This window comes from Streptomyces sp. NPDC090445 (assembly GCF_044769385.1).
Taxonomy (GTDB): domain Bacteria; phylum Actinomycetota; class Actinomycetes; order Streptomycetales; family Streptomycetaceae; genus Streptomyces.
This window is the reverse complement of the sequence record NZ_JBIVXV010000027.1, coordinates 1-56,163: the sequence shown is the minus strand read 5'-3', so window position 1 is coordinate 56,163 and position 56,163 is coordinate 1. Positions and strand designations below refer to the sequence as shown.

Here is a 56,163-nt window from a genome sequence, read left to right as displayed (position 1 = left end):
GTCGGCGAGAAACAGGAACGGAGTCCTGCGGGTGTCGCGCGACGACAGCCTGCCGCGGCGGCTTGCCGGCCAAGTCCCGGGTCGTGAAACGTCCTGGCTAGCTCCTGTACGGGCGATCTTCTCGGGGTGCGAAGCGAGCCTGGGCCGCCAGGACGGCTTCGGTGTAGCGTCCGGCCCACGCGCCCATCGCGCGGATCGGGCCCAGCAGCGCGAGGCCCGCCTCGGTGAGGGAGTAATCGACGCGTGGTGGCGCCTCGGCGTACGCCTGGCGTACGACCAGGCCGTTGTACTCAAGGCGGCGCAGGGCCTCGTTGAGGACCTTGGGGCTGATCCCGCCGATGCGGGTGATCAGCGCACGCGGCCTCATGGGTCCGCTCTCGCCGAGGATGTACACGATCACGCTGTCCCAGCGGTTCGACAGGACTTCGAAAGCCACCCTCGCCTGGCAGTCCGCGGCGTACTCGCCGCCGCCCAAGTCCTCGTCCAGGCCTTGTTCGTCTGCCTCTACCGCCGCGTCGCTCATGCGCTGATCCTGCCCGGCCCGATGCACACCATGTGGTGTGCATCGGCGCGCCTGGCGTCCTTTCCGTCACACCTCGCACATCTCGCGACATGGACGACAGGAGCAAGCACATGCGCATCGGCATTCTTGGTACAGGGGCGATGGCCACCGCCCTCGGTGCGGCCTGGGTACGGGCCGGCCATGACGTTCGGGTGGGTGGTCGGGACACTGAGGCGGCCTCCCGCACCGCCCTGCTCACCGGCGCCTCCGGGCACGGCAGCCTCGCCGCGGCTGCGGCCCACGGGGAAGTGGTATTCATCGCCGTGCCGGCGGGCGCCGCGCCGCAGTTGGCCAAGGAGCGGCCCACCTGCTCGCCGGTCGGACGGTGATCGACTGCACTGTTCCGATGTCGCCGGGCGCGGACGGTCCGGCCCTGACCACGGGCGGCGCCACCTCCGTCGCCCGGCTCATCGCGGACGCCGCCCCCGGCGCTCATGTGGTGAAGGCGTTCGGGGTATGCCACGAGAGCATCTGGACCCTGGACCGGTCGGCCTTCGAAGGGGCTCCACTGGCGGTGCCGTTCTGCACCGACCAGCCGGGCGCCGCCACGCGGGTGGCGGAGCTCATCGCCTCCATGGGCTGCACGCCACTGCCCTGCGGCGGGATCGATCGCGCTGCCCTGCTGGAGGCCACTGCTGTCTTCGCCATCGGTGTCTGGTGGTCGGGCGCCGAGGCCCGCTTCGCGTTCCCGGCCCCGGCCCTGGCCCCGGGAGCCGTGGACGACTAGCCAGGACTTGTCCGGCCGATCCCGCGTGGGGCTGTGGATCGAGTGGGTCCTGCCGAGGCCGTTGCGTCGCGCACGTGAGCACCACCACGGTCCTGAAGCAAGCACCGAGGTGTTCTCGGAATTCGGCGACATCACTCTCCGGATGAGGCGAGTGTTCCTGCCGCCGGACAACAGACGTTCTCGAATCCCGTCTACAAAGCCATCCAGGTGAAGGTCGGCGCCGGTGGCGGCTCAACTTGCTGTGCGAGCTGGCCGGTTGGGCGTCATTGACGATCACTTGGGCGCGCTGGATAGTGCCCCGTTGAACGAGGCACCTATCGGCCAAGATCAAAAACCTCGAAGGAGTCCAGTGAATCGTGCCCGACAGTGCCTGATGGTGATGGCGTCACTCGCCCTCGCCGCTGGCGCTCTCATCGGAACCGCGACGGCCGCGCCGCCTGGAACCGCACCGCCCGCGCAGGAGCAGCTCCTTACGGCGCTGGACCCGCAGCGGCTGGCCGCATCAGGGCCGCGTCAGGAGTCCATGAGCGCGGCTCTCCCGGCAGGTAAGACCTGTACGGATGTACCCGCTTCGAAGGGCCGCAAGGACGGTGCCAGGGCCTGCACAGAGGTCACGCGCACAGCTGGCAGTCGCACCGCCGCGCCGCTGGCCGCTGGGACGTGTTCCGTCCAGCCCGGCTATTACCACTTCGACCGGCATTCGTACTGCCTCTCCGACGCGCGGCTCACCTACACCCTCTACGACCCGGTCAACGGGTCCGTGAAGGGCGTCGGGGAGATCAGCCTCAGCGGCTCCGCCACGCTCGACGCGGGCAGCGGCTGGTGGAACGAGCTGTTCACCGCCACCGTCACGAGGCTGGAGGGGAACGTCCGGAGCCTCGCCGTCAAGCTCACGGCCTCGTGCGCGAACTCCTGCGGGATGCTCAACGCCGACGCGTGGGGTACCAAGGTCCTCGTCCTGGGGCAGAGCGCGAGCAGTCACGTCACGTTCTCTAGCTACCCGGCCAGCGGCACAGTCACCCAGATCACGCCGCAGTACGCGCTCCAGCTCTACCAGCCGGGCGACACCCCTGGGGACTGGAGTCACAACTGGTCGCTGCCCACGAAGGTGCGCTGCGACGCGGAGTCGGCCGGGTACGGCTGCGTCATCGGCCAGATACGGGCCCAGCTGAACCTGCCGCTCTCCCAGTACGGCACCGCGGCCGCCACCTACTGGTATGCCCAGGCCGCGCTCGCCGACCACTGGGGGGCTCCGGACAATCCGCTCAGCCGGAACAAGAGCGAGGCCGCAGCCAAGGCAAACCGGTACCGGACCTGCGAAGAGGGCAGCAGCATCCCCTTCTACCCGCAGGACGACATACCGACCGACTCGTGCGACGAGTACCCGTTCGCCGGCACCTTCCAGGGCGGCCAGGACGGCGGCAGCTGCGCCGAGATCCTCCCGAAGTTCGAGGGCGGCACGTGGAAGATCTACTACTTCCTCGGCAGGAAGCCCACCGGTTACGAACCCTGTGTCCGCGGGCACGTCCCGCTGAAGCAGAACACGGATGCCGGTGGCGAATACGGGAGGTTCATCCAGAACGAGCGGGTCCTGGACGCAGAGAAGTTCACCCTCTCGATCGCAGGCTGACCGTCCGGCTCCAGGTTTCCTGGAGCACGCAATACGCCCGCTCCTGGTGTTCGAGAAGCGCACCTGGGACGAGGCTTCCGGCGGCGAACTCATGGCCTTCGCCACGACCGGGGACGGTACCTATCCCGTGTGGGTCGGCCGTTCCGACCCTGGTGAGGTGGTCGCTGTCGTGGTGCTGGTGGAGGGATGCCCGAACTGCTCCGGGAGCGGGACGGAACCACCGCGGATGCCTGAGATGGCGTACGTGACCTTTGAGGAGTTCCGGGACGCGGCGTCCCCTACCGGTGGTCGCGCACTGTCCCCCGAGGAGGCGCGCGTCGGGGACCGTCGGCCTTCCGTGCGCGGTGATCTACCGCGTGCCGGGCCGTGAAGTCCCGCCCGGGGCGCGGATGGTGGCGTGGCAGGCAGGCGTCCTCGACGTATGGGCGTACGACGAACACGGTCGCCGGACCTCCGAGGCCGAGCTGCGGCTGCGAAACGACGAGGGGCGGCTGTTGTTCCGGCGACCTGCTCATGCGGCGGTACCCGGACGGGCAGACGGCGGAGTTCGATGTGCACTGCCCCCGGACGGCAGTGGAGCTCTCAGCCGACGGTACCGCGCGTATCTCGCACCAGCCCGAGGGCATGCGCGGCGCCTCCCTGGAAGCCGAGGTGGCGGTGGCCGAGGACACCCTGTCGGACACCCTGCCGGGCGAGCCCGTCGTGATCGACGCACCTGACGTCAACAGACCGGCTGTGCGGCTTGCGGAGCAACTCGGTCTCACGCCCTCCTTCGAGACCGCGCGCATGTACACGGGCGCGCCCCCGCACATCGACCGCGTCGGCTTGTTCGGCATCACCAGCCTTGAGCTCGGCTGACCCCGTCGGCAGCCGTAGCGAGTGGCTGTTCGAGACGGGATCCCGGCCGATCGCGGTGATCGGCCGGGATCTTCGTCGACGCCGGGTCGTTGCTGTCGACAGGCCACGTCGTTGTCCCCGCCCGGTCGCGACATCGTCGACCGGGCGGGACCTGCCGAGCACCTGCTTCCGTCGTTTACGGCGTTCTCAACTCCCCAGTTGCTGCGTGCGGAATGCCTCGGCCGGCAGTCCGCCGATTCCCCAGTCCTCCAGCTCGACTTCGTCGATGACCACGAAGGTCGTGGCCGGGTTCTTGTCGAGCACCTTCACCAGCAGATCGGTCACGCCCGCGATGATCTCGGCCTTCTGTCCGGGCGTGGCGCCCTCTCGCGTGATCTTCACATTGACATATGGCATGGCAGCTCAGTCCTCATCCTCAACCGTCTCGAAGTGGAAGACCTTCGAGACGATCTGCCACCGCCCCTCGACCTGCACCAGCGTCAGGAAGTCCCAGTAACGCCGCGGTCCCATCGAGCACTCCACCCGGGCCAGTGCCGTCACCGGCCCGGCGAATTCGACCGACACGATGCGGTCGCGCCGCGCCTCACCCCGCGCGGCCGGCGGTTCACGGCGGCGGACCACCGGGAAGTACTCGTCCATGCTCAGCCGCAGCAGTTCGCCCCCGCCCCCGCCCTCGGTCGCGGTGGCGTAGACGGCGCTGGGGTGGAAGACCCGGCCGAGCAGATCCGTGTCCCCGTGGTAGAGGCCGTCGAAGTACTGCCGGAGCACCTTGTTCACGTCGTGCTGTGCGGTCATCAGGAACGCCCCGCCACATGACCGCCGTCCACGCGCAGGGCGTGGCCGGTGATGAACTCGGCACCTGCGAGGTACACGACCGCGTCCGCGATCTCGGAGACCTCGCCCACACGGTTCAGCAGCGCGAGCCCGCCGAAGGAGTCCACGTCCGCGCCCTCGTGCAGCGGGGTCCGGATCACGCCGGGCGCCACCAGGTTGACGCGGATCCCGTCCGCCGCGAGTTCGGCGGCCAGGCTCGTGGTGAGCGTGTGCACGCCACCCTTGCTGATGACCGGAGCCGATGCGGGGAATCCGGCGATCGCGTGGTCGACCAGCACCGTACCGATGTTGACGATGCTTCCGCCGCGGCCCTGCTCCCGCATCCGGCGCACCACGGCCTGGGTGGTCAGATAGGTCCCCTTGAGGTTGCCCGCCAGGTACCCGTCCAGCTCCTCCTCCGTGACATCGGTGAACGGCTTCGGCGTGAAGGTGCCGGCGTTGTTCACGAGCACATCCACGCCCCCGAAGCGCTCCACGGCAGCCCGCACGAGTGCCTCACCCGTCGCCGCTTCACCGATGCCACCCACTACCTGCGCGACCCGCTCGCCCTGCCCGAGCCGTGCGGCAGCCTTCCCGAGCCGGTCCGCATCCCGGCCGTTGATCACGACGTTGGCCCCCCGGGCCAGGAAAGCCCGGGCGATCCCCAGCCCGATACCGCTCGATGCCCCCGTGACCACCACGGTGATGTTCGTCGACATTCCGGCCACTCCTTGATTCGTTGTCATCCATCCCGACACATCGAACCTAGGAGCAGCCGATCAATAACACCACGTCGAAGTTTGAAGTAAGCGATAATCCACAGTTATGACCGTGGATCTACGCGACCTCGAGCTCCTCGCCGCCACCGCCGACTCCGGCTCCCTCACCGCAGCAGCGGAACGCCTCTACGTCAGCCAGCCCGCACTCAGCCAGCGCCTCACCCGCCTCGAAGACCGGCTCGGCATGCCGCTTTTCGACCGCACGGGCCGCAGGCTGGTCCCGAACGCCGCAGGCCGACGCCTGCTGGTGGCGGCCCATCACGTCCTGGACGAGCTGCGCTCGGCAACACGCGACCTCCATGAGATGCGCGACGGGCGCAACCGCCGGGTGCGTTTCACCGCACAGTGCAGCACCACCTTCCAGTGGCTGCCCCCGGTCATCCGCGCCTTCCGCGACCGGCACCCGGACGCTGAGGTCCGTATCGAATCCGTCCCCGACGACGCACCGGTCCCCGCACTCCTCGCCGACCGCGTGGACGTCGCGCTGGTCACCAAGCCGGACCCCGAGATGGACCGGGTCAGCCTGACCCGCCTCTTCGATGACGAGATGGTGGCCGTAGTCCCCTCAGACCACCCCTGGGCCGCCCGCCCCCACCTCACGGCAAAGGACTTCACGGACGCCCACCTGATCCTGTACGACGCCTACGACCAGACTCGGATCCCCTCGATCCCGCTCCCCCTGCCGCCGCAGGCACGGCCGGCCCGCATCACCACGATGCCCGTGATCACTGACCTGGTCATCGAAATGGTCGCCGGCGGCCAGGGCGCGACCATCCTCCCCAACTGGGCAGCCGCGCCGTACACGGACTCCCACGGCCTCGCGCTGATCCAGATCGGCGCCACTCCCATGGCCCGCACCTGGTACCTGGCCACCCGCCAGGGCCCCCGCCCGCCCCACCTGCAGGCGTTCGTCGATGAACTGACCGCCCGCCTGACGCGCCCATAGCCGAGCATCCGTCTCCGGAGAACGGGGGCCTCTATGTCTTTCGTCAGGCCCGAGGTGGTCATGCGACGGCTGCTTCGGGGATGTGGGGTTCGTAGAAGGTGCCGTCGCGGAGCATGGCGAACAGCACGCTGATGCGGTGCCGGGCCAGGCGGAGGAGAGCCTGGGTGTGGGGCTTTCCCCGGGCCCGGCATCTGGCGTAGTAGGTGCGGGATGCGGGGTCGTGCACGGCGGCGAACGCGGAGAGGGACATTGCGCGTTTGAGCTGCGGGTTGCCGCCTCTGGGTGCGTGTTCGCCGTGGATCGGGGTGCCCGGCTGTCGGGTGGTGGGGGCGAGGCCGGCGTAGGAGGCGAGGTGGGCGGCGGTGGGGAAGCCGGTGCCGTCTCCGACGGTGACCAGCAGGACGGCGGCGGTCCTGACGCCGACTCCCGGCATCGAGGTCAGGACCGGGCGAAGAGACATCCGATGCAGTTGATCTGTAAAGCGGCGATGGTGAGTTATGGCGCGGCCGGGGTGGGGAACGCGGTGAGTTCGTCGTAGGGGGTGCGCTTGGTGAGGCAGTGGTGGAGGCAGCCGAGCATGCCGCCTCGTCAGCCGCGCCGTCGGCGGGTGGGGTCGGTGGAGGTGGACCACAAGCGGCAGGGCGGGGTGACCACGGTCCCGCTGTACTCCGCCGAGGACGTCGCACTGCAGCCGGTCGTCCGCCCCTTGGTCGACTGACGGGCCGTGCATACCGCCCGCGCGGGACGCCGCTCCCCGCTGCAGATCATCGACAGCCGGGTCCTGCCTCGCCGTCCCGACTGAACCCGGGGGCGGTCGGGGGCCAAGTGAAGTGAGGTCGCGTCGGACCCCGCCGCATGCGGGTGACTCGCTGCCGTGCCGGAACCGCGGCGGGCGCGTGTGTCTCCCGACCGACACGAGCACGAGTGTGATCACTATCGAGATCTGGGGCCACGAGCCGGCCGTGGTGAAGGCGGCGGAGCAGATTTCCGCCTCTTCTTCTCCAGTGGTCCGGGCAGGCCCCGGCGGACGCCTGGTGAGGATCTCGTGGTGGTGCGGGTTCATGCCGATGTCGGCCGGTCGCCGTGGGAGGGCGGCTATGCCGAACCGTGCACCTGACTCGGGCGGTCAGCCGGCGGCACGTCGGGGGCACCGAAGTCGCGACCGCCGCGGTCTTCTCGCCCGCTGCAGACGTGGGCCGTGCGGACACAAGGCCTGCAGATCGGCGGCAGCGCTCCGCCCTGAGCTGAAGGCGTGCCACGCCTTCCTCGACCCGGCGAACACCAAGGACCAGGTCCTGCAATCTGCGGTCGCCCTGTCACGCTGGGTTGCCGTGTTGGGTGCCGGGGACCGACGTGCGCAGACTGGAGGTGTGCACGAGATGATCGTCGGTGAGACGGCGGAGCGCGAGCATCTGCTCGCCGCAGCCGTCGTCGAGGCCGTCGACGCAACTGGCGCGCATGCGGCGAGCGTCTTTCTTCGCTCCCGCGACCGCCGGTCCATCGTGCTGGCTGCGACGTACGGGACAACGCCCTCCCTGCTCGGCGGCTGGCGTCTCATTCCGGTGAGCAGTCCCATTCCCGTCGCCGTGGCGTACAGCACCGGGCGCACCGTCCACCTCGCCGACGCAGACGAGACGATGCGCCGGTTTCCCCAGCTCGCCGTGGCGCTGCCGTACGCCTTCGGCTCCTGCTCCGTGCCGGTGGCCGCAGGCGGGGAGACTTTCGGATCGCTGGCGATCATCTGGGCGACCTCACCCGGCAACGAGGTCGTTTCCAAGGCCCAGCGCCGCAGGCTGCGCTCCATCGCCGGCCGGCTCGGTGACTCCCTGGTTGCCCTGCGTGCCCGTACGGGCGATCCGGTGGAATGTGATCCGGGCACGGCCCCGGTCGAGATCCCGGCTCCCGTCGCCAGGGCCGTGCGGGTGGGCTTGTTCGACTGGGACCTGGCCTCCGGCACCTTCACCGTGGACGACGAGTTCTGCGCGGCCTTCGGTCTCGATCCCGGTGCATTCGACGGCCGAGCCGACACGCTGGCCGACTGCCTGCATCCCGGCGATCTTGCCGCGTTCCGGGCCCTTGCCCGGGAGGCAGCCGACGGAGGCCGGATCACCGCGCGCCGCCTTCGGATACGGGAGCGCGGGGTCGGCAGCGAGGGCCACCACACGGTGGAGCTGTGGGCGCGCAGACTGGAGGCCGACGATGCGGGGGCGCGCATCCACCTGATCGGTTCGGTCGTGGACGCCCGGGCGGGCCATGCGGCTCTCGCCGCGGTCGAGCGGTTGCGGGACGGGGTGTTCTCTCTCGCCCCTGACGGGCGGGTGACCTACGCCAACCACAGCGCCCTGCGGCTGTTGGGCGTTTCCGGTGAGGAAGTACTGGGCCGGGTCCTGTGGGACGTGGTGCCCTGGCTGTCGGACCCGGACGTCGAGTACCGCCACCGGTCCGCGATGATCTCCCAGACGCCCTCGTCCTTCCTGGCCCGCCGCCCGCCCGACCAGTGGCTCGCCTTCTCCCTCCACCCCCAGCGGGACGGGGTCACCGGGCGGGTGGTCCCCGACACCCGTCCCCCGCCGGCGTCAACGGCCGGCGCCTCCGCGACCGCAGAGGCGCCGGCGCGGATGGGCGTCATGTACCACGTCCTGCAGTTGGGCAGCGCGCTGACGGAGGCGGTCACGGCACGGGAAGTCTGCCAAGTCCTGGCCGACCAGCTGCTGCCGGCGTTCGGCGGGCAGCAGCTGGCGATCTACGAGGTCCGCGGCAAGACGATGCACCGGCTCTTCCACACCGGCCGCCATGAAGACTTCCTCGACTGGCTGGAGGGCGTTCCGCTGCACGCCCGCCTGCCCGGTACGGAGACGCTCACCTCGGGTGCGCCGCTCTTCATCGAGTCGCAGCAGGACCTCTCCCGGGGTTACCCCGGCATCCCTGTCGGAGAGGTGAGCTCCTGGGCGTATCTGCCACTGATCGCCTCCAGCCGCCCTGTCGGCACCTGTGTCCTGGGCTTCGACGAGGCCCACCGGTTCACGGAGAAGGACCGCGGCGTCCTTACCGCACTCGCCGGACTGATCGCCCAGGCTCTGGAACGAGCGCGGCTCTACGACTCGGAGTTCGCCGTCGCGCGGGGCCTGCAGCAGACACTCCTTCCGCACCGGCTGCCAGTGGTCCCAGGCATCCGTACCGTCGCGCGCTATCTGCCCGGCACCAGCGGAATGGACATCGGCGGCGACTGGTACGACGTCATCCCCATCGAGAACGGGGTCGCTCTCGTCATCGGAGACGTACAGGGGCACAGCATCGCCGCCGCAGCCACCATGGCCCAGCTGCGCAGCGCAGTACGGGCTTTCACGGCTGTGGGCAACGCACCCGGCGATGTGATGGCAGGCGTCAACCGGACCCTCATCGATCTCGACCCCGGGCTACTGGCCAGCTGCTGCTACATCCGCCTCGAACCCCACAGCCACCAAGCTCACGCCGTCACCGCCGGGCACCTCCCACCCCTGCTCCGCCGTCCCGACGGCCCGACCGGCACCCTTGGCCTCGACGTCGGCCCACTCCTCGGTGTGGAGCCCACGAGCGCCTATCCCACGACCCGGATCGCCCTGCCACCGGGATCCCTCCTCGCCCTCTACACCGACGGCCTGGTTGAGGAACCGGGAGCCGACATCGACGTGGGGATCGATCGCCTGCGGACATCCCTGGCCCATGCCCACGCCGAATCCCTGGACGAACTTGCCGACCGGCTACTGCACAACGCCCGGCGCTCCTCCTACCGTGCCGACGACATCGCTCTGCTCCTCACCGAGCACGGCTCCCGTCACGACGCCCTATGACACGTCGGACCGCCGTTCCGCACGGCAGACCGTGCGAGGTCGTCGAGCGACTGCTCGACAGCGCTGACGGCTCAGGGGCGGGCGGCCTGTGCGCCCACGACGCCCAACCTGAAGACGCATGCCTACGCCCGCCCGGTCGGTGAGCGCCCTGTCATCGAGTTCGAGCCCACCGAGCATTCCCTCGCCGTCGAACAGTGCACGGGGACCGCCCGGGCCGCGTGCGGGAGATCGCGACGGCCGTGCTCCACTCCAGCAGCAGCGAGGTGCGGTGACCGCTGGTACCTCCGCATCGCCGATCCCCGCCCTGCCGCCGGCCCCGTTCTGCGAGGCGGCATGCGCGTCCTGACCGCCGACCGAGCCCGAGGGTTCGGCCGCGGAGGTCTGCCGCGACACCGGGCAGGTTTATGCCGGGTGTCCATGGCCCACGGAGCCGATCACTGAACACCCCCCCCCGGCTGGTAGGCCCGCGTGGATCGTGAAGGCCCCGTCTACCCTTGCCAATTGGTGGATCAGGGGGACTTCCGGGTCGGTGACGTGTTGTCGGTTGCCTGCCCCTTCACGCCCGCCAGAGTCGAGCGGGGCCTGACGTGGGACTGCGTGTCAGTGCGATGGCCGTGGACGACGGCTATGCCGCCGCCGTCGCCCTTCAGGCCGAGAATGCCGTTCCGGGGGCGGCCGGGTACGCCGACCCCGGCCGGGAGTGATCGCCGGAGGCATGGTCCGGGCCCCGCGGATCAGACGGGCAGGCCGGTGGCGGTAACCGTCTGGGGTTCGAGTGCCTCCTCGCCGTAGAGGTCCTGCACCCAGTTGGTCTGGTAGACGGTTTCGAGGTAGCGCTCGCCGAGGTCTGGGGCGATGGCGACCGCGGTCACGTGCTGTTCCTGCCGGGCCAGCCATCGGGCGGCGCCGCTGACGACCGTGCCGGTGGAGCCGCCGAAGACAAAACCGTGCCGGGCCATCCGGTGGCACGTGCGAACGGTCTCGGCTTCGCCGACGTGTACCACCTCGTCCACGTACGAGGCGTCGAGGAGTGGGGGTCGGACGCCGCTGCCGAGGCCCGGGATCATACGGCGACCGGGGGTGTGCCCAAAGGTGGCGGAGCCGTCGGCATCGACCGCGACGATGCGGACCGGGCGGTGCCACGTGCGGAAGTACCGGGCGCACCCCATGAGGGTCCCGGTGGTGCCCGCCCCGACGAAGAGGACATCGAGGTCGGGAAAGGCGAGGGCGATGGCCGGTGCGGTGGAGCGGTAGTGGGCGAGGGGGTTGTGGGGGTTGGTGTACTGGTTGAGCCATACGTATCTGCTGTCCGAGGCGCACAGCTCCCGGACACGGTCGATGCGGGCGCCGAGCAGACCGCCGGTCGAGGAGGGCTCGGTGACGATAACTATCTGGCTGCCCAGGGCTTCCATGAGCAGCCGGGTCGGCAGGTTGCAGCGGGAGTCGGTCACGCACACGAACCGGTACCCCTTGCTGGCGGCGATCATACTCAGGGCCACTCCGAGGTTGCCGGACGAGGACTCGACAAGGATGGAATCGGGGGTGAGCAGGCCGTCACGCTCAGCTGCCTCGACCATGGCGCTCGCGGCCTTGAGTTTGACGGACCCGGCGAAATTGAATCCCTCGCATTTGAGGAACAGCCGGCGCCCGGTGATCGCCTTGAGGTCGACGTAGAGGTCGTCCTCATTGAACTCCTGGGGGGTGGATATGACCGTCATGGGCCACCTCCTCGTATGTGCTCATGGCGTCTGCTGCCGTCTGCCCGTACGACAGCGACTCGGACAGGACGCCGCCTCATGTGACGTCCTTGCAGTCCCTCCAGTACGCCGGCTGAACGCGGCTCTGTCATGCCACTCAATGTCGGGGCTTGACGTCGGCCACGATCACGGGTAACTGCGCGAATCCGTCTGCTGGAGGCGGGAACGATGCCCCTCCTGGCAGCTGGACGACGACCGGAACTTTCGCTCATGTACCCCTCCGGGTGCGCGGTGTCAAGCTACGAAATTCAGTGGCGTGACGGACATGCGCAGGCGGCATCTACTGGTGGGGCGGCATCACGAATCCGCCCTGAATGCCTGAGGCATTTCGAGGCGGAAACGGTCCATGCCTGAAGCGCAATCGATTCCGGAAGATATCCCGACAGCGGAATACGCACATTTGGAGGTGGATGACACATGTTTTTGTCGACCGGTGATCCGATGGGAACTCGTGGCGCTGAGGCCGAGACCGCACGGCTCCTGGCCGAGGTTCTGGCCGATGTCGTGGGTGTGGAGCATGTGTCGGGCGACAGCGACTTCTTCGATGATCTGGGCGCTGATTCGATGGTGATGGCGCGATTCTGTGCCCGGATCAGGAAGCGGGCGGACCTGCTGCCCGTATCGATGAGGGACGTCTACCGGTACCCCACGGTCAACGGCCTGGTCTCCGCGCTCACCGCTGCCGCGCCCACGACTGCGCCCATGCCCTCCGACCAACCGTCCGTCCAGCAGTCCGTCCAGCCATCCGCCGGTTCGGCCGTCCCGGCGTCGGCGCCCGCGCGCACGCCCGCGTCCGCTCCGGAGGGCCGGAGGGCGGCGCGGGCGGGCACAGGGCAGTACCTGCTGTGCGGCATGCTGCAGTTCCTGGCGTTCCTAGGTTTTTCCTACGTCGCCGCCCTGGCCACGGTCCGATGCTACGAGTGGGTCGGCGCTGGCACCGGTGTCCTCGATGCGTACCTGCGGTCGGTGCTGGCGGGCGGCATGATGCTCGTCGGCCTGTGCCTGGCGCCGATCGCGGCAAAGTGGATCCTCATCGGTCGTTTCACGCCCCGGGAGTTCCCCGTCTGGAGCCTGGGCTACGTGCGCTGGTGGCTGGTCAAGACCCTGATCCGCATGAGTCCTGCCCGCCTGTTCACCGGTTCGCCGCTGTACGTGGCGTACCTCAGGGCGCTGGGTGCCCGTATCGGCCGCAACGTTGCGATCTTCTCCACGCATGTCCCTGTCTGCACCGATCTACTCACGGTCGGTGACGGTGCGGTGATCCGCAAGGATGCGTCTTTCTCCTGCTACCGGGCGCACGCGGGTCTGCTCCAGACCGGCTCGGTCACCCTCGGCAAGGACGTGCTCGTCGGCGAACAGACCGTCCTCGACATCAACACCTCGATGGGCGACCGGTCCCAGCTGGGGCACGCCTCGAGCCTGCATGCCGGCCAGTCCGTCCCCGCAGGTGAGCGCCGGCACGGGTCGCCGGCCGAACCCACCGGCACGGACTTCCGTACGGTCGGTGCCGTCGAATGCTCCACGGCCAGGAAGGTCCGCTACACCATCGGTCAGCTGCTCGCCCTGCTGCTGGTGCATCTGCCGCTGGTCACCGGCGGTGTCGCCGTGCTGCTGAACGAGCTGCCGCAGCTGAGCGCACTGCCCGGGTCCGGAGCACCGGAGTTCACCAGCGGGACGTTCTATCTGAAGGCTCTGGCCGTATCCTTCGTGCTGTTCTTCGGCGCCGCTCTCGCCGGACTGATCATCCAGGGCGTGGTGCCGCGCCTGCTCCATCCGGCGCTCAAGCCGGGCACGGTCTATCCGCTCTACGGCCTCCACTACGGTCTGCAGAGGGCCATTGCACTCCTGACCAACAGGAAGTTCTTCAGGGCACTGTTCGGGGACAGCTCCGCGATCGTCCACTACCTGCGCTACCTCGGCTACGACCTGTGCCGCGTCACCCAGACCGGTTCGAACTTCGGTGTCGAGGTGAAACACGACAACCCGTTCCTGAACTCGGTGGGCAGCGGGACGATGGTCGCCGACGGCCTGTCACTCATCAATGCCGAATTCTCCAACACGTCCTTCAGGCTGTCCCCGGTCGCGATCGGAGCCCACAGTTTCCTCGGCAACCGCATCGCCTATCCCTCGCAGGCCAGGACCGGTGACAACTGTCTGCTGGCGACGAAGGTGATGGTCCCGGTCGACGGAGAAGTCCGTGAGAACACGGGTCTGCTGGGCTCGCCCCCCTTCGCCATCCCGCGCACGGTGATGCGTGACACCCGGTTCCAGGACCTGGAGAGCGGCAGCGAGCTGCGCCGCCGCCTGGCCGCCAAGAACCGGCACAACGCTGCCACAGCGGGGTTGTACCTGCTGGCACGGTGGATCCACGTCTTCGCCATGACTCTCGTCGCCCTGGGCGCCAAATCCCTCTACCCTGCACTGGGCCCTGCGGCGATCATGCTGGCCTGTGTGTTGGCCCTGCTGACCAGTGTTGCCCTCTTCGCGCTGTTCGAACGGGCAGTCGCGGGATTCAAGCCCCAGGTCCCGCTGTACTGCTCGATCTACGAGCCGTCGTTCTGGCGGCACGAGCGCTTCTGGAAACTGGCGTCGTTCGATTACATGCGGGTCTTCGACGGAACCCCGTTCAAGAACGTCGTCTGGCGGTTGCTGGGCGCGCGGATCGGTAAGCGGGTCTTCGACGACGGCTGCGCCTTCCCGGAACGCACCCTCGTCACGATCGGGGACGACTGCACGCTCAACTGGGGCACGGTGATCCAGTGCCACTCGCAGGAGGACGGCGCCTTCAAGTCCGACCGCACCACGATCGGTGACGGCTGCACCCTCGGAGTGGGCGCATTCGTCCACTACGGCGTGGCGCTGGAGGACGGTGCCGGCCTCGCCTGCGATTCCTTCCTGATGAAGGGCGAGCAGGTCCCGCGACGGGCCGAATGGGGCGGAAACCCGGCCCAGCAGATGCCTGTCGGCACCCCGCCGCCCACGACGACGTCGGCACACCCGGCCGGCACCGCGCCCACTCACCCTGGCCTGCTCGGCGAAGCCTGACGCCCATCCGCACCGGCACCGGCACCAGCACCAGCAAAGGAGAGACCCCCATGGCACGCAAGGCAACAACCGGCAGAGAGTTCTGGCACGGCGTCCTGACCGCCGCCGCCGGCGGCGGCTCCACGCTCCTCCCCCGATGGACGCGGGTACCGGTCGCGGGCGTAGCCGAGTACGAGGCGCCGGTCCCGTCTGGCCGGGCCGCAGCAGTGCGCCGACTGGCAGACGACCTGGCGGTACCGCTGAACTGTGTGCTGCTGGCCGCGCACGCGAAGGTGCTGGCTGCGCTGAGCGACGAACAAGAGGTCACCACCGGTTACGTTGCGGCCGTCGGCGGCCGGCCACTGCCCTGCAGACTGACGGCCGGTCCCGGATCATGGAAGAGCCTGCTCTACCGCACCCGCGACACCCTCGCGCACCTGCAGGTGCACCAGGACTTTCCCCTCGACCGTCTCCGGCGTGAACTCGGCCTGACCAGAACGCTCTTCGAGACGGTGCTCGATCCCCACGGCATCAGCGCCGACCTCCCTGCAGCCCACGACGAGCCGGCCGCGGAGCCGGTCCTGTGGGTGGGCATCGCACCCCACGGCGACGACCGGCTGGTACTGCGGCTGCGCTACCGCACCGACGTTCTCGACGCGGACTGCGCCGCCCGGATCGCCGGGTACCACCTCACCGCACTAGCCCTGATCGCTGCCGACCCCGATGCCGATCACACAGGTCAGAGCCTGCTGTCGGCCGAGGAGCTCCGGTTCCAGCTTCACGGCCTCGCCGGGCCGGGCCGAGTCCTGCCCGAGTACCGGGTGCACGAGCTGTTCGAGCAGCGCGTACGGCAGCACCCGGACGCCGTCGCCGCCCGGCTCGGCAACCGGCAGTGGACCTACCAGGAGCTCAACGCTCGCTCCAACCGCCTGGCCCGCGCCCTGCGGGCCCGAGGCCTGCAGCGTGAAGGGGTGGTGGCGGTGGCGATGGAGAGGAACCTGGACTGGCTGGCCGCGGTCCTGGCCGTCTTCAAGGCCGGCGGCACTTACTTGCCCGTCGAGCCGCACCTGCCCGCCGGACGCATTAAGGCCATGTTGGCCCGTGCCGGATGCAGGCTCGTGGTGACCCAGCCAACCGCCGCCACCGCCCTCGGGCCGGCCCGTGCCGCCCGGCCCGCAGTCGAGAAGCTGTTCGTCGAAACCGCCTACGACCAGGAGCTCTGTGCGACCGATCTCGGGATCGACGTGGCGCCCGACCAGCTGGCCTACATCTACTTCACCTCCGGCTCGACGGGCGAGCCCAAGGGGGCCATGTGCGAACACGAAGGCATGCTCAACCACCTTTACGCCAAGATCGACGACTTCGGGATCGGTGCAGGCCAGGTGGTCGCCCAGACCGCGCCCCAGTGCTTCGACATCTCGCTGTGGCAACTGCTCGCCGCGCTGCTGGCCGGCGGACGGACCCTGCTGATCGAGCAGGAAGCGATCCTCGACGCCCCACGGTTCGTCGACACCGTTGTCCACGGCCGGGTCAGCGTGTTGCAGGTCGTCCCCTCCTACCTGGATGTCGTCGTGTCGCATCTCGAGCAGCACCCGGACGCTGCCGGACCTGCGCTACGTGTCGGTCACGGGTGAGCCTCTGAAGAAGGAACTCGCCCAGCGCTGGTTCGCCGTCCAGCCCCGCATCAAGCTCGTCAACGCCTACGGGCTGACCGAGACCTCCGGCCGCCAGACGGCGCGGTGAATCGATTCGTCGCCCACGCAATGACAAGGAACGCACCATTCCGGTATCGCGGGCCGCACCGCTGCGGAATCCTGCCAGGGACGTTCTGATGCCAAGGGTGGAGGGGCAATGGCGGAAGGGGACCGGAACCTGTCGGTGCACGGCGACGCGGTCGGACAGTTCGTCACCGGCGACCACAACGACGTCCTGAGCGTCGTCGTGAACGCGACGCACTCGGCGGTGACCGTGGTGGGGCCGGCCAAGCGGCCGAAACCGGTCCGTCGTGAGCACATCGAGCGCCTGCCGCGCCGTGCGGATCGCCCGCCGCTCGGCCGGGAGGCCGAACTGGCGGCGCTCGTCCGCAGCATCACGGGCAACATGCCGGCGGGGGTGCACGGCCCCGAGGGCATCGGCAAGAGCACCCTCGTCCGCCACGCCGTGTTCGAGGTCGGCCACCACGACGGCGTGGTGTTCCTCGACGGGTACGGCAAGGACGTGGACGACCTGGCCCAGAGCCTGTTCGAGGCCTGTTGGGACGCCCCGGGCTACCGCCCCGGCGAGGCCGAACTGCAGCGCCTGCTGGCCGACCTCCGGCTCTGCGTCGTCATCGACGACCTTGACGTGCCGGCTCGTGGACTGACCCGGATCCTGGACACCGTGCCGTCCGGCGCGCTGGCGTTCACCTCCCGCGAGCGTCTGCTGTGGGGGCAGGGCAAAGCCGTCGCCCTCGCCGGCCTCTCCCGGTCGGCGGGGAACGAGTTGCTGGCCCGCGAACTGGAACGCCCGCTGCTGCCGGCCGAGGCGGAAGCGGCGGCCGCGCTGTGGCGGGCGAGCGAGGGGCATCCCGCGGCGTTGGTCAGGGCCGCGGCCCTGGCGTGCCCCGGCGGGGACGGCGCGGCCGCCGGGGAGGCCGTGCTGCCGGCGCCCGCCGAGGTCCCGGAACTGCTGCGCAGGGCCGTGGCCCGGCTCGGCGGCGCGTCCCGGCACGTCCTGGCGTTCCTCGCGGTGGCACCGAGGGCGCAGGCGACCGTGGACGTCCTCACACTGCTGGTGCCCGGCTCGACCGGCACCGCCGTCGGCGAGGCCGTCGACCGGCTGACCGTGCTGGGGCTGCTGAACCGCACCGGGCCGCACGTCCGCCTGGCCGGTCATCCGGGAGGCCCGTGGCCGGAGGGGCTTGCGCTCGCCCCGCAGCAAGTCGCGGAGGCGACGATCCGGCTCACCGCGTGGGCCGCAGACCGGCGGACCGAGCCCGCCGCCCTGGCCGACCACAGTCTGCTGATCGCCGGGCTCGCCGAGGCCGTCGGCCGTGCGGGGCGGCCGGACCTGGGCGTCGCCCTCACTCGGGCCGCCGCCCCCGGCACGGCGTGCTCCCTCCGCTGGGGCGCATGGGACCGCATCCTCAGCCGGGGCCTGGCCTCGGCCCGCCATGCCGGTGACGAGCGCGCCCACGCGTACTTCACGTACGAGTCCGGCGTGCGCTCGTGGCTGACCGGCAATCGTCTCGCCGCGGCCGCCGCGTTCGGGACCGCGGCGGCGGCCTGGCACGCCCTGGGCGACCCCGCCGGCGCAGCCCTCGCCGAAGGCGCCCAGGCACAGATCGGGCCCGGCCCCGGACCGGCTCCGGGCACCGATTCCGGCGCGGGCACGGATACGGGGACAGGTACCAGTACGGACACCGGTGGGGGTACGGACGTTCACAGCGGCGGCGCGCAGCCCGCAAGCGACGCCAGCCCGCCCGGAACCGGGTCCGCCACGCACTCCGACCCCGCCCACCCCGCGGACGCCGGCGCTCCTCCGACACACCCTGCGGCGCCTCCGGCAGACCCGCCGGTGCCGACCCCCGGCCCGGGACTCCCCACACCGCCCGCGCATGCGGGCGGGCTGCCCCTGTTCGCCAAGGTGGTCATCGGCGGCTCACTGATCGCGGCATCCGCCATCGGCACCGTGACCATTCTGGGCAGGGGCGCCGCCCCTGTCGGGACCCCGCCGACCGTCCCCCTGCACGTACACGTCGCGACCAGCCTCTTCGAAGTCAAGGAGATGCCCGGCACCCCGGAGAGCCCTTGCCCGACCGGCACCGGCAAGACCGACTGCACCAAGGTCTCACGGGTGGCCAAGGGCGAGCGCGGGCCCGTGCAGGTCGTCCCAGCCGGCACGCTCCCGCAGGGCGTGAGCATCGTCTACTGGGGATGCGAGGAAGGCCCATCCTCCACGGCCTGCACCGTCCGGGCGGATCGCGAGCGCACCGTCTGCGCCACGACCACCAGCCCCGACGACGAGGCCGCGCGACGGGAGTGCGCGCGGCGGACCACGGACCGGTTCCCCGCTGCACCGCAAACCGCCCTGGTGGCGGTCGATTTGGGGGCGACCGACTTCGAGGTCGCCGTCACCCCCGATACCCCGGGCACGGGGCCCTGCGTCCAGCCGCCGTTGGACCCCGACAAGAAGCCGCCGTCCCGGCGCACATGCGAGTTCGTGGTCCCCCTGAACACGAAGATGAAGCTGACCGCGAAGATCACGGGCAACGCACGGGGCCTCTCCCGTCCGTTCAACGGAGAACCCGAATGGTTCGGCTGCGACGAGGGGCCGGCCACCCCCGGCGCGTTCGACCCGGACGGCAGGGGGATCAACGAGGACACCGGCCGCCAGGAGCCGTATCCGAACGGCACGAAGACCTGCACGCTCGACCTCACCACCGGCCGGTACATCGGCCTGGCCAGCACCGACCTGAGCGACGGCGGCTCGACCACCGCCCTCGCGGGCGCCTTCGCGCAACTGCCCCGGGTTCACATCGCTCCCGGAGTGACCGCCATGCCGAAGCCGGACGAGCCGCCCCTGCAGCGCGTCTCCTGCTCCGCGTTCGGCGGCCCGGACGGGATCGAGTGCCTCGGCAAGCCCGCGAACGGCTGACGCACGCAATGCCGCGTGCAACGGTACGCACGGGAAAGACGGCACTCAAAGACGGAGAGGACGAGGACCTGGACACGAACGAGCACACGAACGAGCCCAAGGACGAGGAGGGGCAAACGATGAGTGACAACCAGAGCGGCGGCCGCGGCATTACCATCCACGGCGCCGCCACCGGCCAGTTCCAGACCGGTGACAACGCCACGCAGACCTCCACCGCCATCTCGGCCGACGCCGGTTCGGGTGCGGTGGCCCCGTTCGTCGAGCTGATGCTCGGCGTCATTTCCCGGCTGGACCTGTCCGCCGACCAGGCAGACGGCGCGCGGCGGGCCCTGGACGCGTTGCGCAGCGAGGCGGCCGGGGACGAGCCGTCGCCGTCACGGCTCCAGCAGCTGATGGGCGGCTTCGTGGCCTACCTGGCGCAGGCGGGCGCGCCCGCTCTGACCGCGGCATTCATGACACTGGCCCTGCACATGGGCATCGTCGGCCCCCGATAGCCCCTCGGGCACCGCCCGCGTGTTCGGATGTGACAGAACACCGTCATTGCGGCCGCAGGCGGACGGGACGATGGGCGCATGTCCATGATGCGGCGCACCGTCATCGTGTCTTCCCCGAGGTCGACCTTCAATACGGGTGGCTGTCGGGGTGGAAAGCCACGTGCTTTCCTGTCGTGCCGGTGTCGCTCGGGGAGGGGAAATAGGGGCAGAGGGCGGTGAGGGTGTCGTCGTCGGCGGGCAACCCCACGGCGTCCAGGATCAGGACGACGTCGTCTTTAGTCGCGGGCGCCTCGTTCTGTGACGCGGGCTGCGGTGGCTCTCTGACGGTCGGGGGTTGGGTTCAGGGGCAGTGATCCGGCGGCAAGCGCCTGCGCTCAGTCGTCGCGGCGAGGACTCCCGCGAGGAACTCCGGCGCGGGTAGCCCGTCGACGAACGTGAGGCCCGCGAGGACCAGGGCGATCAGCGTGGGCCAGCGGCGGGCGAGGGTGTGCATCCGGGTGCCTCCAGTTCTCCGAGAGGCGGGCCCGGGGGCCCGGGGGCATGTGGGCGAGTGCGGTGGTGCGGGCGGTACGGCCCAGTCCAAGGTCCCCGGCGGCGGAGGCGGCGGGAAGCCAGGACCGGTCGCCGTGTCCGTCCCCTTGGGGTACCCGTCCTTCCGGCATAGGGTCGGGCGCATGGCGGAGCGGCTCATGGTGGTGGTCGGGTACGAGGCGGCCGAGCTGTTGGACATCGCGTGCGTGACGACGACCCTGGCCATGGCCAACGGGATCGGCGCGCCCTCGGTCCCCTACCGGGTGCTTCTCGTGGGCCCGGGCAGTGGCCCGCTCGTCTGCGGCTCGGGTCTCGTCCTCGGCAGCGAGCAGCCGCTCGAGCGGCTGACCGGTCCCCTCGACACGCTGATCGTCTCGGGCGGTACGGGGTTCGAGCGGGCGGCGGCGGACGGCCGGCTCGTCGGGCACGTTCGGCGCCTGGCGCGGGAGAGCCGGCGGGTGGCTTCGGTTTGCACGGGGCCGGGGTGCTGGCCGCAGCCGGGCTCCTCGACGGGCGCCGTGCGACCACGCACTGGCGGTTCGAGGCCAAGATTTGTGGATTTGTTTATGAGCTGGTGCAGATTTGCGCACTAATTCGGGAGCGTTACACCGAGCGGGAGGGGCGCCCTTATGTCTTTGGTCAAGCCGGTCGGGTGGGTGTTCGGGCGTCCTCGCGATCAGCGCAGAGCCGGACGGCAGCCCGACTGTCAGCGGAGACGGAGCTGCCATAGACTCAAAAGATCCGCTCGGGAGCGCGGGAACTGAGAGCTCGTGATCCGGACCGGGTGGGGGGATGGCCAACCCAGGAGGACGCGATGTTGCGGCACACCAGACTGGCCGGCGAATCGGCGGACTACATCGACGCCCGTGAAGAGCTGCGCCTGGCAGAGATCGATCTCATGCGCCACCGCGAGAAGGTCGCAGCCCAACGACGGGCGCTGCCTCAGGGGCCACCCGTCGACGACTACGTCTTCCTCGAGGGCCCCGCCGACCTCGACTCCGGCGACGAACCGGTCCGCGAGTGCACGTTGGGCGAGTTGTTCACCGCCGCGGACCGCCCGCTGATCGTCTACCACTTCATGTACGGCAAGCTGCAGACCGAGCCCTGCCCGATGTGCACCCTTTGGATCGACGGCTTCAACGGCATCGCCCACCACATCGCCCGCAACGCCGACTTCGTCATCGCCGCGGCAGCCGACGTGCCCACCCTCCGACAGCACGCCCGCAACCGTGACTGGCACCGACTACGGCTCCTTAGCTGCGGCGACAGCATGTTCAAGTACGACCTGGGCAGCGAGGACAAGGACGGCGAACAGGATTCCACGATCTCCGTCTTCACCCGGGACGGCGACGGCACGGTCCGCCATTTCTACTCCACCCACCCGCGCATGGCCGAAGACATCGACGAGCGCGGCATCGACCTCCTGGCCTCCGTTTGGCACCTGCTCGACCTGACCCCGCAGGGTCGCGACGACTGGTACCCGAGCCTCGGCTACTGACCCCCGGCACCCGGCGGTGCCAGCTCCCAGCATGAATCGCGCCGATTCGCGCGCTGGGCGGCCTTGGAGCGTGCCTTCAGGCCAGCTGTTTCTCGCCCGGATCGCTGGCGGCGATGTACCAGCCCTCCGTGCTCTGCAGTCGGCGCGAAGCACCTACAACGCCTTCCTGGGCGTAGCCGGGCAACGGCGGTTCGATGGGGCCGGTGGCTGGATCGTCCCCTGTGGGTCGCGATGGCGCGACGGGTTGCGTTGCTGAGCGGGGCGAGTCTCTTGGCCGGTTCGTGAGCTGCATCGGTCACAGGGCGTGTGGCACCCAGATGGAGAAGAAGACCCTGGCCGACGATTCACGGCGCGTTCGGTTCGTGTGTGTGTGGGCGACGAGGGCAGGCTGCGCGCCGGCTGCGGGTCCCGCCGGCGGCCTGGCGTGCGCGAGAGGCTCGGGTCTGGTGCCGGCTGCCGACGCCGGCGGGGGTCTGTGGGCGCGGGTGGTTGCGGGTGGTGGGGGAGGCCGTCAGCCCGGAGGCGGTCCGAGCGGCTCCGCGGGACCCGATCGGTGCCTGGGTGGCGGCGGACCGGCTGAGGCAGGCGTTGGCGGTGGCTGCCGTTGCCGCGGTGCCGGCCGCGGGTTACCGCAATGGCGGTCGGTCACCTCGTCCGAGCCGGCCTGCCGGTCCGCCTCATCGGGGAGGCCGAGGTCCCCGAAGTCCATCCGGACCAGGCAGCCGCCCTCGCGCGCCCGCCACCGGGACCTGCCGGACCTGCTCGACCGGCACGTCACTGTGGGCCCGGACCGGGCCGCGGTCCGCCTCGGCATCCGCGGGGCCGACTCCGACCAGGTCATACGGGTCGGTTCGTCGCTCCCGTGGGCTCTGTGGAGGTGGACCACAAGCGGCAGGGCGGCGTGACCGGCGTGCCGCTGCACTCTGCCGAGGGCGTCGCACTGCTGCCGTTCGTCCGCCGTTCGACGGACTGGTCGGCGGCACGGACCGTTACTGCCAGCCGCCGTTTCCCGCACGCTGAACCACCTGGCCCTCCGCCGGGCCGCCCTCCTGTACTGGGCCGACCAGGACGGACGGAAAGCCACTGGCCTGGCACCGCTGCTCTACACGCTGGCTCACCCGCACCGCGCACCGCGCTCACCCTCGCGCTGCCCGGCCACCACGCCCGCAGGCCCGGCGACGCGCCCCGTACCCGCCGACGCACGACACAACGGGCTTTCCGCGCCATCGGGGCGGCGGACCTGAGAGCGCTGCCGGACGTGCTCGATCTGTGGGCCGAGCACGATCCACCGGAAGGCGCTGCGCGCTGCGGGTGGGGACCACGGCTGCTGCGGCGGGACGTCGGAGGTCGAGACGATCGTCGTCGAGGGGTCGACCAGGAAGAACGCAAGGGTATTGCGGCGCCGCGGGCGCGTGGGGTCGGCGCGGCGGAACGAGCCGACGCGGTGCTGCGGGATGTTCGGGACGCCAGGCAGCGATCCACCGGCGTCGCCACCGATCGTCCGATCCGCGGGGCCGTGGGCGAACTGACGGCGGAGGGGTGCTGGACGGCCTGGAGGAGCGCCGACATCCGCGCGGCGGCGGAGCAGGCAGCGGGGTGTTCGGCGAGCCGGACGTGCTCGTCATCCTCGCAGGTGTCAAACCGAGGCCGCCGATGGGCGAACCGGGCGGGGACGTAGGGATGGGACGAGGCGGCGAAGACACGGCGACAAATTTGGCCGCGGACCCACGACCGGACAACGAAGGGAGTGACGGAGTCGGGCACCTGTCGCGTGGGGACCGCGAGCCACCTTCACCGCCACGCATCCTTCACCGCCACGAGGAATCGGGCCCCAGGACTCACATATCTGCCCCTGTGTTCTGCACCCCATGGCTGCTCGAATTCTTCCAGAAATGTGTTCGCATTTCTGACCCCAGGGTGTGGTGCTCCCGCGAAATCGCCAGATGCTGCAGTTCGACGCCATTATGCTCCCGGCCACCTGTCATAAGATCCGCTCTTTCGATGGTTCGAGGACTGATGGCGCAAGAAACCTACCCACCACCTGGAGCTCCTCGCTCCGCACCGGGTGCACGTTGGACGCTGCCCGCGATCTCCGGACTTGCCGGCGTCTGCCTGACCGGGGCCCTCGCGGCCTCGTCGAACGGCCTCCTCACCGTCTGTATCGCCGGGGCGGCAACGTGCACTGCCGGGGCCGTCGCTGTGGCGCTGCGACGCGGGCGCGCGCTGGTGGCGCAGCACGTCGAGGTCGCCGCCCTCCGGCACGTCACCTCCCAGCAGGAGGGCGCGGCCGTGCACCTGGCCGAGGTGGTGATGGCCGAGGCGATTCAACGCCTGCGCCGGGGCGAGTTACCCGAGGAGGTGCTGACCTCACTGGGCGGACGCGACGGTCACGTCGCCCGATGGGACGACGACCCCGCTCTCACCCCCCGATTCAGATCCGCGCTGCAGGGCGTGGTGGCCGCCGCCGTCGAAGCCGTCGACAACGAGGAAAGCCTGCGCGACTCCGCCCAGCGGGCCTTCGTCAACCTCGCCCGCCGCGTGCAGGCTCTCGTACACCAGCAGGCCCACGAGATGCGGGAGATGGAGGACCGGCACGGCCGGAACCCCGATGTCTTCGGCGATCTGCTGCGTCTGGACCACGGGGCTGCGCTGATCGGCCGCCTCGCCGACTCCATCTCGGTCCTCGGCGGAGCCCGGCCCGGCCGCCAGTGGAGCCGGGCCGTCACCCTTTACAGTGTCCTGCGCGGCGCGATGTCCAGGATCATGGATTACCAGCGGGTGGAACTCCACTCCGTCACCGAGGTCGCCATCATCGGCCCCGTGGTGGAACCCCTGATCCACGTCCTCGCAGAGCTTTTGGACAACGCCACCCGCTACTCGCCGCCGCACACGCGCGTGTACCTGACGGCCCTGGAGGTGCAGTCGGGCGTCGCCGTGGAGATCGAGGACGGCGGAGTCAGCATGAGCGAGGAGGCCCGCCAGCGGGCCGAAAGGATGCTCGCGCGGGCGCAGACGGGCATCGACCTCAACGACCTGGGTGAGACACCCCGGCTCGGCCTGGCCGTCGTCGGCCGTCTGGCACAGTCGTACGGCTTTCAGGTCTCCTTGCGTTCCTCCGCGTACGGCGGGGTGCGAGCCGTGGTCGTCGTACCGCAGCACCTGGTCACCACCGCCTCTGCCGCCACCGGCGTAGCCCACGGCATCGGCTCCTCCTCGGGTCCGCGGGCGACGCCTCCCGCCCGCGCGTACCCCACCGGGCCCGCCGTGCCGCGCCGCGTTCCCGTGCCCGAACCCGGCTCGGCACCCTGGCCGGTTCCGGCTGCGCCCGCCGCGGCCCCTCCCGTCTCCGGACGAACCGCCAGCGGATTGCCGCAGCGCCGCCGCAAGGACCGCGCCGCCGGCCCTGCCGCACCGCCGGCCACCGGTTCGCAGACCGCCCCGGGCGCCGGCCCCGGTGTGTGGCTGGAGGCGTTCCACAGCGGCCTGTCGGGCACGGCCGGCCAGGACCCGGACGCGGAGGACTCGGGCTCGGTGACGAAGGGGCGTGTGCAACCGTGATGACACAGCGAAGCAGCATGGACTGGATGCTCAACGACCTGGCTGCCGGAGTCCCGCAGACACGGCACGTGATCGTGCTCTCCGCGGACGGCCTGTGCGTGGCGCAGTACGGCGCCGACAGGGACACGGCCGATCGGCTGGCAGCGGCATGCGCGGGTCTGCAGAGCCTTGCCACGGCAGTCGCCGCGGAGTTCCCGTACTCCGAGGGCCGCATGCGGATGGTCGTGATCGAAATGGACGGCGGGTTCTTCTACCTCATGGCCGCCGGTGACGGCTCCTACCTGGCCGTCCTCGCCGATGAGGGTGTCGATGCGGGACTCATGGGCGCGCAGATGCGCAACCTGGTCCAGCGCATGGGAGAACATCTGGGCAGTCCGCCCCGTCATGACGGGCAGGTCACGTGAGTGGACCACCTGCCGACTGGGAGGACGGCGGCCCGGAACGGCTGTACGTCATCACCGGGGGACGCAGCGAACCGTCCCTCGAAGCGCACCTCGACCTCGTCACCCTGGTCGTCGCCACCGCACCCCCTCGGCCCGAACGGCAGCCCGAGCACGCCGCGATCCTGCGGCTGTGCCAGGCACCCCTGTCACTGGCGGAGCTCTCGGCCTACGCCGGTTTCCCCGTGAGCGCGGTGACCGTCCTGGTGGGGGACCTGCTGGCCGCCGGGCGCGTTCGCGTACGCCCACCCGTCCCCGCCGCGCAGCTCCCCGACCCGGCTCTGATCGAGGCTGTGATCAGTGGACTTCAGAAGCTCTGACCTTCCCGCCCCGGCGCGGAGCGTGGACCCGCTCGGAGAGACGGTGACGGCCGCGGTCAAGGTCGTTGTCGTCGGTGGGTTCGGGGTCGGGAAGACGACGATGGTCGGGGCGGTCAGCGACATCAATCCCCTGACGACCGAGGAGACCATGACCCGAGCGGGTATCGGCATCGATGACACCAGCGGCGTCTCCTGCAAGACCACCACGACCGTGGCCATGGACTTCGGCCGCATCGGCATCAACGACGAACTCGTCCTCTACCTGTTCGGAACGCCCGGTCAGGAGCGGTTCTGGTTCCTGTGGCGCGGCCTGTTCGAGGGAGCACTCGGAGCCGTCGTGCTCCTGGACACGAGGCGACTGCAGAACAGCTTCGACGTGATCGGTCGACTGGAGGAAAAGGGCCTGCCGTTCGTCGTGGCCGTCAACTCCTTCCCCGACGCCCCCCTGCATCCACTCGAGGAGATCCGCCAAGCCCTCGATCTATCCCCGCACATCCCCGTCCTCGTCTGCGACGCACGCCGGCGGGACTCGTCCCGCGACGTCCTACTGACCCTCATGCGCTACCTGCACGCCCAGGCAACAACCCCGGAGGCAATGTGAGTACCCACCCCACCCCGCCGCCCCAGTGCCCGGCCTCCGCCGCGGGTCACCCACCCGGCGGCCTGTACCGGCTGCACGGGCCGGAGGCGGAAGCCGACCCCATGGGACTGTACGAGAAGCTGCGGGCCGAATACGGGTCGGTGGCCCCGGTGCTGGTCAGCGGCGACCTCCCGGCATGGCTGGTCCTCGGGCACCGGGAGAACCTGGACGTGGCGCGCACTGCGACCCGGTTCGCCCGCGACCCGCGGGGCTGGCGTGACATGCTCGAAGGCCGAGTACCCGTCGACACCCCGTTGGGCCCCATGGTCACCTGGGTACCGGTGTGCAACTTCACCGACGGCCCGACCCACGAACGGCTACGCTCGGCCGTGGTGCAGGCCCTGGAGCGCTTCGACAGGCGCGGCGTCCGCCGCTACGTGACCCGCTTCGCGAACCAGCTCGTCGACCAGATCGCCGGAGCCGGCCAAGCCGACCTGGTAGCCGCCTTCTCCGACCAGCTCCCCATGCTGGTGATGACCCAGCTCGTCGGGGCGCCCGACGAGCACGGACCCCGCCTGGTGAACGCGGCCCGCGACATGCTGCAGGGGACCGAGACGGCCCTGCAGAGCGACCGCTACGTCACCGAAACGCTGCAGCAGCTGGTACGGGAGAGGAAGATCCACCCGGGCCGCGACCTCGCTACCTGGCTGCTGTCACACCCGGCGGACCTCAGTGACACCGAAGTGCTCATGCACCTGCGCGTCGTCCTGATCGCAGCGTACGAGACGACCGCCAACCTGATCGCCAACACGCTCCGCACGGTGCTGACCGACCAGCGGTTCCGGGCCAGCCTCTCCGGTGGCCACATGACCCTGCCCGACGCCATCGAGCAGGTCCTGTGGGACGACCCGCCGATCAACGCGGTGATCGGACGGTGGGCCACCGGGGACACGGTGCTGGGAGGCCACCAGATCAAAGCCGGCGACATGCTCCTGCTTGGCCTGGCTGCCGCCAACGCGGATCCGTGCATCCGCCCGGACCCCGAGACCTCCGTGCGGGGCAATCGCTCGCACCTGGCGTTCGGCAGCGGGCCGCACGAGTGCCCGGGCCAGGACATCGGCCGCGCCATCGCCGACACCGGCATCGAAGTACTGCTGGACCGCCTGCCCGACGTCGAACTCGCCGTACCGGCGGGCGAGCTGCGGTGGCGGGGGACGCTGATGTCGCGCCACCTGCTGTCCCTGCCCGTACGGTTCACCCCGCGCCCTGCCCGAACCCTGCACCCGCAGGAGGCCCCCGGCCGTCCAGCGGTGTACCCGCCGGAGTCGGCCCCGGCGCCGGTTCCGGCACCCCGCCGCCCCGTCCGCTCCGGGCGGCGGCGACTGCCGACCTGGTGGCGCCGCCTGCTGGGATCCCGCTGAAGGGCGGCCGCTGCGGCACGGGCCCCGGCCACACCTGTGGCCGGAGCCCGCCCCGTTTTTCAAGGGTCCAGGTGCCGCCACCAGCGGGCGAGGGCGGGCAGCGGCGGTTCCGCCCCGGCACCGCTCGGCCCGTCGGCGTACCGCAGGGCGAACCGAGCCCCGTCCAACGGCAGTGCGTACCGGTTGCGGGGACTGGCGTACCGCGGGGCGCGGCTCTGCCACGCGATGCTGCCTGCCATGTACCGGCCCAGCCCCTCCAGATGGCGGGCCAGGTGCGGGTCCGCACCCCGTGCCAACCGGTCCCGCAGGGCGACGAAGAGGTCCATCACCCGGTCCCGCAGGGCCACCGCGCGCGGCACGGCCTCGGCGGGGGAGCAGTCCTCCTCGTGGGCGATGACGTTGACCAGGTTCACTTCCGGCGGATCGAGGTGGTCGTCCTTGTCGTACGAGAACAGGTCGTTGTCGGCGCTGACGATGAAACCCGCCGCATCGGTCAGCGCCGACAGGGCGGGTGAACAGAGCGCGTCCGCCGGCAGGCGGACGTCCCGGGCGGCGTCCGACCAGGTCAGCGAGAACCGCGTGCCGTTCGCCAGCGAGCCCATGGCCGCGAAGTCGTTCAGCGACGGCATGGTCCCGGCATCGGCCTGGGCGGACTGCCACGCCGCCCCCAGCAGCCAATCGCGGGTTCCCCCGACGAACCTGTGCAACTGGAAGGGGTTCAGCCGTGCATGGCTGCGGCGGACGAGGTCGTCCAACGCTCGGGTCATGGGAGTGTCCGGCAGCAGAGCCGCGTCGGGGTCCTCGATGGTCCGCAGCAGCCGCAGTCCGTGCTCGGTGACGGCGGCCGTGTCCGCCCCGCCGGCGCCCGAGTCCTGCCAGTCGTCGACGGCGTTGGCCCAGTAGTTCCATTCGATGAAGAGCAGCAGGGTTTCCGGGTCCCCCTCCGGTACGATGCGGCAGGAGAAGTCGGCGCTGTGGGTGGCCAGCCCCCACTCCCGTTCGACCGGATCCGGATAGATGGCGAACGCGTCCAGCCACTCCACCGCCCGAGCCTCCAAGTGCTTCGCCTCGGGGTGCAGGAGGTCACGCTCCAGCGGGCAGTAGAAGGCGGGCAGCCGGTCCCCGAGGCGCGAAGGGCGCGGCGACCGGCTCACCGCCCGCCTCCTCGCTGGAAGAGGAGCAGCCGCGTCTCCATCGCGTGGTCGCGCCAGAGCCGGAAGAGCTTGCTGTGGGCCACCGTCGACTCGCGCAGCCGCTCGGGGCTCCAGGCGTCGGGTACTCCGCCGGCTTCCAGCCGGTCGAGTTCGGCCGTGTTCCACGCCATCGACTGCACCCAGAACTCCGCCACCGGGTCGGTGACGTCCTCGTTCCCCACCAGCTCGAAGCCTGCCGCCCGGGCCGCCGCCAGGTACTCCTCCAGCGGCCCCAGCCGGGTCCGGTAATACCCGTCGACGAAGTCGAGCGACTCGGGCCGGCAGACGAAGTGTTCCTGGATCCCGAACCATCCGCCGGCTTTCAGCGCCCGGGCGACGACCTCGAAGAGCCGTGTCCGGTCGGTGTAGCCGCTGCTCTCCAGGGCGTAGGCTGCGTCGTACCGTCGACGCTCGTCCAGACCGTGCACGTCCTGCAGGACTGGCGTGACCCGCCGGCCTACCCCTGCCTGCCGGGCGAGGAGTTCGACGACCGGCACGTGCTCCGCCACGATGGTCAGGCCGGTGACCTCGGCCCCGTGCTGCTGCGCCCAGTACAGGGCGGCCCCTCCGAGGCCGCAGCCTATGTCGAGGATTCGGCGGGGCGGCTTCTCGTACGCGCCCCAGGAACGGGCCGCGTGGTCGACGATCGCCTCCTGGGCGTCGATGAGGCGCTGCTTGAGCATGTTCTGCGGGACGGTGGTGCGGGGGTGTTCCCCCGATGCGAACAGACCGACGTGGAAGTGCACGCGCGGTCCGGGGCCGTATTTGTAGAGGATGTCCTGCGTCTTGCGGCAGTAGTAGAGCTGTACCTGACGTTCATGTCGGCCCGCTCCCTGGTCGCCGCCTGACGTTGCGTCGGGGCCTATGGGAGATGTGAGGGGTGTGACTCTCATCCGAGACGTCCTTCCCTTGCGTGGAGGGCGGTGCCGCTGCGACGGCGCACCCCCGGCGCGTACGTGAGGCAGGGGCCATCGTGGCACCTCAGCGGTGCCGCGTCAGCCCGCCGGTTGCCGTCGGCCACCCGCCGGTACGCCGCCGAAGGTGGCGTCGAAAGGACCGAGCCGGTCTCTCAGGGCCTGTGTCCTCCGTGAAGAACTCCACCGGCGCTTGCGCGTTGCAAGCGGCGCTCTGTGCGCGGGTTCGCACCGCCATCACCCCAACGGGTGACGGCGGTCGACGATTTCGGCGCCGCAACCGCGGCGGTGTTCACCGGCTTTGATGAGTGGACACCCGGACCGGCGGGTACCGCCGGCGGTTGCCAACCCGCCCCGTCGTCACACGGCTGCGACGTACGGCGCGGGGCCACCGTGATCAGCGGCGGAAGATTCCGCTGGCGGCAATCCGACAGCGTCCTGCAGCGCACTCAGTTGAGTCCCTTCGGCGCCGCAGAGGAACCCTCGGCCGCCATTGCACGCGAGAGCAGCAGACCGCGGGAAGGACGAGCCTCGGGACGCAGTGCTTCGACAACCTGCGCCTGGAGTCCAAGGCGGACAGCCGCAGGATCTGGCTCGACCGCCACTACGGCGAACGCCTCCACCTGCGCCGTGTCGACGAGCACGGCAAGCCCGTGCCGCGTGCCGCCGATCGTCTCTGGGGGCCAGTTCTTGATGATCTCGCCCAGGCAGGTCAGCGGGCAGGGGCCCGGCGCACTGCCGAGGCGACGGGAGACACCTCAGCCGCGGCCCCCGCGGGAACCGGCACACCCGCGCGGCCACCCAGCTCGGCGGGCTGTACTGGGGCCGCCGAGGCCGCCGAGCCGGACCCCGGGTGGCCAGCTCGCTCGGATGACGGATCGAACCCGACAGCCGGTGCTGGCGGCTGGCGGGTTCGGCGTTCGGTGAGGGTCGGGGATGTTCCGGTCGCCGACCCGGCGGGCCGGGTGCGGGTTCTTGCCGTGCGGTGCGGCACGTGTGACTTGTGGCCCGGCAACCGCGGCGACCTTGCTCCCAGTCAGCTCGCTCGGCTGGTCGCCGACTGCCTGGCAGACGAGGGGCACGTGATGGGCTACGAGACGGGCAAGGGGCAGGGCGTGCCCCGGGGTGCGGTGTACGCGGGGTTCGCCGGCCATCCGGACGGGGGCCGCTCACTTGCTTTGCGGATCGCGGCCGTCGGCCTGGCCGACTTCCAGGCCCCGCCCGCGGCGCCGGCCGCCGACGGCGGCGGTGTGCATCTGTGAGGACCCGGCTCCACCCCGCCGTGGTGGAGGGCTGGCAGCCCTACCAGTGGGCTGTTCCGGGCTGAGAGCGCCTTCTGTGGAGGCGAAGATCCGCCGAGTTGCCCGACTCCGCCGACTTCGCATGCCGGGGTGGCTCGGGCGCGGCCCGCCCTTCGGCGCCTGTGCCGAAGTGGTGAGCGCCGTAAGCAATCCGTATGAGGGATTGCCTACCGAACCGGAGCTCGCACGGTCGACGATGACGAGGCGATTCCCGGTCGAGGTGCTGGGTTCCTGCCGCAGGGGTCGACGGCAACCGAAACCGGCCACCCTGTCACGGTGAAAGGAACCATCACATGAAGCGCAATCGCGCACGGCGGCTGGGGCGATGGGCGGCGGTCGGCGCGTTCAGCACCGCCCTCGCCCTGGCCGCCTCCACCCCCGCATCGGCCTCCTCACCCAGAACGACCAGCCGCGTACCCGTTTACAACTCCCCCACTGCTCCGCAGACACTCCAGGGCACCCTCTGGGCCAACGTCTCGGTGACCATGACCTGCTGGAAGGACGGTGCCTGGGCGAACGGCACCAACCGCTGGTTCTTCGTCTACGGGAAGGGGTTCTACCCCTACCCGAGCGAAAACCCCACCGTCTTCGGTTACGTCTCCGCAGCCAAGATCGCCAACCAGGCCAACGTCCCCCACTGCGACGCCAGGCGGTAACGGCCCGAGCCTGACCCCGGACGTGACGCGGGCGCGCGCCGACGCGCCCGCGCCACACCCCGGCCCCCGCCCTGCCTTGCCCGGCCCGCCGGCCTCCGGCCGCCACGACCACGACGGCCGGCTGCGCGCGGTCGGCCGGACGGTTCCGCTGCGTCCTGACGCGTCCCGCCAAGTCGGCGAGCACCTCGCCGCTGCCGACCCCCGACACCCCCGGACGAGGCTGCGGTTCGCCGCGGCGTGGGGCGGGCAGTCGGCTCCGCTTCGGTATAGCCGATGGGGACCACAGGGGTGTGTGCTTCCCTGCTTCTGCTGCTGGAGCCACCGGCCGATGTCGTCGCCGTCCATGAGCACGCCGGGGCGATGTCGGGCAGCTGGCCGTCGGCGTCGACCAGGTCTGCCAGGACGCGGTAGTGCCGTTGCCAGTCCAGGGGCCAGGGGCAGTTCCAGTCTTTGTCGATCGCGGCGAGCTGCGCGGCCCGGGTGGTGGCGGTGTCCTCGTTTTTCCCGAGTCCGTTCTTGGCGCCCTTGCGTCGGAGGTTGGCCATGTACTGGCCGATGGGCGCCATCTCGTCGTCTTCGCCCACATCGCGTCCTGCCGGGGCGCCAGGTGCCCGGTGGCCCGCCGATACGACCGCAGGACGGCGAGTTTGGCCTCCCGGGCTTCTCCGCCCGGTGGTCGACCTGGTGTGCGCGCAGGCGGATCATGCGCGCGCCTCCTTCTCCGAGTGGGCGGCCAGCGCGGACCGTGCGGTGTCGCCGGGGCCCGAAGCGGTCTCGGCGGCGGAGGCCTTGCGCCGGCGCCGGTGTACGCGTTGGGCCTGGGCGCGGGCGCATTCGAGGGTGCAGTACTTGGCGCCGGTGGTGCGGTTTTGTCCGTACTCGGCGCGGCCGCGTTGGCGTACGTAGGGCCGGCGGCAGGTTTCGTTGGCGCACTCGCGGATGGTGGCGTTCTCGGCGACGTGGTTGTAGAGCTGGAGGAAGGCCACGGACAGGAAGGTGGGGTAGCGGTCCTCGAGTCCGCCGATGCCGGTGCTGAAGCGCTCCAAGGCCGAGTTGAGGGTGCTGGCCAGGGCGCTGGTCTTCAGGCCCCGGAGTTCCTCGCGCATGTGGTCGAGGTCGCGTGGCCAGGCTTCGTCGTTGTCGCTGTTGGCGGCCTGCCATCGGGAGAGTTCCTCGGTGGCCTCCGCCTCGACGAGCGCGTCCAGCCCGCCCTCGCGCCGCAGTGCCAGCCAGGTGGTGATGGCGTCCTGGGCGCTTTCCAGATACAGAGTCGCCAGTTCGCCGTGGAGGGCGAACGGACCACGCTCGGGATGGAGCCGGCCAGCGTGGTGTAGTGCTCGTGGTCTTCCACGTCGAGGCTCAGCGACGGGACGTCACCGCCCAGGTGCCCGTAGGAGTGCATGATCGCCGCGACAGCGCCGAGGTCGGTGCAGTCCAGTTCCATGAGTTCGCGCAGGTAGAAGTCTTCCGGCAGGGACACCGTGCCGTCGCCGGGGGAGCGCAGCTGCGGGGTCCAGACGATCCACTCGCCCTCCACCCTCGCGTCGGGCAGGAGGGCCAACTGCGGTGCGGGGACAGGCGTTCTCTTCGCAGCTGTCGTGCCCGTACCGGACGACGCCCCGCTGCTGGACCGCACGGACGGGCTGAGTGGGCGCGAGCCGGGCTGGACGCCGTAAGCCTCATCCGTCCGGCAACTCGGTGTCCGACCGGCCCGCTGCGGCCAGCGCCCGCCGCCAGACCAGGAGCGCCACGGCCATGACCAGGATCAGCACGGTCAGGATGAGCAGTTCGACGCCCTGGACCTGCCACTCGAAGGACTTCTCCGACTCGGCTGTCACGATGAGCACCTTGCGGACGCCCGCGATTATGCCGACCACGAGGAACGGCTCGGCGTTGAGCGTCCGGTTCAGGATGGTCAGCCTGACCGTGTGCAGCAGCTCTGCGACGATGAAGAGCACCAGGCTGCTGTCCAGCGCCGCCAGCACGATCGTCTGCTCGTCGTAGGGCCCCTTGATGCCCCTGACGACGTCCCCGACGACCCCGGCGGTGAGCAGTACGGCGAGCAGGAGCAGGAACGCGGCGACGACCAGGTGGATACCGTCCTCCGCCACCTCCAGGAAGCGCTGGATCCGGGAGCTTTGCCGGTTCTGGGAAGCGGCCGTCATGCAGCGCATGCTAGACGCGCGCCGGCGGCCGGGGCGGATGCATGCCCTGTCCGAACGGGTGACGGACCACCCGGCCCGCCGCATCCGGGGCGGCGTACGCGGTACGCCGCCCCGGATGCGGCGGCTGATCACGCGAAGCGCAGGTGGCGGAGCACCTGGCCGCGGCCGGCCCCGGGCACCCCTGGACGGGTGTCCAGTTCGCTGCGGCGTGGGGGAGCCGTGACGTCCTGGACGCCGTACTCGTCCGCCCGGACCTGGTGGCGGAGTTCAGCGCCGATCGGGCCGTTGACCGGGGCGTTTTCCGTCACCCGCTCAGGTTCCAGCGGCTGCGCCTGGACGTGACCGTGGACGACGTCCCGCGGTTCGGGCAGGGGCCGGCCGCAGCAGCAGGCTGACCGCCGGCAGGGCCGCCCTCTGCGCGCTGGCGAACAGGTTTCTCCGGGGGCCGGCACCGATGGGGGCCGGCCCCCGCTTCGTGTTCTCCGCAGGGGTGAATCCGGGCCTCGCGTACGCGTAGGCGGCTTGTGCGGTGCGCTCCCAACTCGCCGCGAAATAAGGACTATTGACAGTAAATGGGGTCTTTCGGCATGTTTCCGGCGCGGCCTGATGGTCGGGCCGTCGATGTGTGATCGGAGTGCGTCTCATGGTGCGTTCGGTGTGTGAGGTCTATGACGAGGAGCAGGCGGCGGGGCGGCTGCGGGTGTCTGTGGCGGCTTGGCGGTGGGCGGTCGGTTCGGGCCTGGTCCCGTCGGCGGACGCAGGCCCGGGGGTGTGGTCGCGGGCGGTGGTGGAGGCCGCAGATGCGGAGGCGGTCCGCGCGGCTCTGCGGGGCCCGATCGGTGCCGGGGTGGCGGCGGACCGGTTGACGGAAGCCCTGGGGATGCCGTTGCGGTGCCGGCCGCGGGTGACCGCGGCGGCGGTCGGCCACCTCGCCCGTGCCGGCCTGCTGGTCCGCCTCGGCGGGGATGCCGAGTTTCCCGACGTCCATCCGGACCAGGTGGCCGCTCTCGCGCGCCGCCGCGACCTGCCGGTCCTGCTCGACCGGCACGTCCCTCTCGGTCCGGACCAGGCCGCACGGCGCCTCGGTGTCCGCCGCGTGGACTTCGACCAGATCGCCGGCCGGCTCGGTTGGCTGTCCCCGGTCGGATCGGTGGAGATCGACTACAAGCGCCAGGGTGGCGTGACCGCGGTCCCGCTCTACTCGGCGGAGTCCGTAGCCCTGCTCCCTGTCGTCCGCCCCCTGGTGGACTGGCGGGCGGTGCGCGCCGCCCGTGCGGGCCGCCGCTCCCCGCTGGCCGTTCTCGATCCGGTTGTCCCGGGCCGGGACCGGGTGCTGCGGGCGGAGGTGGCGCGGATGGCTCGGGTGGGTCGGGCCGCGGTGGTGAACTGGCGGCGCCGGAACGCCGACTTCCCCGCCCCGACCGGCGGCACGGGGGTGCATCCGCAGTTCGACCGGGCGGCGGTGGTTGCTTGGCTGCTTGCCCACGACAAGATCGGGGTGCCTGTGGCCATGCCGGCGGCGTCGCTGGTCGTGCATGGCGGGGTCGGGCGCGGTACGTCCCGGTTCCGGCTTGATGACCCGTACCTGGTCCTGGCCGACGAAGCCGAGGGGGAGGACGAGTTGTCGGGCTGGTCCACCGATGCGGACGCCGACGAGCTGGCCGCCCTGACGGCGGGGGGTTCGGGGCGTCGGTGGGCCAGCTGACTGCGCTGGGAGCGGTGCCGTTGGCGGTGCTGGGGGAGGTGCGGGTGATCGAGCGGTTCCGTTCGGGGTCGGGTGGTCTGCGGGTGACGCTGGCGTGGCCTGCCGGCCTGCGGGGCACCGCCGCGGAGGGGCTAGCGGGTGGGGTGGTCCGGCACGGTGTGCTGTCTGCCGGCTCGGCCCAGGGGTGTGCGTGCCACCGGTACGACTGCGGCGGCCTGGTCCCGGTCGACTGGTGCCCTGAGCACAGGCGGGCTGTCGGGCCGGTGATGGAGTGGCACCCCGGCGGCGGCATTCGCTGCGCGGAGCTGGCACGGAAGCGCCGCAGCGCCGTGACGGCGGCGGCCGCGCTCAGCACCGACGCCGGTGAGATCCGATGAGCTGGGAATGGGGCCACTACAGGGATCCGCCGGCGTAACTTCGGGCCCGCAGCTGGGGAGGCGCTGAGTGTAGCGGCGGGCATGCGGGCTTCGTGCCTGGCGCTGGCGCCCTGCGTCGTGGCGGACCGGGGCAGACCCCGTGGGCGGTGGCCCCGCTTGGGCCAAGGCGGTGTGATGGCGTCCGGGAGTGCGGGAGGATCGCCGGGTGACTACCGAGACCACCGTGGCGATACCCGACGCCCCAGCTTTACCGGGCGCCGCAGATCACTCCGAGCGCTGTACCGTCCCGTGGGGCGCATGCCCCGAGCGAGGCCGCGCTCGCCTCCAGCGCCGGCCGATCCTGGCGCACGGAGTCGGCGTGCTGCAACGTATGGGCGTATGACCGGCTGAGTGCACTGTGTACGGAGCCATCCCCGGCTCCGTGTTGGGGTGGCGCCCCGGCGGCGGCATCCGGTGCGTTGCGCTCGCATGGTGGCGTGACGACGTGACGGCCAGCCCCGCCTGATCCTTGGCTGGTTCGGGTGGTGATGTGCCGTCACCACGCGAACTCTGCAAAGCGAAGTGAGAGGACCCGCGCGAAGGGCGGACTCTGGGCTCACGAAGGGGAAGTCAGGATGCCCCTCGACGTGTGCCGGTGCAGCCGGCGTCGACCGCCTCGGCCGCGAAGCGGGCGGCGAGCCGGGACTTGCCCTGTCCGCCAGGGCCGTGCAGCCAGCGTGCGGCGAGCCGGGGACGGTCACGGCACCAGCGGTGCAGATCGGCCAGCTCGTCCTGTCGGCCGGTGAACTCGACGACGGCAACACGGGCGTTGAGCATCCGGCTCGGCAGCTTGCGGAGGAACTTCCGGGTCGACGTCTGGCGGCGGACGCCACTTCTCCAGCATGTAGAGCGGCACCCCCGTCGCCGAAGACATGGACGGAGGCGCCGATCACCCCGTATGCGAAACTGCCGACAACCGTGACGTTCTGCCGGACGGACGGGGCGTGCCGGGCTGACCGGTTCCCGGCATACCTGCTCACCCACGGTCCGCCTGCGTGGCTTCGTCGTCCGCCGGGGTGGCGGGGCCCGCATGGTAGTGGATGTCACCGCCCTGCACGCCGAACGCCGTGCCCCGGCCGTGCGCGGTGACGTGCTGCACCCAGCCGGCTCCTCCCTCCGGCAGGGCCGGGCGTACCTCCTCCAGTAGGGCCCGCAGCTCCCCCGCCGCCGCCGGGTTCTCGCGGAGGAAGGCGACCAGTCTGCGGTTCCAGACGGGGACGAGCTCCCGACGCACACCGGGACTGTCGGACTCGCTCAGGACCAGTTCGGCGTCGGCGTCCAACTGGTTCTCAATGGCCGCCTGCCGGGGCGGCTCGCCCCGGCCCAAGAGCCTGGCGGTCCCGGTCCGGGCCGCTTCCCAGGCCTCGGTAGCCATCGCGGCCACCACGGCCGTGGCACCGGACAGGGCAAGAGCCGCAAGGGTCTGGTCCAGCACAGGATCTCCTCCACATCGAGAGCACGGACGGGTGTCGACTCTGGGATCCGTCAGGGCAACGCGCGGGAGACCCGAAAGGATCCCGGGCCTGCGACCCGAGCAGCCGCACTCCGCGATTGCGAACACCCGGAGGACAGCTTGGCAGTTGGGCCGTGGGGCGGCAGAAGTGCGGGCGTCGGATGATCTTGTGCCTGGTGGCCTGTGGGAACGCGTCGCCCCGCTGCTTCCTCCGCGCCCGCCGCGGCGGCGGAACCCCGGCCGGCTGCCGGCCGATGATCGGGCGGCCTTGCGCGGGATCGTTTATGTGCTGTGCAAGGGCGTGAGCTGGGCGGATGTGCCGACCGAGAGAATCGGCTGCAGTGGGGTGACGTCCTGGCGGCGCCTGCGCGACCGGACCGAGGCCGGCGTCCGGCCTCGCCTGCACGCAGTGCTTGTGGTCGAGCTGCGCAAGGCCGGCTTGCCGGACATGGATGATGCCGCGATCGACGGCTCGCATGTCCGGGCGCTCAAAGGGGGGCTCACACCGGGCCTTCGCCGGTCGACGGCGCACGTCCGGGCAGCAAGCACCACCTGATCACCGACCGCCACGGAACACCCCTTGCGGTGTCGTTGACCAGCGGAAACCGTCACGATGTCACCCAACTCATGCCCTTGCTGGACGCGATACCCCGCATCCGCAGCCTGGTGGGCCGGCTCCGTCACCGACCGCGGCGGCTGTTCGCCGATCGAGGGTACGACTACGACAAGTACCGTCGCCTTCTCCGAGATCGTGGCATCACGCCGAAGATCGCCCGCAGGGACATCGCCCACGGATCCGGCCTGGGCAAGACCTGGTGGGTCGTCGAGCGGACCTTCGCCTGGCTCCACCAGTTCAAACGACTCCGCATCCGCTACGAGATACGAGCCGACCTCCACCTCGGACTGCCCCAAGAGCGGTTCCCCGGCGTGGGCCCGCGCATGGGCGACCGGGAGGGCCAGACCGGCCACGGCCTCCTGCCACCGCCCCTGCACGGCCTGCACCAGGGCCAGGTTCGTCAGCGCCTTGACCAGTTCGACCTCGTGGGCTCCGGGGGTGGCCTCGGCCATGGGGCGCAGTACGGACACGGCTTCGTCCAGCACGCGTTCGGCCGCCTCCTGCCGCTGCGCCATCACGAGCTGCAGACCGTGGTCGTTCAGCATTCGGGCGAACAGCCGGGTGTGGGCCGAGGGAACCTCGTGCGCCAGTTCGCGGGCCAGTTCCACCGCCTCCGCCATCACGGTCAGGGCCTCTTCCCGCCGTTCCGGTCCCGACATCCCCAGCACGAGGGCCAGGTTCTGCAGCGTCCGGGCCAGATCCGCTTTGTGGGCAGCCGGGTTCCGCGCGTACAGGGTGCGGCGGAGCGCTACGGCCTCCTCCGCGGCCTCCACGGCCCCGGCGGTGCGGCGCGCTATCCTCCTCAACCAGCCGAGGCTGTTCAGCGTCGTCGCGAGCGCCGGCGCGTAGGCGGCCGGATTGGCGGCGTGGAGCCGGCGGTTGAGCGCGACGGCCTCCTCCGCGGCTTCCACCGCCTCCGCCGGGCGCTGGAGGCGGTAGAGATCGTCGGCGAGGCTGTTCAGGGCGTTGGCGAGTTTGGGCCCGTGGGCGGCGGGGTTCGCCTCGGCCAGCGGCCGGAGCACGGCCACCGCCTCGCCTGTCGCCTCCAGAGCCGCCTCGCGGCGTCCCACCGCCGCACAGCTGTTGCCGAGGTTGACCAGGGCCTCCGCCAGTTCGAGGGTGCGGGCGGAGGGGTTGGCCTCGGCTTGTCGGCGGCGGAGCTCGACGGCCTGCTCCGCCGACTCCAGCGAGCGGGTGAACAGTCCCTCGTCGAGGAAGGTGGCGCCGCGGTGCTGCATGAAGTGCGGAAGGAGGTACTCGGCTTCGCCGTCCGCCAGCAGCCTCCGGAGGCCGGCGGCCTCCTCCGACGCGGCGAGGGCATCGGCCCGTCGTCCCACGGCGGCCAGCTGCGTGCTGAGATCCAGCAGGCCACCTACCAGGGCGGCTCGGACCGCCGGGTCCGAGGCAGCCAGCTCCCGCAGCAGGTCCACCGACTGCTCCGAGGCCGATAGGGCCTCCCACAGGCGGCCGGACTGGCCGAGCGCACTGCCCAGCCAGACCAGGGCGGTGGCGAGTTCGCGCTGGTGGCGGCCGGGCTCCCGCGCCTCCATGCGGCGGTAGAAGGCCACCGCGTACTCGTACTCCCGTACGGCCTGCTCATAGCGCCCGGCGTGGGACAGCCGCAGGCCGAGCACCATGCAGTGCCGGGCGTGGTCGGCCGGTCCGTCGGTCTCGGCGAACCAGTACCCGGCGAGGCGGGCGGTCACGGCCGCGATGCCGGGGTCGAGGTCCACGTGGCGGTCCGGCCAGGGGAAGAGGTTGTGGACGGCCTGGAGCAGGTGCGGGTCGATGTCGTCGAGTTCGGCGAGGGCCGTCAGGGCGGCGCTGCCGGCCGCCAGGGCGAGCCCGGGGTCGCGGCCGAGCAGCGGGTAGAGGTGGGGCCAGCGCCGGGCGGCGGCGGCGAGGAAGGTGACGGCTCGGGGCGTCCAGGCGGGGGCGGACCGGTCCGGGGACCGGGTGAGGAGGGTGCCCGCGGCGTGGCCCGCCCATTCCTGGGCGGGGTAGTCGGCCGGGTGCCCGGGCAGGGTGAGGGCCAGGAAGTCCTCGGCCAGCCGGTCGGGGTAGAGCGGCTCCAGGACGGTGGCTCGGGCGGGGTCGGCGGCCGGGTAGCAGACGGCGTGGTCCGCGAGGATCCGCCCGGTGTCGGGTCCGGGCACCCGTAAGGAGCCGAGGAGGGCGGCGCCGGCGGCGGGCGCGAGCGGGCCGGTGACGGCGGCGGCGAAGACGGCGCGGTGCATCGCGGGCGGCGGGGTGCGGTACGTGCTCCCGGCCGGGGCCGGTTTGTGCGTTCCGTCGCCGTACAGGAGGGCCCAGTGGAGGTGTTCGCGGTCCAGCAGGTAGACCGTGAGCCCGGCCGTCTCGGCGGGCGGCCGGGCGCCGGTGGCGTCGGCGTCGACGGCGACCAGCGCGGCCATGTGCACGGCGAGGACGAGCCCGAAGTCGGGGTGGTCCAGCGGGCCGGGCGGGGCGATGCGCGCCGCCACCGCCGGGCGGAGGCCGTAGCGGGCGGCGAAGGCGTCCCGGGCGGTGTCGAACATCGCCGTACGGGGCGTACAGGGGTCCGCCGGCGGCGGTGCCGCCCGGCCGGACTCGGGCTCCGCGGCCGGAAGCGGTTCGAGGAGGGCGGCCGAGGTGCCCGCCTGGTGGTTGGCCAGGGCGGCGCGGACTGCCGGCCAGGGGTCCGCGGTACGGGCGAGGAAGAGGATCCGGGTGGGCAAGCCGCCGTGGTGGAACAGCGCGTTGCTGAGCAGCCAGGTCAGGTGGGTCAGGGGCCAGCGGTCGGCGTAGTCGACGAGGAGCAGGATCCCGTGGGCGCCGTCGGGGCGCAGGTCCTGGCTGCCGGGCGGGGGCAGCACGGTTCCGGGGCCGTGGGTGGCGGCGACGACCTTCCACCCGGCGGCGGTCGACAGACCCGCGAAGTGGTCGGCCAGCCGGGTCTTGCCCTGGCCGCCTGGCCCGTGCAGCCAGCGGGCTGCCAGGCGGGGGCCCGCGTCGCGCCACCGGTGCAGGGCGGCGAGTTCGTCCGCGCGGCCGGTGAAGTCGACGACGGCGTGGCGGGCGTTGAGCATGCGGCTGGGCAGTTCGCGCAGCCAGTCCGGATCCGGCGGGGACGCCGGCCGCCAGTTCTCCAGCACGTACAGGGGCGTACCGTCGCCGAAGACGTGGATGTCGGCGCCGACGACGCCGTAGGCGAAGCCGCCCTCCGCCCGGACGCTCTGGTGGGTCCGGGGCCCCGGCCCCCCGCCGCCCGCTCCCGGACTCCCCCCGGCTCCTCCTGGCACCGCGCCTCCCCCAGAACGTACGACCCGACGATCACCCCGATGCGTCCCGGCCCGATGATTCCCGACGCGGCCCGCCCGGGCCACAGGCCGGCGCCCACCGCCCGTCGTGCGCGGGACGGAGACAGACGGGCGGAAGTCATCCGAAGGATGCAGTCGCTCGCTCGCCCCCGTGCCCGATGTCCGCGCCGGCGGAGGAGGGTGCTGCGGCCGGTCCGGACGAAGCCGCGCCATCCCGCGGTCACGAGGGTGGAGGCGGAGGTGGAGCCACTGCCGATGGGGCGCAGTACGCCCTGCATCGAGGAGGCTCGCGTCAACGGTTGGCTCGGCGAGGTCCACGGACTCCAGGCCAGCCTCGAAGCCGCCCGCAACAAACTCGCCTCCCTCGACCGACTCACCCGGAACCGCAACCGCAACCGCACCCCGATCACCCTGCGCATGCCGATCATCCCGGGCGAGACATGATGACGTGCCCATTCTCAGTCCAAAAGTGGCCGGAGCATTCGCCGCCCCTGAAGGGGGCAGCCGGTGCCGGCCTCCTGCGCCACCCGCTCCAATCGGCGCCGGTAGTCCTGCCACCACGCCTCATCACCCGGTGGCATGCTGTCCTTGCCCTTCAACTCCCCGGCAGAACCGTCGATGAGCTCGCGGACGATATCGGCGTGGCCAGCGTGCCGGTGGGTTTCAGCGATCACGCGGACCACTACATGGTGCAGGGTCACCTCTCGTCGTTCCTCAGAGGGCGTTAAGTCCGTTTCCTGTAGAGGCTTTCCGGGCTGGGTGAGGATGCCTTGGCTGCCGAGTGTCGGCGGCGGCTGAACTTGGCCGTCGTCGAGACCGAGTCGGGAGCGGGTGACGTTCACCGTGGAATTAGCTTCATGGCCAGGGCCGAGTCGCTTACGCGGCACCCTGCCTTTCCTGCGGCCCCGACGGATCGACAGCTGTGAACGTGGAGAAACGGCAAGTCAAAGGACTGCTCAGCTACCCAAGGCTTGCCACTGTGGCGCCAGCACCGACCAGACCTCGGCGTCGTGGCGGACCTCGCGGTAGAGGTAGGTTTCGCGCAGGACGCCCTCACGGGTCATGCCGAGTCGCTTGGCCACGTTGATGCTGGGCGTGTTGTTCGGCGACACCAGCCACTGCACGCGGTGGATGCCGCGTTCGTTGAATGCCCAGTCGATGATTAGCCGTGCGGCTCGTCCGACCAGGCCCCGGCCTGTGGCGGCAGGCTCCAGCCAGCAGCCTGCCTCGCAGGTGCCGGCGGCGGCGTCGAATTTCGGGAAGGAGATGCCACCCACGAGGGTGCCGTCGAGCCAGATTCCGTACAGTCGGCCGGTGTCGGAGGCTGCCTTGTCGGCGTAAAGCTGGAGATAGCTGCGGGCGGAGTCCAGGTCTGCGGCGAGGTCGGGCAGTTCCATGTGCGCACCGATGAAGTCACGGCCCCGCTCCATGTGCGCGAGGAACTCCTCGGCCCGCCACGGCTCCAAAGGCCGCAGCTCGGCCCCGTCCCCCAGGGAAATCGCGAACATAGCCATCCTTCAAGGTGCGCTTATCCGACCGTTGGATCTTCGCACGCTCACCCGCTACGGACGGCGGCGGGGGCTTGCCGCGCTATAGGGGGTGTTGCGTCCGTTTCTGGTAGCGGCCTCGTCCGGGTTGGGTAAGGAAGCCTTGTCGGACGAGGCGTCCGAGGCGGCTGCGGGTGACGTTGACGGTCGCCTCGTCGGTGGGCATACCGAGGAGTTCGTGCAGCTCGCGGGCTCGGAATGCCCGGCCGGCGTGCCGGTTGAAGGCGTTCACGATGGCCTGGTAGGCGGTGTTCGTCTCGGGCGGATCGTGCTCGGTCCCGGGCGGGATGCGTTCGGCGATGATCTTTCGGGTGGTGGCCAGGTCTGCGAGTCGTGCTTCGGTCTCGGCCAGGGCGGCAGTCAAGTGGTCGATCTGGTCGCGTAGTTCACCGGACCGGGCCGTGGTTTCGTCGTGCTGGTCCTGGAGGTCTGCCAGGAGCTCGCTGATGTTCACGCGGCCAGCCCGAGGGTGTCGCGCCAGGTGGGGGCGGGTGTGGTGAGGCGGCGGGCCATGTTCGCGATGGAAGCCCGGTAGACGCGCGAGCGGAGGTGTCGGGGCGGTGGTCGTACTCGCGGGCGAGGCGGCGGTGCAGCATCAACGTGCCGTTGACCTGCTCCACGATCCACCTCTTCGGTTGCGGGACGAAGCCTTTGCCCTGGTCTGCGGGGTTGCGGCGGACGACCTCGACGTCGATGTCCAGCAGGGCGCCGTGGATGAGAACCTCGTCCTTGAAGCCCTGGTCCACCAGGGCCTTCTCCAGACGCATCCCGCACCGCTCGGCCGCCTGATCGAGCAGGGCGGTGCCGGTGGCGTTGTCATGGGCGGAGGCGGCCAGCACCACGACGCCGATGATCAGCCCCAGAACGTCGACGGCCAGTCCCCGCTTGCGCCCCGACACCTTCTTGTTGGCGTCCAGTCCCGTCGTGGTCTTCGGGACACCCGCGGCCGCGCGGACGGACTGGGTGTCGATGATCACCAGGGACGGGTCCTCTAATCGCCGGGCTCTCTCCCGCACCTGGCAACGCAGGAGCTCCTGGATCCGCTGGTCGAGCCCGTCCTCGCGCCACAGGCCGAAGTAGTAGAACACCGCCGACCAGGCCGGGAAGTCATGGGGCAGATAGCGCCACTGGCAGCCCGTCCGGTTCTGATAGAAGATCGCGTTCACTACCTCCCGCAGATCGCAGGACCCGGGATCTCCGGTCGCTGACCGCGCCACCCTCTCCTGCTTCCAGGCCGTGATCATCGGCTCGATCAACGCCCATTGCTCGTCCGCTAAGTCGCTCGGGTACGGCTCTCGCTTCACGCCCCGCATCTCAACATGGACATGCCTAGCAGGCGCCCCGTGTGACGATCAGTACCACGATCAAGCGATCACGAACCGAGGAAGATCGGACTTAAAGTCCACTGAGATGATGTCTAAAGAACAAGCTAGACGAACCCGTCCGCTCAGATCAGTCGCGCCGAGACCCCGGGGGCATTCGGCCTTGGCGTACTCGTAGCCGATGGCACTGCGCTTCGCGACGCCGCCACCGCACTCGACCGTGACCCTGATGTCGCGGCGCGAGCCAGCGCAATTGAGGTGTCCGCGGCCGTGGCCAGCGGCCCAGTTGAGGTTGATCCCTGGGAGTGGACACCGGGTTTCATGCGACGAGTGACAGCGTACGTGTCGTGATCAGTTGTCGTTCGAACTCGGCTGGTGCGAGGTAGCCGAGTGCTGAGTGGCGACGGCGCTGGTTGTAGTACGACAGCCAGCGGAACAGCTCGAGCCTCGTCTGCGCCTTCGAGGTCCAGAGGCGTTCGTGGAGCAATTCGCGCTTGAGGCTCTGGAAGAACGACTCGGCGAGGGCCTTGTCGTAGCTCGAGCCGACCCGTCCCATGCTGCGGCGGATGCCGTGCCGGCGGCAGATGTCGGCGAAGGCTGCCGCACTGTACTGGGCGCCCCTGTCGGTGTGGAAAACAACGCCGTGGACCCGGCCGCCGCGGGCGGCCACGGCCATCTCGAGCGCGTCGGCGACCAGTGAGGTGCGCATGTGGTCGGCGATGGACCAGCCCACGATCTTCCTCGAGCAGATGTCGATCACCGTGGCGAGGTAGTGCCACGTCGCACCGACAGCTATGTAGGTGATGTCGCCGCACCACTTGGGGTTCAGTGTGTCGGTGGTGAAGTCGCGCATCACCAGGTCCGGCACGGGCGGCGCGGTCCTGTCCGCGATCGTCGTCCGCTTCTTCTTCCGCAGGTGTCTCGGCCGACGATGTGGTTGGTCCGCATCAGCCGGGTGACGCGCTTGCGGTTGATCCTGCGGCCTCTCGCGCGCAGTTCAGCGTGGACGCGCGGGGCGCCGTAGGCTCCCCGGTGCTCGGCGTGGATGGCGCGGATCTCGCTCACGGTCCGCTTCTCCTCGGCCTGGCGCTCAGCGCGGGCCTGCTCGGTGGCCAGGTGTCGGTGGTAGCCGGCGCGGGATGCTCCGAGCACACGGCAGATCCGCTTGACGCCGAAGTCGGCGCGGTTCTCGGAGATGAAGGCCCAGCGGCGGGATCTCACTTCACCTCCCGGGCGAAATAGGCGGCTGCCCGGCGCAGGATCTCGCGCTCCAGCCGCCACTCCTGCTCGGCCTTGAGCAGCCGAGCGTTCTCCAGCCGCAGCCGGGCCAGCTTCTCGTCCGCGTTCACGCTGCTGTCGCGGCCCTCGGGCAGGGCCCGGGCCTCGTCCTTGCGCACCCACGTCCGAAGCGACTCCGCGGTGATGCCGAGATCCGCGGCCACCGCCGCGTACGTCCGCTTCCCAGTCGCGGCGCGGTAGAGCGCTACCGCGTCCTTCCTGACCTCCTCCGGATACGGAGACTTCCGTCCCACCTGGACATCCCTCCCTGGACCATCAAGATCCGTTGTCAGGGTGTCCACTCCAAAGGATCAGCTTCAATGTGCGAGCTTGTTGTCACAAGCTCGGCGTCGCAGCGGAGTTGTCGCATCTTCGGCAGAACCTCGACGGCACACGGTTCGGTGCCGAGCTACGCGTGCCGGATGACGTTGTAGATCGTCTGGGAAGACGGTCCCGGATGCGGGGTGTTTTTCCAGCCGATCTCCTCGGCACGCTTCTCGATCGCCTTTGAGCTGCGGCTTCGTCCTCAAGGAAGGCGATAGACAGTCCATTGCCGGTCGCGGGATCGATGAGGTGATACACACCGTGGATACCGGGTGCGGTGGCGGCGGCCTCCAACACCCAGTCACGGTCGTCCGGTGGCATCGGTTCCCAAACGGTCACCCTCGCGATCATGCTGTCTCCTTTGTCGGCTCGCTGAGTCTTCCGGACGATGCAACCTTCGGTGGCTGCTATGGATGACACCGAACAACCGGACCTCGATCTTGTCGAATGGGCGCGCGGTGACGGTTTGGGTCGCGAGGTGACAGCTATCGCTGCGAGGCACAGCGGGCAAGCCTGGAGCGGGCACGGTCCTGCACGGGTTGCACCGGGAGGGGCTGGAGAGTTGTCTGCACGGTTGCACTAGGCGGGGGACCGCAGATGTGACCGGAGGTGGGACCCCCCCGAAGCTGGTGATCTTCCATTCGTGCAGGTCAGAGGCCGTGGGCAAGCCCCCTTTACCCACGCGATAGCCGGGGGAAGAGGTCTGGTCTGTGTCCGGGGGCGGCGGCGCCGCAGGGGTACATGTACCGGTATGGCTCGTGAACGGATCCGGAGGCCCCTCGTCGTGGAGCGCGCGCGGCAGATCGTGGACGGGTACGCGCCGCTGAAGGTCACGCTGCGACAGGTGATGTACCGCCTCGCCGCCGAGGGCGTCCTGCCGCACACGCCGCCGATGTACCGCCGGCTGTCTGCGCAGCTGGCTCAGGCCCGGGCGAGGGCTGCTTCCCCGACCTGATCGACACCGTCCGCGAAGTCCACGTTCCACCGGCCTGGCCGAGCGCGGACGCCTTCGTGCGGGAGATGCCCCACGGGTTTCGCCTGGACCGCTCCGCGGGCCAGAAGCAGGCCCTGTACGTGGCTCGGAGAAGGACACCCTCCGGCAGCAGCTGACCGGCTGGCTCGAGTTCGCGGGCATCCCCGTGCTCGTGGTCCGCGGATTCAGCTCCCAGTCCTACGCGACGTAGTCCGCGACCGCGTCGCCCACGAGCAACGCGAAGCCTGCCTTCTGGTGGTTGTTCTCCCGGGCTTCTCTGAGGTGGCGTGACGTCGCAGTAGTTGTTTGACCTGGGGTTTTCTCTAGCATCTCTGGGGCTGTCGTGCATGTTGCGGCACGTTGCACATGAGATCGGCGGAGACCCGTTGAGGGCGTTTCCCGTTCAACTTCCGTCCGGTGTCCGGTACTGGACCGTGGTGGACGACGACTTGGCCGTGGTCCCAGAGGCGGACGCGTTCCTGCGGCACGTACGGTCCGGCCGGGACCATGCCGAGCTGACGACCCGTACATATGCCGGGCACATCGCGTTGTACTTGCGGTGGTGCATACGGACGGGCCGGGACTGGTCGGTGGCCGCCGAGGAACTGGGGCTGTTCGTCGTGAGGCTGAAGTCCGGGCCGAAGCCGGTCATCGAGTGCGCCGCCTGTACTGTGCGCCGGCCTGCTCGTGGCCACCCCTCTCTGCTGTCTCGACCCGACCGTGGTGCTGATCCGTCGCGCTGGTGAGCCGGGCCGCCAGCGTCTTGATGTGCTCGACAAGTTCTGGGGGTTCGTGCACTTGGAAGTCGAAGCCTTTGGTTGTCACGTAGATGGCCAGCTCGTCCAGCGAGTTGGATCCGGCCCGCAGGGTGCAGCTGTGCTCGTCGATCGGTTCCAGCGCTGCGGTGGTGGGGGAAATCCGCTCGGCCGCGGTCTCGGCGCTGACGTACAGGGTGAACCGGGCCTGGTAGCGGTAGGCCGACGTGGAGATCGCCCGTGAGGTGTAGCCGCTGAGATCGGGGTCTGGCGGGGTGCGCGGGGTGAACCGGGGGCCGGTGGGTGTGCGCGGGGCGAGGCGGTCCACGCGGTAGGTGCGCCAGTCCTCGCGGTCGGTGTCCCAGCCGATGAGGTACCAGCGCCGGCCGGCGTGCACCAGGCGGTGGGGCTCGGTCGTGCGGATGCTGGTGGTTCCGTCGTGGGTGCGGTAGTCGAAGCGCAGGCGCAGCGAGTCGCGGCAGGCGGCGGCGATGGCGGTGAGGGTGCTTGGGTCGACGGTGGGGCCGGTGTTGGCCATCGGCACCGTCACCGACTGTAGGGCGTTGATCCGGTGGCTCAGCCGGGACGGCAGTACCTGTTCGAGCTTGGCCAGGGCCCGCACCGAGGTCTCCTCGATGCCGGTGATCGAACCGCCGGCGGCCGTGCGCAGGCCCATCGCGACCGCGACGGCTTCGTCGTCGTCGAGCAGCAGCGGCGGCAGGTCCGCGCCGGCACCCAGCCGGTAGCCAGCGGTGCCCGCGGTGGCCAGCACGGGGTAGCCGAGGTCGCGCAGCCGGTCGATATCGCGGCGCACGGTGCGCACAGTGATCTCCAGTCGCTCGGCCAGTTCGCCGCCTGACCAGTCGCGTCGGGTCTGCAGGAGCGAGAGCAGTCGCAGTAGCCGTGTCGAGGTTTCCCACATGGTGTGAAGTCTGCCATCGACCTAGGACCGGATCTGTCCTAACTGGCTCCTAGGGTTGTCGGCATGGACAACAACAGCGAGATCCGGCCTTTCACCATCGACATTCCCCAGGCTGACCTGGACGACCTGAGGGACCGGCTCGCCAGGACCCGGTGGGCCGCGGACCTGCCCGATGCCGGCTGGAGCCGCGGGGTACCGGTGAGCTACCTCAAGGGGCTGGCCGAGTACTGGCGCGATGGCTATGACTGGCGCGTCTACGAGCGGGAGCTGAACTCCTACCCGCAGTTCACCACCGAGATCGACGGGCAGAACATCCACTTCCTGCACGTGCGCTCGCCCGAGCCGGACGCGCTGCCGCTGATCCTGATCCACGGCTGGCCCGGCTCGATCGTGGAGTTCCTGAACGTCATCGGCCCGCTGACCGACCCCAGGGCACATGGCGGCGACCCGGCGGACGCGTTCCACCTGGTGATCCCGTCGATCCCCGGCAGCGGGTTCTCCGGGCCGACCTGCGAGGCCGGTTGGGACACCAACCGGGTGACCAGGGCGTTTGCCGAGCTGATGAACCGGCTTGGCTACGACCGCTACGGCGCGCAGGGCGGCGACACCGGCGCGGTCATCTCCCCGGGACTCGGCCGGCTCAACCCCGACAAGGTCGTCGGCGTGCATGCGAACGGGCTCTCCGCGTTCACAGAGGTCAACCCGGACGAGGTGGGAGAGCTGACCGAGGCCGAGCGGGCGCGGCTGCAGAACCTGCAGTACCTGGAGACTGAGCAGTCCGGCTACGCGATGATCCAGATCTCCCGGCCGCAGACCCTCGCGCACGGCCTGCACGACTCCCCGGTCGGGCAGTTGGCCTGGATCGTGGAGAAGTTCAAGGAGTGGACCGATCCCGCCGCCGAACTGCCCGAGGACGCGGTGGACCGGGATCTGTTGCTCACCAACGTGATGCTGTACTGGCTGACCGGCACCGCCGGGTCCTCGGCCAACAGCTACTACGAGACCGCGCATGCCGGAGCCTGGGGCGCCAGTGAGCGTTCCACGGTGCCGACCGGGGTCGCGGTGTTCCCCATGGACGTGTCGATCCGGCGCACTGTCGAGCTCGAACACACCGTCGTGCACTGGTCCGAGTTCGACCGCGGCGGCCACTTCGCTGCCATGGAGGCCCCCGACCTGCTCGTCGGCGACGTCCGGGAGTTCTTCCGCAAGCTGCGCTGAAACCACCGCGGCGCCGACCTCGATCAAGTCGGTGCCGCGGCAGCATTCGGTGCTCAGGCTCAGCGAACGACCGGGATGGGCATGGTCAGCGGGCTCCTGGGCCGCAGCGGCCTGGCCCGCAGCAATAGGCACCGTGCACCACACCCGTTGCATCAGAGCCCGACCTGCGCCTGCTCACCGCGGAGCCGGCCGGGGCGAAGGCTCCTGCGCAGGCCGTCGTTGACGGCCCGGCCGGTATTGGCACGACCGCGTCGTACACGACGGAGGTCCCGCTGCCCGCCACCGGCACATGGGGTGCGCCGGGCAAGGGCGGCGCCCAGGCCGACATCGTGCTCACCGCCCCGCAGGACGGGATCCCGCTGTTGTTCATCGAGGTCGACAACTGCCACGAGACCGCCGAGGAGATCGCGGCAAAGCTGCTGAAGTACTCCAGGTTCTTCAAGCGGCAGATCAAGGACACCGACGGCAAGGACAAGCCCATGTGGCGCACCCGCTGGATGGCCCGCGTTGCGGAGCGCGGTGAGGCCCCTCACCCGCCGGTCCTGATCGTCTTCAACCACATCGGCGTCCGCGATCCCAACCGCACCGTCCCGCGGCTGCAGGAGCTGACCCGGCCGCTGTGGGCGGGTGAGCAGGCCGACGGGTTCAGCAGCTACGACCGGAAGATCCCGATCATCGCGACCGGCCTGCGCAACCTGCGCGAGCACGGTCCGAACAGACATGCAGCCCCTGCGCGACGCGATCGGCAGCCCCCGCCGGGACGCCGTCCTCGCCCGCCGGGCAGAGCGGATAAATAAAGGCGCAACAGGCGGAGTACCAGGAGCAGCTGCGCCGCGCGGCCGAGAAGAGGAAGGCCGAGCGCGAGGCCGCCCGCCCTGCCTGCGCCGGCTGCGGCACGAAGTTCGACAACGACCGATGGGAGAACACCCAGCTGTCCCGGGAGCCGGGGCACCGGTGGCACCCGAGGCTGTGCGATCCGTGCGAGGCCAAGACCGTCGCGGCCGCGGACCAGGCCGAGCGCGGCCGCCTGGAGCAGGAGGCCGCAGCGACCGCCGAGAAGGCCCGCACCTGGCGCTCCCGCTTCCGCCCCGGGCAAGCCCCCTGAGCTTGTCGTTTACAGTAACGGCCGCACATCCGTCCCCAAGGCCAGCTCTCGCCTGAAGGCGCGGGGCACTGGAGGGCGGCTGCTCCGCTGCTGCGAGACTGCGCTGGTGAGCATCCTGCGCCGCCCTCTCGGGCACGGACCCGTCCCCCACGACGACGTCCAGAAAGAGCGTGCGGTCAGCGGGCGTACCGCCGCCGAGCGGGCCACCGAGGAAACACCCCAGCAACGGCCCGCCCCGCGTCCCGAGCCCGGTTATACATCCACCCGACGCAGCCCCGGAACCGGGTCCGGGCTCTGACCGGTTGACCCTATTGGGTCCAACAAGTCTGGCCCGGTACCGATGCGGAGCGCGCTCCGCCTGCTGCCGCTGGCGTGTCAGCGCTCTCAGCCTGTCTCGGTCATCTGAAGGGCCCTCATTGGCGTTCCGTCCTTCAGCCATCGGCAGAGGCGGAAACGGTCTTTAGTCCGTAGAGGGACGTACCGCGGCCTCGATGTCAGGCGGCAGCTTGGTTAGTGCGGTGATCTTTGCTGAGCAAGCCGTGGTCGTCGTCGGCTTCGGCGACGTCCTCCCAGTCGAGCAGGGCGGCCTCGGAGCTGCGGGCGGCGAGGGCGAACCCGGTGGTGAGGGCGGCGGCGTCGCGGGCGCCGATCAGGGTGGTGGTGTCGGTGGCGGCGATCATCTGCCGGAGCACGCGCGGGGTCGCGGCCGCGGCCTTGCGGATCTTGCCGCGGGGGTCCTTGGTCTTCTTCAGTTCGGCCTGGTAGCCGCGCAGTACCAGGCGGGCGCCGGTCTGGGAGGGCTGGGGTAGGCCGGCGGCCTGGTGGGCGACGGCGTGGCGGCCAGGGCGCGGTCGATGGAGGCCGGCTTGTAGGGGCGGCCGGTGCGCGGGCGCCGGGTCTGGGTGCACCAGGTGGCGTACTCGGTGAGGGTCTCGGCGCTGGCGGGCAGCGGGACCAGGCCGGCGGCCAGGGCCCACTGTTCGAACCTGGCCCAGTCGCCGCGGTAGCCGCGGGCGGTGGCGGCGGGGACGCCCTTGGCCATGGCGGCGAGCGCGGCCTCGGACAGCTGCTGCCGGGCGGCGGGGACGGCCGCCTCGCCCGCGCAGGCAGCGGCGGGGCCGAAGACGGCGGCGGGGCTTCCGGTTCGTTTCTCGACTGCGTGTCCCATGCCTGTCTCCCCGTCATCCGGCGCCGGTCTGCTGGTTCTTGATAAGGCAACTTAACAAGAACCAGAAGGGAAACCCCTCTACATTGCTGCGCCGCTGCCTGCTGTCAGGAGCGGGAGTTCCCCCGCGAAGGGGTGGAGCACGGACGGCGCCGTGCACACCGGACTTGCGGGCCTTGGCCCGCGGTCCCGCACTGTGCCGTCCGGTGATCAGCCCTCCGGGCCTTCGCTGCGCTCCGCCTCGATATCCGCACGTAGAAGAGGGACAGACAGACGATGTTGAACGGCATTTTCAGCAACTGGGCGGCGGACGTGCTCGCCGGGCTCACCCTCCTGGTGCTCGGCATCCTGGGACGCCACCTGCGCCGGCGGATGGGCCGGAGCGCCGGGGGCGGCCCGGCCGCGGCGCCGACGTCCGCGGCCGGCGTCCGCCTCTACACCCTCCTCGGCGCCCGGGCGGTCGTCGGCCAGCCCGTCCACCTGCCCAGCAGCAGGCCGGCCGGGACCGTCGTCTCCTGGACCGGTCCCGCCGGCCGGGAGCGGTTCGAGCTGACCAACGACGAACTGCCGGACGGCACGTACGCGGCCGAGCCGCTCTCCCTGTACCGGCGTCGATAGCACCCACCGCGAAACACGGCCTGTGAACGGGGCCGGACCGGTGCGACCGGTCCGGCCCCGCCCCATACCCGCGAACGGTGACTACCAACAAAACCCGGAGTAGGAATGCACCACTAGCAGGACATATCTGATGTTTCGGGGCGTGCTTACCGCGCGGTCTCGCTACTGCCACAGTTGTCGGAAACCCTGCTCCGACCTCCACGCGCCGTGCTGCCATACGAGGATGACAGAGACGAAGTTCCCGCGGCTGACCGCAGACTCTGATGCCCGGCGCGCGGCCCGCGACGTGATGGTCGAGATCATCAGGGGCTGGGCTGCCGAAGGGAAAACCAACACCTACGGCAGGTTGAGCGCGCTCATGAAGGAGTCAGGCTATTCAGTTCCGCCCCGCGGCACGCTGATGGGAGCTCTCCTCAAGGAGGCCTGCCTGGCAGAGGCAGACAGGGGTGTCCCCGTGATGCTGACCGCCATCGTGGTGAACGACCGCAGCAAGCGGCCCTCCGGGCAGTTCGAGGTGTTCGCCAAGGAGGCGCCGTTTCGGCGGGATGATCTGCCGAACTGGACGTGGAACGCGGAAAAGGACCGGGTGTTCGAGCACTACCGCCAGTAGGGCTGACGGCCGCCGAATGTGCGTTCCGCCGGCCACCCGCACAGCCTGCCCGAGCGGCTCCCAGGCCGCTGATCACTGCGTCACCCAACACGAAGGACATCGATGGACACCTCAGGCCAGTCCCAGACACCCAACATCCCGCAGGCAGTCCTGCTCAGCACCTATGTGGTGCTCCTCCTGGCGGGTGCCTCGGCGGCGCTGTACGGAACCGCTGAACAGAGTGAGCGCGGCTTCCGGCTGCTGAACTGGCTGTACCGCTTCAAGACCGAGGCCTCGCCCACAGAGTCAGACCTGTAACGGGGCTCCGGGAAACGGTCAGTAGCGGGAGCCTGACCCGTCCGTCCGGCTGCTGCCCGGATGCGACGACGGGGCACGGCCGTGAACCTGGTGGCATGGCCGTGCACCGCGTGATCGTCTATCCGCCCGACGACGAGGGGCTTCGACCACCCAGGGCCGCACCACCAGCTCCAAGTCCTGCGCGAACTGAACGGGTGCCTCCGGGTGGAGGACGATGGGATCGGGGGCCGGTTTTCGAGTCCCGGAGCCGCACTACGCAGGGCCCCACCCCTTTCGGCGGCGGGGCCCTGATCGTCTCCGGCTTGGGCTGCCTACACCTGCTGGTCCAGCAGGTCCGGCGTCAGCTCTCCCGGGATGCGCCGGACACGCGGTCGGCGTCGGTAGCGGCCGAACTTCAGCCGCTCCTGGTCGACCTCGATCTCCACCACCACGACGGGCTCTACCGGCAGGTACTGGACGGGGTCCGGGCCGGGCAGCCCGCCGAAACAGCGCGGGGTCAGCCCAGCGAATAGGGCAATCCAGGATGGCTCCGACGCCGTGATCACACCAGCCACACCAGATCATCTCACCTGTGACCAGCAGTTAGTAGCCGTTGTTGTACCGGGAGGTTCGCTTGGCGGTCGAACGAGGGTTCCCGGTCGGGTGTCAGTGGCACCACGTATGGTCGGCCACGCCGGTTGTTGATGGAGACGCAGGGGTGCGCGATGGCGTGGGTGGGGAATGCACGGCTGATGGCGGGGCCGGAGGTTGCGGAGTTTCTGGAGTCGGTCTTCTTGCCTGGCACGCGCCTTGGGGTGCGTGCCGACGACCCGCTGACCGCTGTCGAGGTCGTCGAGGTGGAGGAAGTCACCACGATCCGTGTCCCCAGCGGTCGGTTGATAGTCGACTCTCCGTGGTCCGAGGACCAAGGGCGCGAGATTGTGGCCCGCATCTCCCCGGGTACCTACCGCGTCGAGGCTGCTTGGACGGAGGCGCCGTACGAGCATGGCGGCGAGTACTTCGACGGACGGGAATGTGCCGCCACCCGCTTGCGCGTCAGTGACGACCCGGTGGTCGTCTGGGAGGCGGGTGTAGGGGTGAACGACGACATCGGGGATGCGGACGTCGCGGCAGCTGGGTTCCACTCTGACAGCGATGCCACGGGAGCCATTGCCGACGCCGAGGCTTGGGAAGCGCTGACAGCGCCATTCCACCACTTCCGACGTGCCACAGCCTCGTGGGGAACGACACCCGCCCCGGACCGAGACACTGAGAGCCTTTGCGACGGCTGGTTCGAGAAGAGCAGCAACGAGGGGTTCAAGGCCGACCTCATCGCGTTCGACGTCCCCGAAGGAGGGGCCCCGGTCTGGATCGGGCGTACTCGGACGGGCACCGTGGCCTCGATCATCGTGCCAGGCCAAATGGCCACGACCCCCCTGGCCTGAGCTTGGCGTTTAGTAGCCGTTGCCGCGCCGAGAGGTTCGCTTGACGGTCGAACGAGGGTTCCCGGTCGGGTGGTCTTCGGGTGGCACGGGCGTGAAGGCAGAGCCTCCTGCACAGCTCGTGGGTGTCGAATCCATCTGAGCAACAGGAGGCCCTGTTGTCGCAGTCTTCCGTGCCGACGCCCGCGGGGTCCAACTCGGGTGCCCGGTCGTGTAATTGTTTCGCACATCAGTACGGGAACGCGAGCGGCCATGCAGAGCGTGCCCCCGCCTATCCCTCCGACATAACGGATGAGGAGTGGACGGCGGTGCGCGATGAGCTGCCCGTGCCCGCGTGGATGAACGGGAAGGGCGGACAGCCGGAGGGCTATTGTCACCGGCAGATGATCGATCAATGCCACGAAGTTAAGGGCTCGTTGGCGGTGTCAAGGCATCGGGGAGCGTGATCTTGTAGGTGTTCGGTGCCGTGCGGGTGAGCCGGCCGTTG

Annotated in this window: 47 protein-coding genes and 8 pseudogenes; 31 read left to right on the top strand and 24 right to left on the bottom strand. The window is 70.3% G+C overall.

Annotated features, from left to right (window positions below; all coding sequences use genetic code 11):
- Positions 1-97 precede the first annotated feature (97 nt).
- Complete coding sequence (locus ACIQUT_RS32800; RefSeq protein WP_403568347.1) at positions 98-523, bottom strand: winged helix-turn-helix transcriptional regulator; 426 nt, start codon at positions 521-523, stop codon at positions 98-100.
- An 89-nt stretch (positions 524-612) separates the two neighbouring features.
- Between ACIQUT_RS32800 and ACIQUT_RS32795 the strand changes: the two genes are divergently transcribed.
- The 4 genes from ACIQUT_RS32795 to ACIQUT_RS32780 all read left to right on the top strand — a co-directional run bounded on the left by ACIQUT_RS32795 (position 613) and on the right by ACIQUT_RS32780 (position 3,777).
- Positions 613-891: an NAD(P)-binding domain-containing protein gene (locus tag ACIQUT_RS32795; RefSeq protein ID WP_403568345.1), complete on the top strand. Its 279-nt coding sequence runs from the start codon at positions 613-615 to the stop codon at positions 889-891.
- 17 nt (positions 892-908) lie between these two features.
- Entirely contained in the window at positions 909-1,289 is a 381-nt protein-coding gene (locus ACIQUT_RS32790; protein ID WP_403568343.1) for a hypothetical protein, read from the top strand.
- A gap of 523 nt (positions 1,290-1,812) precedes the next feature.
- Complete coding sequence (locus tag ACIQUT_RS32785; RefSeq protein WP_403568341.1) at positions 1,813-2,919, top strand: hypothetical protein; 1,107 nt, start codon at positions 1,813-1,815, stop codon at positions 2,917-2,919.
- Between the two features lie 573 nt (positions 2,920-3,492).
- Entirely contained in the window at positions 3,493-3,777 is a 285-nt protein-coding gene (locus ACIQUT_RS32780) for an acetyltransferase (protein WP_403568339.1), read from the top strand.
- Positions 3,778-3,963: 186 nt separating this feature from the next.
- Here the strand turns inward: ACIQUT_RS32780 and ACIQUT_RS32775 are convergent, their stop codons facing one another.
- Genes ACIQUT_RS32775 through ACIQUT_RS32765 form a run of 3 tightly spaced genes read right to left on the bottom strand, consistent with a single transcriptional unit; the run spans position 3,964 to position 5,309 of the window.
- Positions 3,964-4,173: a 4-oxalocrotonate tautomerase family protein gene (locus ACIQUT_RS32775; protein WP_403568337.1), complete on the bottom strand. Its 210-nt coding sequence runs from the start codon at positions 4,171-4,173 to the stop codon at positions 3,964-3,966.
- A gap of 6 nt (positions 4,174-4,179) precedes the next feature.
- Positions 4,180-4,572 carry a nuclear transport factor 2 family protein gene (locus ACIQUT_RS32770; protein ID WP_403568336.1) on the bottom strand — a complete coding sequence of 131 codons (393 nt, stop codon included), beginning with the start codon at positions 4,570-4,572 and terminating at the stop codon, positions 4,180-4,182.
- Positions 4,572-5,309, bottom strand: coding sequence for an SDR family NAD(P)-dependent oxidoreductase (locus ACIQUT_RS32765; protein WP_403568334.1), 738 nt, complete (start codon positions 5,307-5,309; stop codon positions 4,572-4,574). Before ACIQUT_RS32765 ends, ACIQUT_RS32770 begins: the two co-directional genes overlap by 1 nt.
- A gap of 106 nt (positions 5,310-5,415) precedes the next feature.
- Here ACIQUT_RS32765 and ACIQUT_RS32760 point away from each other — a divergent pair, with 106 nt between their 5' ends.
- Positions 5,416-6,315: a LysR family transcriptional regulator gene (locus ACIQUT_RS32760; RefSeq protein ID WP_403568333.1), complete on the top strand. Its 900-nt coding sequence runs from the start codon at positions 5,416-5,418 to the stop codon at positions 6,313-6,315.
- A 58-nt stretch (positions 6,316-6,373) separates the two neighbouring features.
- On the opposite strand, the pseudogene ACIQUT_RS32755 reads toward ACIQUT_RS32760, so the two are convergent.
- A pseudogene (locus tag ACIQUT_RS32755) lies at positions 6,374-6,769 on the bottom strand (transposase); the annotation flags it as partial.
- A gap of 123 nt (positions 6,770-6,892) precedes the next feature.
- On the opposite strand from ACIQUT_RS32755, the gene ACIQUT_RS32750 reads away from it, so the two are divergent.
- Positions 6,893-7,033 (top strand): hypothetical protein, encoded by a 141-nt coding sequence (locus ACIQUT_RS32750; protein ID WP_403568331.1) that lies wholly within the window; start codon positions 6,893-6,895, stop codon positions 7,031-7,033.
- Between the two features lie 661 nt (positions 7,034-7,694).
- Positions 7,695-10,145, top strand: coding sequence for a SpoIIE family protein phosphatase (locus ACIQUT_RS32745; protein ID WP_403568379.1), 2,451 nt, complete (start codon positions 7,695-7,697; stop codon positions 10,143-10,145).
- A gap of 734 nt (positions 10,146-10,879) precedes the next feature.
- Here the strand turns inward: ACIQUT_RS32745 and sbnA are convergent.
- Positions 10,880-11,863, bottom strand: a complete 984-nt coding sequence (gene sbnA / locus ACIQUT_RS32740) for a 2,3-diaminopropionate biosynthesis protein SbnA (protein ID WP_403568330.1) — start codon at positions 11,861-11,863, stop codon at positions 10,880-10,882.
- A gap of 480 nt (positions 11,864-12,343) precedes the next feature.
- Between sbnA and ACIQUT_RS32735 the strand changes: the two genes are divergently transcribed.
- From ACIQUT_RS32735 to ACIQUT_RS32720, 4 genes and pseudogenes are all read left to right on the top strand, one after another.
- Positions 12,344-14,947, top strand: a complete 2,604-nt coding sequence (locus tag ACIQUT_RS32735; protein ID WP_403568328.1) for a Pls/PosA family non-ribosomal peptide synthetase — start codon at positions 12,344-12,346, stop codon at positions 14,945-14,947.
- Between the two features lie 50 nt (positions 14,948-14,997).
- Positions 14,998-16,648, top strand: a pseudogene (locus ACIQUT_RS32730) (AMP-binding protein); the annotation flags it as partial.
- Positions 16,649-16,777: 129 nt separating this feature from the next.
- Positions 16,778-19,561, top strand: a complete 2,784-nt coding sequence (locus tag ACIQUT_RS32725) for a hypothetical protein (RefSeq protein WP_403568327.1) — start codon at positions 16,778-16,780, stop codon at positions 19,559-19,561.
- Positions 19,562-19,680: 119 nt separating this feature from the next.
- A complete protein-coding gene (locus ACIQUT_RS32720) occupies positions 19,681-20,055 on the top strand; it encodes a hypothetical protein (protein WP_403568325.1) in 375 nt (124 codons plus the stop codon).
- A 340-nt stretch (positions 20,056-20,395) separates the two neighbouring features.
- Here ACIQUT_RS32720 and ACIQUT_RS32715 read toward each other — a convergent pair whose 3' ends face one another.
- On the bottom strand, positions 20,396-20,548 hold the full coding sequence (locus ACIQUT_RS32715) for a hypothetical protein (protein WP_403568323.1): 153 nt from the start codon (positions 20,546-20,548) through the stop codon (positions 20,396-20,398).
- A gap of 181 nt (positions 20,549-20,729) precedes the next feature.
- On the opposite strand from ACIQUT_RS32715, the gene ACIQUT_RS32710 reads away from it, so the two are divergent.
- Entirely contained in the window at positions 20,730-21,179 is a 450-nt protein-coding gene (locus ACIQUT_RS32710; protein ID WP_403568321.1) for a hypothetical protein, read from the top strand.
- Between the two features lie 221 nt (positions 21,180-21,400).
- Positions 21,401-22,084 (top strand): DUF899 family protein, encoded by a 684-nt coding sequence (locus tag ACIQUT_RS32705; protein WP_403568319.1) that lies wholly within the window; start codon positions 21,401-21,403, stop codon positions 22,082-22,084.
- 1,315 nt (positions 22,085-23,399) lie between these two features.
- Here the strand turns inward: ACIQUT_RS32705 and ACIQUT_RS32700 are convergent.
- Positions 23,400-23,581: pseudogene (locus ACIQUT_RS32700) on the bottom strand (DUF4246 family protein); the annotation flags it as partial.
- Positions 23,582-24,100: 519 nt separating this feature from the next.
- On the opposite strand from ACIQUT_RS32700, the gene ACIQUT_RS32695 reads away from it, so the two are divergent.
- The 5 genes from ACIQUT_RS32695 to ACIQUT_RS32675 are packed head-to-tail and all read left to right on the top strand — an operon-like array spanning position 24,101 to position 28,403.
- Positions 24,101-25,642: a sensor histidine kinase gene (locus ACIQUT_RS32695; RefSeq protein ID WP_403568317.1), complete on the top strand. Its 1,542-nt coding sequence runs from the start codon at positions 24,101-24,103 to the stop codon at positions 25,640-25,642.
- Positions 25,642-26,046: a roadblock/LC7 domain-containing protein gene (locus ACIQUT_RS32690; RefSeq protein WP_360626443.1), complete on the top strand. Its 405-nt coding sequence runs from the start codon at positions 25,642-25,644 to the stop codon at positions 26,044-26,046. The genes ACIQUT_RS32695 and ACIQUT_RS32690 overlap by 1 nt, the downstream gene beginning before the upstream one ends.
- A complete protein-coding gene (locus tag ACIQUT_RS32685; protein WP_403568315.1) occupies positions 26,043-26,402 on the top strand; it encodes a DUF742 domain-containing protein in 360 nt (119 codons plus the stop codon). The genes ACIQUT_RS32690 and ACIQUT_RS32685 overlap by 4 nt, the downstream gene beginning before the upstream one ends.
- A complete protein-coding gene (locus ACIQUT_RS32680) occupies positions 26,383-27,003 on the top strand; it encodes a GTP-binding protein (protein WP_403568314.1) in 621 nt (206 codons plus the stop codon). Before ACIQUT_RS32685 ends, ACIQUT_RS32680 begins: the two co-directional genes overlap by 20 nt.
- On the top strand, positions 27,000-28,403 hold the full coding sequence (locus tag ACIQUT_RS32675; RefSeq protein ID WP_403568312.1) for a cytochrome P450: 1,404 nt from the start codon (positions 27,000-27,002) through the stop codon (positions 28,401-28,403). The genes ACIQUT_RS32680 and ACIQUT_RS32675 overlap by 4 nt, the downstream gene beginning before the upstream one ends.
- 59 nt (positions 28,404-28,462) lie before the next feature.
- Here the strand turns inward: ACIQUT_RS32675 and ACIQUT_RS32670 are convergent, their stop codons facing one another.
- Both ACIQUT_RS32670 and ACIQUT_RS32665 read right to left on the bottom strand, forming a co-directional pair.
- Entirely contained in the window at positions 28,463-29,557 is a 1,095-nt protein-coding gene (locus ACIQUT_RS32670; RefSeq protein WP_403568310.1) for a hypothetical protein, read from the bottom strand.
- Positions 29,554-30,489, bottom strand: coding sequence for an SAM-dependent methyltransferase (locus tag ACIQUT_RS32665; RefSeq protein ID WP_403568308.1), 936 nt, complete (start codon positions 30,487-30,489; stop codon positions 29,554-29,556). The genes ACIQUT_RS32670 and ACIQUT_RS32665 overlap by 4 nt, the downstream gene beginning before the upstream one ends.
- 1,106 nt (positions 30,490-31,595) lie before the next feature.
- Here ACIQUT_RS32665 and ACIQUT_RS32660 point away from each other — a divergent pair.
- Both ACIQUT_RS32660 and ACIQUT_RS32655 read left to right on the top strand, forming a co-directional pair.
- On the top strand, positions 31,596-31,772 hold the full coding sequence (locus tag ACIQUT_RS32660; RefSeq protein ID WP_403568306.1) for a hypothetical protein: 177 nt from the start codon (positions 31,596-31,598) through the stop codon (positions 31,770-31,772).
- Positions 31,773-32,104: 332 nt separating this feature from the next.
- Positions 32,105-32,467 (top strand): hypothetical protein, encoded by a 363-nt coding sequence (locus ACIQUT_RS32655; protein ID WP_403568304.1) that lies wholly within the window; start codon positions 32,105-32,107, stop codon positions 32,465-32,467.
- A 701-nt stretch (positions 32,468-33,168) separates the two neighbouring features.
- Here ACIQUT_RS32655 and ACIQUT_RS32650 read toward each other — a convergent pair.
- Positions 33,169-33,573 carry a hypothetical protein gene (locus ACIQUT_RS32650; protein WP_403568303.1) on the bottom strand — a complete coding sequence of 135 codons (405 nt, stop codon included), beginning with the start codon at positions 33,571-33,573 and terminating at the stop codon, positions 33,169-33,171.
- Between the two features lie 480 nt (positions 33,574-34,053).
- Between ACIQUT_RS32650 and ACIQUT_RS32645 the strand changes: the two are divergent.
- A pseudogene (locus tag ACIQUT_RS32645) lies at positions 34,054-34,143 on the top strand (TIGR03086 family protein); the annotation flags it as partial.
- 3 nt (positions 34,144-34,146) lie between these two features.
- On the opposite strand, the gene ACIQUT_RS32640 reads toward ACIQUT_RS32645, so the two are convergent.
- Both ACIQUT_RS32640 and ACIQUT_RS32635 read right to left on the bottom strand, forming a co-directional pair.
- Positions 34,147-34,632, bottom strand: a complete 486-nt coding sequence (locus ACIQUT_RS32640) for a phosphate-starvation-inducible PsiE family protein (RefSeq protein ID WP_403568301.1) — start codon at positions 34,630-34,632, stop codon at positions 34,147-34,149.
- A gap of 128 nt (positions 34,633-34,760) precedes the next feature.
- Positions 34,761-34,940 (bottom strand): hypothetical protein, encoded by a 180-nt coding sequence (locus ACIQUT_RS32635; protein ID WP_403568300.1) that lies wholly within the window; start codon positions 34,938-34,940, stop codon positions 34,761-34,763.
- Positions 34,941-35,287: 347 nt separating this feature from the next.
- On the opposite strand from ACIQUT_RS32635, the gene ACIQUT_RS32630 reads away from it, so the two are divergent.
- On the top strand, positions 35,288-36,337 hold the full coding sequence (locus ACIQUT_RS32630) for a hypothetical protein (protein WP_403568298.1): 1,050 nt from the start codon (positions 35,288-35,290) through the stop codon (positions 36,335-36,337).
- A gap of 986 nt (positions 36,338-37,323) precedes the next feature.
- On the opposite strand, the gene ACIQUT_RS32625 is transcribed toward ACIQUT_RS32630, so the two are convergent.
- Entirely contained in the window at positions 37,324-37,530 is a 207-nt protein-coding gene (locus ACIQUT_RS32625) for a hypothetical protein (protein WP_403568296.1), read from the bottom strand.
- Between the two features lie 199 nt (positions 37,531-37,729).
- Positions 37,730-38,188, bottom strand: a complete 459-nt coding sequence (locus tag ACIQUT_RS32620) for a hypothetical protein (RefSeq protein ID WP_403568383.1) — start codon at positions 38,186-38,188, stop codon at positions 37,730-37,732.
- A gap of 166 nt (positions 38,189-38,354) precedes the next feature.
- Here ACIQUT_RS32620 and ACIQUT_RS32615 point away from each other — a divergent pair.
- A pseudogene (locus ACIQUT_RS32615) lies at positions 38,355-39,112 on the top strand (IS5 family transposase); the annotation flags it as partial.
- Between the two features lie 3,249 nt (positions 39,113-42,361).
- Positions 42,362-42,565: a hypothetical protein gene (locus tag ACIQUT_RS32610; protein ID WP_403568294.1), complete on the top strand. Its 204-nt coding sequence runs from the start codon at positions 42,362-42,364 to the stop codon at positions 42,563-42,565.
- Positions 42,566-42,579: 14 nt separating this feature from the next.
- On the opposite strand, the gene ACIQUT_RS32605 is transcribed toward ACIQUT_RS32610, so the two are convergent.
- From ACIQUT_RS32605 to ACIQUT_RS32585, 5 genes and pseudogenes are all read right to left on the bottom strand, one after another.
- The gene (locus ACIQUT_RS32605; RefSeq protein WP_403568377.1) at positions 42,580-42,888 is read right to left on the bottom strand and encodes a DUF664 domain-containing protein; all 309 of its coding nucleotides are present in this window, start codon (positions 42,886-42,888) and stop codon (positions 42,580-42,582) included.
- Positions 42,889-43,077: 189 nt separating this feature from the next.
- The gene (locus tag ACIQUT_RS32600) at positions 43,078-43,629 is read right to left on the bottom strand and encodes a GNAT family N-acetyltransferase (protein WP_403568292.1); all 552 of its coding nucleotides are present in this window, start codon (positions 43,627-43,629) and stop codon (positions 43,078-43,080) included.
- 82 nt (positions 43,630-43,711) lie between these two features.
- Entirely contained in the window at positions 43,712-44,122 is a 411-nt protein-coding gene (locus ACIQUT_RS32595; RefSeq protein ID WP_403568290.1) for a hypothetical protein, read from the bottom strand.
- A pseudogene (locus ACIQUT_RS32590) lies at positions 44,119-44,972 on the bottom strand (IS5 family transposase). The gene ACIQUT_RS32595 and the pseudogene ACIQUT_RS32590 overlap by 4 nt, the downstream one beginning before the upstream one ends.
- Before the next feature lie 337 nt (positions 44,973-45,309).
- Positions 45,310-46,522, bottom strand: a pseudogene (locus ACIQUT_RS32585) (IS3 family transposase).
- A gap of 821 nt (positions 46,523-47,343) precedes the next feature.
- Between ACIQUT_RS32585 and ACIQUT_RS32580 the strand changes: the two are divergent.
- Positions 47,344-47,547, top strand: a complete 204-nt coding sequence (locus tag ACIQUT_RS32580) for a hypothetical protein (RefSeq protein ID WP_403568288.1) — start codon at positions 47,344-47,346, stop codon at positions 47,545-47,547.
- A gap of 666 nt (positions 47,548-48,213) precedes the next feature.
- Here ACIQUT_RS32580 and ACIQUT_RS32575 read toward each other — a convergent pair.
- A complete protein-coding gene (locus ACIQUT_RS32575) occupies positions 48,214-49,242 on the bottom strand; it encodes a helix-turn-helix transcriptional regulator (RefSeq protein ID WP_403568286.1) in 1,029 nt (342 codons plus the stop codon).
- A gap of 63 nt (positions 49,243-49,305) precedes the next feature.
- On the opposite strand from ACIQUT_RS32575, the gene ACIQUT_RS32570 reads away from it, so the two are divergent.
- On the top strand, positions 49,306-50,460 hold the full coding sequence (locus tag ACIQUT_RS32570; RefSeq protein WP_403568284.1) for an epoxide hydrolase family protein: 1,155 nt from the start codon (positions 49,306-49,308) through the stop codon (positions 50,458-50,460).
- Positions 50,461-50,789: 329 nt separating this feature from the next.
- Positions 50,790-51,257: a hypothetical protein gene (locus ACIQUT_RS32565; RefSeq protein WP_403568282.1), complete on the top strand. Its 468-nt coding sequence runs from the start codon at positions 50,790-50,792 to the stop codon at positions 51,255-51,257.
- Positions 51,258-52,059: 802 nt separating this feature from the next.
- Here ACIQUT_RS32565 and ACIQUT_RS32560 read toward each other — a convergent pair.
- Both ACIQUT_RS32560 and ACIQUT_RS32555 read right to left on the bottom strand, forming a co-directional pair.
- Entirely contained in the window at positions 52,060-52,245 is a 186-nt protein-coding gene (locus tag ACIQUT_RS32560; RefSeq protein ID WP_403568280.1) for a hypothetical protein, read from the bottom strand.
- A 68-nt stretch (positions 52,246-52,313) separates the two neighbouring features.
- Positions 52,314-52,733 (bottom strand): hypothetical protein, encoded by a 420-nt coding sequence (locus tag ACIQUT_RS32555; protein ID WP_403568279.1) that lies wholly within the window; start codon positions 52,731-52,733, stop codon positions 52,314-52,316.
- A 273-nt stretch (positions 52,734-53,006) separates the two neighbouring features.
- On the opposite strand from ACIQUT_RS32555, the gene ACIQUT_RS32550 reads away from it, so the two are divergent.
- The 3 genes from ACIQUT_RS32550 (at position 53,007) to ACIQUT_RS32540 (ending at position 54,255) form a co-directional block, all read left to right on the top strand.
- Positions 53,007-53,348, top strand: coding sequence for a hypothetical protein (locus tag ACIQUT_RS32550; RefSeq protein ID WP_403568277.1), 342 nt, complete (start codon positions 53,007-53,009; stop codon positions 53,346-53,348).
- 223 nt (positions 53,349-53,571) lie between these two features.
- Positions 53,572-53,958 carry a hypothetical protein gene (locus tag ACIQUT_RS32545; RefSeq protein ID WP_403568275.1) on the top strand — a complete coding sequence of 129 codons (387 nt, stop codon included), beginning with the start codon at positions 53,572-53,574 and terminating at the stop codon, positions 53,956-53,958.
- Positions 53,959-54,060: 102 nt separating this feature from the next.
- Positions 54,061-54,255, top strand: a complete 195-nt coding sequence (locus ACIQUT_RS32540) for a hypothetical protein (RefSeq protein WP_403568273.1) — start codon at positions 54,061-54,063, stop codon at positions 54,253-54,255.
- Positions 54,256-54,728: 473 nt separating this feature from the next.
- Here the strand turns inward: ACIQUT_RS32540 and ACIQUT_RS32535 are convergent.
- Positions 54,729-54,809, bottom strand: a pseudogene (locus ACIQUT_RS32535) (IS5/IS1182 family transposase); the annotation flags it as partial.
- A gap of 150 nt (positions 54,810-54,959) precedes the next feature.
- On the opposite strand from ACIQUT_RS32535, the gene ACIQUT_RS32530 reads away from it, so the two are divergent.
- Complete coding sequence (locus ACIQUT_RS32530; protein WP_403568272.1) at positions 54,960-55,679, top strand: DUF4241 domain-containing protein; 720 nt, start codon at positions 54,960-54,962, stop codon at positions 55,677-55,679.
- Positions 55,680-56,163 lie beyond the last annotated feature (484 nt).

Bases quoted from the DNA above. Each gene is read 5' to 3' on its own strand.
- ACIQUT_RS32705 (WP_403568319.1), top strand. From the start codon at position 21,401: ATGTTGCGGCACACCAGACTGGCCGGCGAATCGGCGGACTACATCGAC.
- ACIQUT_RS32790 (WP_403568343.1), top strand. From the start codon at position 909: ATGTCGCCGGGCGCGGACGGTCCGGCCCTGACCACGGGCGGCGCCACC.
- ACIQUT_RS32760 (WP_403568333.1), top strand. From the start codon at position 5,416: ATGACCGTGGATCTACGCGACCTCGAGCTCCTCGCCGCCACCGCCGAC.
- ACIQUT_RS32775 (WP_403568337.1), bottom strand. From the start codon at position 4,173: ATGCCATATGTCAATGTGAAGATCACGCGAGAGGGCGCCACGCCCGGA.
- ACIQUT_RS32690 (WP_360626443.1), top strand. From the start codon at position 25,642: ATGACACAGCGAAGCAGCATGGACTGGATGCTCAACGACCTGGCTGCC.
- ACIQUT_RS32715 (WP_403568323.1), bottom strand. From the start codon at position 20,548: ATGCACACCCTCGCCCGCCGCTGGCCCACGCTGATCGCCCTGGTCCTC.
- sbnA (WP_403568330.1), bottom strand. From the start codon at position 11,863: ATGACGGTCATATCCACCCCCCAGGAGTTCAATGAGGACGACCTCTAC.
- ACIQUT_RS32795 (WP_403568345.1), top strand. From the start codon at position 613: ATGGACGACAGGAGCAAGCACATGCGCATCGGCATTCTTGGTACAGGG.
- ACIQUT_RS32570 (WP_403568284.1), top strand. From the start codon at position 49,306: ATGGACAACAACAGCGAGATCCGGCCTTTCACCATCGACATTCCCCAG.
- ACIQUT_RS32655 (WP_403568304.1), top strand. From the start codon at position 32,105: ATGAAGCGCAATCGCGCACGGCGGCTGGGGCGATGGGCGGCGGTCGGC.
- ACIQUT_RS32600 (WP_403568292.1), bottom strand. From the start codon at position 43,629: ATGTTCGCGATTTCCCTGGGGGACGGGGCCGAGCTGCGGCCTTTGGAG.
- ACIQUT_RS32765 (WP_403568334.1), bottom strand. From the start codon at position 5,309: ATGTCGACGAACATCACCGTGGTGGTCACGGGGGCATCGAGCGGTATC.
- ACIQUT_RS32650 (WP_403568303.1), bottom strand. From the start codon at position 33,573: ATGCGCGAGGAACTCCGGGGCCTGAAGACCAGCGCCCTGGCCAGCACC.
- ACIQUT_RS32725 (WP_403568327.1), top strand. From the start codon at position 16,778: ATGGCGGAAGGGGACCGGAACCTGTCGGTGCACGGCGACGCGGTCGGA.
- ACIQUT_RS32550 (WP_403568277.1), top strand. From the start codon at position 53,007: ATGTTGAACGGCATTTTCAGCAACTGGGCGGCGGACGTGCTCGCCGGG.
- ACIQUT_RS32695 (WP_403568317.1), top strand. From the start codon at position 24,101: ATGGCGCAAGAAACCTACCCACCACCTGGAGCTCCTCGCTCCGCACCG.
- ACIQUT_RS32560 (WP_403568280.1), bottom strand. From the start codon at position 52,245: ATGATCGCCGCCACCGACACCACCACCCTGATCGGCGCCCGCGACGCC.
- ACIQUT_RS32735 (WP_403568328.1), top strand. From the start codon at position 12,344: ATGGGAACTCGTGGCGCTGAGGCCGAGACCGCACGGCTCCTGGCCGAG.
- ACIQUT_RS32555 (WP_403568279.1), bottom strand. From the start codon at position 52,733: ATGGGACACGCAGTCGAGAAACGAACCGGAAGCCCCGCCGCCGTCTTC.
- ACIQUT_RS32660 (WP_403568306.1), top strand. From the start codon at position 31,596: ATGGGCTACGAGACGGGCAAGGGGCAGGGCGTGCCCCGGGGTGCGGTG.
- ACIQUT_RS32580 (WP_403568288.1), top strand. From the start codon at position 47,344: ATGGCTCGTGAACGGATCCGGAGGCCCCTCGTCGTGGAGCGCGCGCGG.
- ACIQUT_RS32785 (WP_403568341.1), top strand. From the start codon at position 1,813: ATGAGCGCGGCTCTCCCGGCAGGTAAGACCTGTACGGATGTACCCGCT.
- ACIQUT_RS32745 (WP_403568379.1), top strand. From the start codon at position 7,695: ATGATCGTCGGTGAGACGGCGGAGCGCGAGCATCTGCTCGCCGCAGCC.
- ACIQUT_RS32575 (WP_403568286.1), bottom strand. From the start codon at position 49,242: ATGTGGGAAACCTCGACACGGCTACTGCGACTGCTCTCGCTCCTGCAG.
- ACIQUT_RS32665 (WP_403568308.1), bottom strand. From the start codon at position 30,489: ATGAGAGTCACACCCCTCACATCTCCCATAGGCCCCGACGCAACGTCA.
- ACIQUT_RS32625 (WP_403568296.1), bottom strand. From the start codon at position 37,530: ATGCTCAACGCCCGTGTTGCCGTCGTCGAGTTCACCGGCCGACAGGAC.
- ACIQUT_RS32750 (WP_403568331.1), top strand. From the start codon at position 6,893: ATGCCGCCTCGTCAGCCGCGCCGTCGGCGGGTGGGGTCGGTGGAGGTG.
- ACIQUT_RS32540 (WP_403568273.1), top strand. From the start codon at position 54,061: ATGGACACCTCAGGCCAGTCCCAGACACCCAACATCCCGCAGGCAGTC.
- ACIQUT_RS32640 (WP_403568301.1), bottom strand. From the start codon at position 34,632: ATGACGGCCGCTTCCCAGAACCGGCAAAGCTCCCGGATCCAGCGCTTC.
- ACIQUT_RS32545 (WP_403568275.1), top strand. From the start codon at position 53,572: ATGACAGAGACGAAGTTCCCGCGGCTGACCGCAGACTCTGATGCCCGG.
- ACIQUT_RS32530 (WP_403568272.1), top strand. From the start codon at position 54,960: ATGGCGTGGGTGGGGAATGCACGGCTGATGGCGGGGCCGGAGGTTGCG.
- ACIQUT_RS32720 (WP_403568325.1), top strand. From the start codon at position 19,681: ATGAGTGACAACCAGAGCGGCGGCCGCGGCATTACCATCCACGGCGCC.
- ACIQUT_RS32710 (WP_403568321.1), top strand. From the start codon at position 20,730: ATGGCGGAGCGGCTCATGGTGGTGGTCGGGTACGAGGCGGCCGAGCTG.
- ACIQUT_RS32800 (WP_403568347.1), bottom strand. From the start codon at position 523: ATGAGCGACGCGGCGGTAGAGGCAGACGAACAAGGCCTGGACGAGGAC.
- ACIQUT_RS32770 (WP_403568336.1), bottom strand. From the start codon at position 4,572: ATGACCGCACAGCACGACGTGAACAAGGTGCTCCGGCAGTACTTCGAC.